50 protein-coding genes (1 of these 50 only partly in view) are annotated in these 55947 nt (G+C 67.5%); 27 read left to right on the forward strand and 23 right to left on the reverse strand.

Features of this window, described 5'->3' with window-relative positions; all coding sequences use genetic code 11:
* A protein-coding gene (locus AC5P5M_RS04580) for an NADP-dependent malic enzyme (RefSeq protein WP_065175119.1) crosses the window boundary here: on the reverse strand, window positions 1–260 show its beginning. The gene continues 2032 nt to the left of window position 1, outside the view; only the first 260 of its 2292 coding nucleotides appear in the window; it begins with the start codon at window positions 258–260; its stop codon lies off the left edge, out of view.
* A gap of 230 nt (window positions 261–490) precedes the next feature.
* On the reverse strand, window positions 491–1834 hold the full coding sequence (locus tag AC5P5M_RS04585; protein ID WP_053517411.1) for a dicarboxylate/amino acid:cation symporter: 1344 nt from the start codon (window positions 1832–1834) through the stop codon (window positions 491–493).
* Between the two features lie 332 nt (window positions 1835–2166).
* On the opposite strand from AC5P5M_RS04585, the gene AC5P5M_RS04590 reads away from it, so the two are divergent.
* Both AC5P5M_RS04590 and AC5P5M_RS04595 read left to right on the forward strand, forming a co-directional pair.
* Window positions 2167–3336, forward strand: a complete 1170-nt coding sequence (locus tag AC5P5M_RS04590; protein WP_053517412.1) for an OprO/OprP family phosphate-selective porin — start codon at window positions 2167–2169, stop codon at window positions 3334–3336.
* Between the two features lie 68 nt (window positions 3337–3404).
* Complete coding sequence (locus tag AC5P5M_RS04595; protein ID WP_495205608.1) at window positions 3405–6050, forward strand: hybrid sensor histidine kinase/response regulator; 2646 nt, start codon at window positions 3405–3407, stop codon at window positions 6048–6050.
* A 312-nt stretch (window positions 6051–6362) separates the two neighbouring features.
* Here AC5P5M_RS04595 and AC5P5M_RS04600 read toward each other — a convergent pair whose 3' ends face one another.
* The 4 genes from AC5P5M_RS04600 to AC5P5M_RS04615 are packed head-to-tail and all read right to left on the reverse strand — an operon-like array spanning window position 6363 to window position 10196.
* Complete coding sequence (locus tag AC5P5M_RS04600) at window positions 6363–7010, reverse strand: response regulator (protein WP_495205609.1); 648 nt, start codon at window positions 7008–7010, stop codon at window positions 6363–6365.
* 60 nt (window positions 7011–7070) lie between these two features.
* A complete protein-coding gene (locus tag AC5P5M_RS04605; RefSeq protein WP_495205610.1) occupies window positions 7071–8126 on the reverse strand; it encodes an ABC transporter substrate-binding protein in 1056 nt (351 codons plus the stop codon).
* A complete protein-coding gene (locus tag AC5P5M_RS04610) occupies window positions 8123–9514 on the reverse strand; it encodes a sensor histidine kinase (protein WP_065181726.1) in 1392 nt (463 codons plus the stop codon). The genes AC5P5M_RS04605 and AC5P5M_RS04610 overlap by 4 nt, the downstream gene beginning before the upstream one ends.
* Window positions 9507–10196, reverse strand: a complete 690-nt coding sequence (locus AC5P5M_RS04615) for a response regulator transcription factor (RefSeq protein WP_053517418.1) — start codon at window positions 10194–10196, stop codon at window positions 9507–9509. Before AC5P5M_RS04615 ends, AC5P5M_RS04610 begins: the two co-directional genes overlap by 8 nt.
* 288 nt (window positions 10197–10484) lie before the next feature.
* Between AC5P5M_RS04615 and AC5P5M_RS04620 the strand changes: the two genes are divergently transcribed.
* The 4 genes from AC5P5M_RS04620 to AC5P5M_RS04635 all read left to right on the forward strand — a co-directional run bounded on the left by AC5P5M_RS04620 (window position 10485) and on the right by AC5P5M_RS04635 (window position 16210).
* The gene (locus AC5P5M_RS04620; protein ID WP_065175123.1) at window positions 10485–11624 is read left to right on the forward strand and encodes an OprO/OprP family phosphate-selective porin; all 1140 of its coding nucleotides are present in this window, start codon (window positions 10485–10487) and stop codon (window positions 11622–11624) included.
* A gap of 74 nt (window positions 11625–11698) precedes the next feature.
* Window positions 11699–13027, forward strand: a complete 1329-nt coding sequence (locus tag AC5P5M_RS04625) for a CitMHS family transporter (RefSeq protein WP_053517450.1) — start codon at window positions 11699–11701, stop codon at window positions 13025–13027.
* 25 nt (window positions 13028–13052) lie between these two features.
* Window positions 13053–13793: an acetoacetyl-CoA reductase gene (gene phbB / locus AC5P5M_RS04630; RefSeq protein ID WP_053517420.1), complete on the forward strand. Its 741-nt coding sequence runs from the start codon at window positions 13053–13055 to the stop codon at window positions 13791–13793.
* Window positions 13794–13933: 140 nt separating this feature from the next.
* The gene (locus AC5P5M_RS04635) at window positions 13934–16210 is read left to right on the forward strand and encodes a TonB-dependent receptor (protein ID WP_495205611.1); all 2277 of its coding nucleotides are present in this window, start codon (window positions 13934–13936) and stop codon (window positions 16208–16210) included.
* A gap of 81 nt (window positions 16211–16291) precedes the next feature.
* Here AC5P5M_RS04635 and AC5P5M_RS04640 read toward each other — a convergent pair whose 3' ends face one another.
* Together AC5P5M_RS04640 and rsgA are read right to left on the reverse strand one after the other, a co-directional pair.
* Window positions 16292–17545: a flavohemoglobin expression-modulating QEGLA motif protein gene (locus AC5P5M_RS04640; RefSeq protein WP_164152825.1), complete on the reverse strand. Its 1254-nt coding sequence runs from the start codon at window positions 17543–17545 to the stop codon at window positions 16292–16294.
* Between the two features lie 124 nt (window positions 17546–17669).
* The gene (gene rsgA / locus AC5P5M_RS04645; RefSeq protein ID WP_065175126.1) at window positions 17670–18779 is read right to left on the reverse strand and encodes a ribosome small subunit-dependent GTPase A; all 1110 of its coding nucleotides are present in this window, start codon (window positions 18777–18779) and stop codon (window positions 17670–17672) included.
* 115 nt (window positions 18780–18894) lie between these two features.
* On the opposite strand from rsgA, the gene AC5P5M_RS04650 reads away from it, so the two are divergent.
* The 3 genes from AC5P5M_RS04650 to AC5P5M_RS04660 are packed head-to-tail and all read left to right on the forward strand — an operon-like array spanning window position 18895 to window position 21511.
* Entirely contained in the window at window positions 18895–20169 is a 1275-nt protein-coding gene (locus AC5P5M_RS04650) for a pyridoxal phosphate-dependent aminotransferase (RefSeq protein WP_065175207.1), read from the forward strand.
* 3 nt (window positions 20170–20172) lie between these two features.
* On the forward strand, window positions 20173–20790 hold the full coding sequence (locus AC5P5M_RS04655) for an SGNH/GDSL hydrolase family protein (RefSeq protein ID WP_065175127.1): 618 nt from the start codon (window positions 20173–20175) through the stop codon (window positions 20788–20790).
* A gap of 4 nt (window positions 20791–20794) precedes the next feature.
* Window positions 20795–21511, forward strand: coding sequence for a class I SAM-dependent methyltransferase (locus AC5P5M_RS04660; RefSeq protein WP_460255986.1), 717 nt, complete (start codon window positions 20795–20797; stop codon window positions 21509–21511).
* 89 nt (window positions 21512–21600) lie between these two features.
* On the opposite strand, the gene AC5P5M_RS04665 is transcribed toward AC5P5M_RS04660, so the two are convergent.
* Entirely contained in the window at window positions 21601–22380 is a 780-nt protein-coding gene (locus AC5P5M_RS04665) for a polysaccharide deacetylase family protein (RefSeq protein WP_494531786.1), read from the reverse strand.
* A gap of 60 nt (window positions 22381–22440) precedes the next feature.
* On the opposite strand from AC5P5M_RS04665, the gene grxD reads away from it, so the two are divergent.
* On the forward strand, window positions 22441–23367 hold the full coding sequence (gene grxD / locus AC5P5M_RS04670; RefSeq protein WP_128989886.1) for a Grx4 family monothiol glutaredoxin: 927 nt from the start codon (window positions 22441–22443) through the stop codon (window positions 23365–23367).
* Window positions 23368–23454: 87 nt separating this feature from the next.
* Here grxD and AC5P5M_RS04675 read toward each other — a convergent pair whose 3' ends face one another.
* The gene (locus AC5P5M_RS04675) at window positions 23455–23994 is read right to left on the reverse strand and encodes a DUF924 family protein (protein ID WP_053517429.1); all 540 of its coding nucleotides are present in this window, start codon (window positions 23992–23994) and stop codon (window positions 23455–23457) included.
* Between the two features lie 43 nt (window positions 23995–24037).
* Window positions 24038–24814, reverse strand: coding sequence for an AMP nucleosidase (locus AC5P5M_RS04680; RefSeq protein ID WP_495205612.1), 777 nt, complete (start codon window positions 24812–24814; stop codon window positions 24038–24040).
* Window positions 24815–24965: 151 nt separating this feature from the next.
* Here AC5P5M_RS04680 and AC5P5M_RS04685 point away from each other — a divergent pair, with 151 nt between their 5' ends.
* The 5 genes from AC5P5M_RS04685 (at window position 24966) to AC5P5M_RS04705 (ending at window position 29771) form a co-directional block, all read left to right on the forward strand.
* Window positions 24966–26375, forward strand: coding sequence for an amidohydrolase (locus AC5P5M_RS04685; RefSeq protein ID WP_193396786.1), 1410 nt, complete (start codon window positions 24966–24968; stop codon window positions 26373–26375).
* Between the two features lie 65 nt (window positions 26376–26440).
* Window positions 26441–27655, forward strand: coding sequence for an amidohydrolase family protein (locus AC5P5M_RS04690; RefSeq protein ID WP_478462652.1), 1215 nt, complete (start codon window positions 26441–26443; stop codon window positions 27653–27655).
* 17 nt (window positions 27656–27672) lie between these two features.
* The gene (locus tag AC5P5M_RS04695; RefSeq protein ID WP_495205613.1) at window positions 27673–28305 is read left to right on the forward strand and encodes a 2-hydroxychromene-2-carboxylate isomerase; all 633 of its coding nucleotides are present in this window, start codon (window positions 27673–27675) and stop codon (window positions 28303–28305) included.
* Window positions 28306–28399: 94 nt separating this feature from the next.
* On the forward strand, window positions 28400–29341 hold the full coding sequence (locus AC5P5M_RS04700) for a DegV family protein (RefSeq protein WP_053517434.1): 942 nt from the start codon (window positions 28400–28402) through the stop codon (window positions 29339–29341).
* A gap of 91 nt (window positions 29342–29432) precedes the next feature.
* Window positions 29433–29771 carry a hypothetical protein gene (locus AC5P5M_RS04705; protein ID WP_346475407.1) on the forward strand — a complete coding sequence of 113 codons (339 nt, stop codon included), beginning with the start codon at window positions 29433–29435 and terminating at the stop codon, window positions 29769–29771.
* A gap of 45 nt (window positions 29772–29816) precedes the next feature.
* Here AC5P5M_RS04705 and AC5P5M_RS04710 read toward each other — a convergent pair whose 3' ends face one another.
* The 6 genes from AC5P5M_RS04710 to AC5P5M_RS04735 form a co-directional block, all read right to left on the reverse strand.
* Window positions 29817–31139: an alpha/beta hydrolase family protein gene (locus tag AC5P5M_RS04710; protein ID WP_495205614.1), complete on the reverse strand. Its 1323-nt coding sequence runs from the start codon at window positions 31137–31139 to the stop codon at window positions 29817–29819.
* A gap of 160 nt (window positions 31140–31299) precedes the next feature.
* Window positions 31300–32727, reverse strand: coding sequence for a GGDEF domain-containing protein (locus AC5P5M_RS04715; protein WP_495205615.1), 1428 nt, complete (start codon window positions 32725–32727; stop codon window positions 31300–31302).
* 192 nt (window positions 32728–32919) lie between these two features.
* Window positions 32920–33750: an S-formylglutathione hydrolase gene (gene fghA, locus AC5P5M_RS04720; protein WP_065181736.1), complete on the reverse strand. Its 831-nt coding sequence runs from the start codon at window positions 33748–33750 to the stop codon at window positions 32920–32922.
* A 51-nt stretch (window positions 33751–33801) separates the two neighbouring features.
* The gene (locus tag AC5P5M_RS04725) at window positions 33802–34911 is read right to left on the reverse strand and encodes an S-(hydroxymethyl)glutathione dehydrogenase/class III alcohol dehydrogenase (RefSeq protein WP_164152833.1); all 1110 of its coding nucleotides are present in this window, start codon (window positions 34909–34911) and stop codon (window positions 33802–33804) included.
* Window positions 34912–34969: 58 nt separating this feature from the next.
* Entirely contained in the window at window positions 34970–35245 is a 276-nt protein-coding gene (locus tag AC5P5M_RS04730; protein ID WP_053517440.1) for a metal/formaldehyde-sensitive transcriptional repressor, read from the reverse strand.
* Window positions 35246–35313: 68 nt separating this feature from the next.
* Window positions 35314–36336, reverse strand: a complete 1023-nt coding sequence (locus tag AC5P5M_RS04735; protein ID WP_241685994.1) for a glycoside hydrolase family 43 protein — start codon at window positions 36334–36336, stop codon at window positions 35314–35316.
* Window positions 36337–36466: 130 nt separating this feature from the next.
* On the opposite strand from AC5P5M_RS04735, the gene AC5P5M_RS04740 reads away from it, so the two are divergent.
* Complete coding sequence (locus tag AC5P5M_RS04740; RefSeq protein WP_495205616.1) at window positions 36467–36871, forward strand: VOC family protein; 405 nt, start codon at window positions 36467–36469, stop codon at window positions 36869–36871.
* A gap of 31 nt (window positions 36872–36902) precedes the next feature.
* Here the strand turns inward: AC5P5M_RS04740 and AC5P5M_RS04745 are convergent, their stop codons facing one another.
* Window positions 36903–37571 (reverse strand): SMI1/KNR4 family protein, encoded by a 669-nt coding sequence (locus AC5P5M_RS04745; RefSeq protein WP_495205617.1) that lies wholly within the window; start codon window positions 37569–37571, stop codon window positions 36903–36905.
* 66 nt (window positions 37572–37637) lie between these two features.
* A complete protein-coding gene (locus tag AC5P5M_RS04750; RefSeq protein ID WP_053517444.1) occupies window positions 37638–38522 on the reverse strand; it encodes a LysR family transcriptional regulator in 885 nt (294 codons plus the stop codon).
* 106 nt (window positions 38523–38628) lie between these two features.
* Between AC5P5M_RS04750 and AC5P5M_RS04755 the strand changes: the two genes are divergently transcribed.
* Complete coding sequence (locus AC5P5M_RS04755; protein ID WP_053517445.1) at window positions 38629–39681, forward strand: NAD(P)-dependent alcohol dehydrogenase; 1053 nt, start codon at window positions 38629–38631, stop codon at window positions 39679–39681.
* 193 nt (window positions 39682–39874) lie between these two features.
* On the opposite strand, the gene AC5P5M_RS04760 is transcribed toward AC5P5M_RS04755, so the two are convergent.
* A complete protein-coding gene (locus AC5P5M_RS04760) occupies window positions 39875–41239 on the reverse strand; it encodes a glutamate--cysteine ligase (protein WP_065175138.1) in 1365 nt (454 codons plus the stop codon).
* A 152-nt stretch (window positions 41240–41391) separates the two neighbouring features.
* On the opposite strand from AC5P5M_RS04760, the gene AC5P5M_RS04765 reads away from it, so the two are divergent.
* The 3 genes from AC5P5M_RS04765 (at window position 41392) to AC5P5M_RS04775 (ending at window position 44354) form a co-directional block, all read left to right on the forward strand.
* On the forward strand, window positions 41392–42096 hold the full coding sequence (locus AC5P5M_RS04765) for a VIT1/CCC1 transporter family protein (RefSeq protein ID WP_065175139.1): 705 nt from the start codon (window positions 41392–41394) through the stop codon (window positions 42094–42096).
* On the forward strand, window positions 42093–42917 hold the full coding sequence (locus AC5P5M_RS04770) for a helix-turn-helix transcriptional regulator (protein ID WP_460255992.1): 825 nt from the start codon (window positions 42093–42095) through the stop codon (window positions 42915–42917). The genes AC5P5M_RS04765 and AC5P5M_RS04770 overlap by 4 nt, the downstream gene beginning before the upstream one ends.
* 465 nt (window positions 42918–43382) lie before the next feature.
* Window positions 43383–44354, forward strand: coding sequence for an MBL fold metallo-hydrolase (locus AC5P5M_RS04775; protein ID WP_495205618.1), 972 nt, complete (start codon window positions 43383–43385; stop codon window positions 44352–44354).
* 67 nt (window positions 44355–44421) lie between these two features.
* Here the strand turns inward: AC5P5M_RS04775 and yihA are convergent, their stop codons facing one another.
* Window positions 44422–45024, reverse strand: a complete 603-nt coding sequence (gene yihA / locus AC5P5M_RS04780) for a ribosome biogenesis GTP-binding protein YihA/YsxC (protein WP_065181801.1) — start codon at window positions 45022–45024, stop codon at window positions 44422–44424.
* Between the two features lie 156 nt (window positions 45025–45180).
* On the opposite strand from yihA, the gene AC5P5M_RS04785 reads away from it, so the two are divergent.
* The 4 genes from AC5P5M_RS04785 to AC5P5M_RS04800 all read left to right on the forward strand — a co-directional run bounded on the left by AC5P5M_RS04785 (window position 45181) and on the right by AC5P5M_RS04800 (window position 48459).
* Entirely contained in the window at window positions 45181–45981 is an 801-nt protein-coding gene (locus tag AC5P5M_RS04785; protein ID WP_053519864.1) for a c-type cytochrome, read from the forward strand.
* Between the two features lie 105 nt (window positions 45982–46086).
* Window positions 46087–46734, forward strand: coding sequence for a thiol:disulfide interchange protein DsbA/DsbL (locus AC5P5M_RS04790; protein ID WP_053519865.1), 648 nt, complete (start codon window positions 46087–46089; stop codon window positions 46732–46734).
* Window positions 46735–46840: 106 nt separating this feature from the next.
* The gene (locus AC5P5M_RS04795) at window positions 46841–47668 is read left to right on the forward strand and encodes a thiol:disulfide interchange protein DsbA/DsbL (protein WP_065181743.1); all 828 of its coding nucleotides are present in this window, start codon (window positions 46841–46843) and stop codon (window positions 47666–47668) included.
* 53 nt (window positions 47669–47721) lie between these two features.
* On the forward strand, window positions 47722–48459 hold the full coding sequence (locus AC5P5M_RS04800) for an endonuclease/exonuclease/phosphatase family protein (protein ID WP_180875876.1): 738 nt from the start codon (window positions 47722–47724) through the stop codon (window positions 48457–48459).
* Between the two features lie 59 nt (window positions 48460–48518).
* Here the strand turns inward: AC5P5M_RS04800 and AC5P5M_RS04805 are convergent, their stop codons facing one another.
* Window positions 48519–49394, reverse strand: coding sequence for an EamA family transporter (locus AC5P5M_RS04805; RefSeq protein WP_065181744.1), 876 nt, complete (start codon window positions 49392–49394; stop codon window positions 48519–48521).
* Window positions 49395–49466: 72 nt separating this feature from the next.
* Between AC5P5M_RS04805 and AC5P5M_RS04810 the strand changes: the two genes are divergently transcribed.
* The 3 genes from AC5P5M_RS04810 (at window position 49467) to fhuE (ending at window position 52906) form a co-directional block, all read left to right on the forward strand.
* Entirely contained in the window at window positions 49467–49940 is a 474-nt protein-coding gene (locus tag AC5P5M_RS04810) for an Lrp/AsnC family transcriptional regulator (protein ID WP_065181745.1), read from the forward strand.
* A 37-nt stretch (window positions 49941–49977) separates the two neighbouring features.
* Window positions 49978–50547 carry a M23 family metallopeptidase gene (locus tag AC5P5M_RS04815; RefSeq protein ID WP_065181746.1) on the forward strand — a complete coding sequence of 190 codons (570 nt, stop codon included), beginning with the start codon at window positions 49978–49980 and terminating at the stop codon, window positions 50545–50547.
* A gap of 199 nt (window positions 50548–50746) precedes the next feature.
* Window positions 50747–52906, forward strand: a complete 2160-nt coding sequence (gene fhuE / locus AC5P5M_RS04820; protein ID WP_065181747.1) for a ferric-rhodotorulic acid/ferric-coprogen receptor FhuE — start codon at window positions 50747–50749, stop codon at window positions 52904–52906.
* A 103-nt stretch (window positions 52907–53009) separates the two neighbouring features.
* Here fhuE and AC5P5M_RS04825 read toward each other — a convergent pair whose 3' ends face one another.
* Entirely contained in the window at window positions 53010–55871 is a 2862-nt protein-coding gene (locus AC5P5M_RS04825; protein ID WP_065181748.1) for a TonB-dependent receptor, read from the reverse strand.
* Between the last annotated feature and the right edge of the window lie 76 nt (window positions 55872–55947).

Below are 55947 nucleotides of genomic sequence, written 5' to 3' on the forward strand. Positions count from 1 at the left end.
GCCAGTGCGCCGATGTTGCCCAGGCCCAGCACCGCGGTGCCGTTGGAGATCACCGCCACCAGGTTGCCGCGGGCGGTCAGCTCGCTGGCCTGCTGCGGGTCGGCCTTGATTGCTTCACAGGCGTACGCCACGCCCGGCGAGTACGCCAGCGACAGGTCGCGCTGGGTCAGCATCGGCTTGGTCGCGGAGACCTTGATCTTGCCCGGCGGGGACATCCGGTGGTAATCGAGGGCGGCCTGTTTGAAATCTTCGTTGGACATCGACGTTGGATACATGAATGGGCAAGAGGGACAGGGGATCATACCCCCGTTGGAGCGCCCGGACCTGTCGCTATCCTGTCGCAGGCATGCTGCGACCGCACAATTCCCTGGCGTATGCGACAACCTGGAGCCACCAGCTTCGGCGCTGCCCATGACAGCCATGGGACGCCTTGAAACGCCGCGGGGCCGCACCACTCACGTGACCGGCCCCGCGGTACCACACACCTGGATCAGCCCTTGGCGGGCAGTGCCTCCGGCACGGCATCGACCGGCGGCGGCAGTTCGCTTTCGCGACCATCCAGCGCCAGCTTCAGGCGGTCACGGTCCAGTGCGCCTTCCCAGCGCGAGACCACCACCGTGGCCACGGCATTTCCGATGAAGTTGGTCAGCGAGCGGCATTCGCTCATGAACCGGTCCACGCCGAGGATCAGCGCCATGCCGGCCACGGGCACTTCCGGCACCACGGCCAGGGTGGCCGCCAGGGTGATGAAGCCGGCACCGGTGACGCCGGCCGCGCCCTTGGAGCTGAGCATGGCGACCAGCAGCAGCGCGATCTGGTGGCCCAGGGTCAGTTCGGTGTTGGTGGCCTGGGCGATGAACAGCGCCGCCAGGGTCATGTAGATGTTGGTGCCGTCCAGGTTGAACGAGTAGCCGGTGGGGACCACCAGGCCCACCACCGACTTGCTGCAGCCGGCCCGCTCCATCTTCTCCATCAGCGACGGCAGCGCCGACTCGGACGAAGAGGTACCCAGCACCAGCAGCAGTTCGGCCTTCAGGTAGCGGGCCAGCTTGAACACCGAGAACCCGCACAGGCGGCAGACCACGCCCAGGATGACCGCCACGAACAGGAAGGCGGTGATGTAGAACGAACCGACCAGCCAGGCCAGGTTGATCAACGACCCCACGCCGTACTTGCCGATGGTGAATGCGATCGCGCCGAAGGCACCGATCGGAGCAGCCTTCATCAGCATGTGCACCAGCTTGAACACCGGAGCCACCAGCGCTTCGAGGAAGTTCTGGATCGGCTTGCCCTTCTCGCCGACCGACGCCAGCGCGATGCCGAACAGCACGGCCACGAACAGCACCTGCAGGATGTTGCCGTCCACGAAGGCGCTGATCAGCGTCTTCGGGATGACATCCATCAGGAAGCCGACCAGGGTCAGGTCATGCGACTTCTCGACGTAGCTGTGCACCGCGGTCTGGTCCAGCTCGGCCGGGTTGATGTTCATGCCCGCGCCAGGCTGTACCACGTGGGCCACGATCATGCCCACGACCAGCGCCAGCGTGGAGAAGAACAGGAAGTAGGCCATGGCCTTGGCGAACACGCGGCCGACCGTGCGCAGATGGGTCATGCCGGCAATGCCGGTGACGATGGTCAGGAAGATCACCGGCGCGATGATCATCTTCACCAGGTTGATGAAGGCATCGCCGAGCGGCTTCATCTTTTCGCCGATCAGGGGTTCGTAATGGCCGAGGATGGCGCCCAGGACGATCGCCACGATCACCTGGAAATACAGCTGGCGGTAGATCGGCAACGGCTTTGCAGGCGCCGGGGCAGCGGTCGGGATGTGCATGGCGGACTCCGGGGAAGGGCGTTTTCAGGCACGTACGGCCCCGGAACTGCATGGGAGCCGATACCGTGGAAGCTGGTCACCGCCCCCCTCGCTCCATGCGCAGGGTGGCGACCAATGGACGCCTTTGTACGCGCCGGGCACGCCAACGCAGATAACCTATTGGTACTAGCCCCCCGGTTCAGGTGGCCGGGACCCCTAAACTGGCCCGGCATCGCACCGCGCCGGGAGGCCGGTGGCGCGGGCTGAACGGCCCGCGGCGTCCCTGCCCAAGTTCCGGCCCCGGCGGCCGTTGTTGTCCTGACCCTACGCAATCCGAGAGAGCCGCACCCAACATGCGCCCCATTCCCACCCTGCTGGCCCTGTCGCTGGCCGCCCTGCCCGCCTTCGCGTCCGCTGCCGATTTCGACAACTGGCCGACCAAGTACGCGTTCGGCGACGGCACCGAGCTGGCGGCCACCGCCAACATCGCCTACGACTACAACGATTTCTCCTCCGGCAGTGGCCTGGACGATGACGACGCCGTGCGCCGCAAGGAATTCGGCGCCACGCTGAAGAAGAAGGGCGTGTACGACGCGATGGTGTACTACGACTTCCAGGCCGACACCTGGCTGGACGTGTTCCTGCGCCTGGAGAGCAAGGCCTTCGTGGGCCGCGACATCGGCCGCTTCCGCTTCGGCTACATGAAGACGCCGGTCGGCCTGGATGCCAACACCTCCTCGCGCGCCGGTAGCTTCCTGGAGACCGCGCTGCCGGTGCAGGCGTTCTACGCCGGCCGCCGCACCGGTGTGGAATGGGTGCTGGAGCGCCCGCAGTACCTGCTGCAGGCCGGTGCCTACGGCGGCAAGGACCTGCAGGGCGACAACCCCGGCACCACGCAGGCGGTACGTGCGGTGTGGACGCCGGTGAAGGCGCCTGGCGATGTGATCCACCTGGGCCTGGCCTACTCGCAGGAAAACCCGCGCGGCTACCGCGATGGCCGTGACGTCCATCACGAGGCCAGCGCACGGTTGCGCGCGCGCCCGGAAGCCGGCCTGACCGACATCCGCTACGTGGATTCCGGCGCGCTGGTGACCGCCGACCAGATCCGCCGCACCGGCCTGGAAGGCATCTGGATCCGTGGCCCCTTCTCGCTGCAGGCCGAAGCGCTGCAGGCCACTGTCACCCGCAACGACGGCAAGCCCGACTACACCGGCCACGGCCAGTACGCGATGGCCAGCTGGGTGCTGACCGGCGAGTCCCGTCCGTACAACGCCGGCGCCGTGGCCAACATCAAGCCCGCCCACGACTACGGCGCGGTCGAGCTGGTGGCACGCTACAGCCGCCTGGATCTGGACGACGGCAGCATCCTGGGGGGACGTCAGCACGACCTGACCCTGGGCGCGAACTGGTACCTGACCAGCCATTTCAAGTTCCAGGCCAACTACGTCAAGGTCGATGCCAGCCGCCGCGGTGTGCACAGCACCCCGGAGATCTTCGAACTGCGCGCACAGATGCACTTCTGATCCGCGCCACGGTGCGGAATCCGGCGGGCATGCACGTCATGCCCGCCCTCACTGCGTAGACTGCCGCCATGTACTGGCTCGGCCGCCACCGGATGCTGCTGCTGACCCTCCTCGCGCTGGCCGGAGGCACCGTGCTGTGCGCGATCGCGGCGGGCCACTACGCGTGGCGCAGCGCCCTGGCGGCCGAGAGCACGCAGGTCCAGCGCCAGCTGCAGCTGTACGGCCAGGGCCTGCAGCAGCGTATCGACCGCTTCGGCACCCTGCCGCAGGTGATGGCACTGGACCCGGACCTGCTGCGCGTACTGCGCACGCCGCCCTCGCCCGCCGAGCGCCAGCAGCTGAACCTGAAACTGCAGCGCGCCAACCAGGTCACCCGAACCTCTACCCTGACCCTGGTCGGCCGCGATGGCGTCGCGGTCGCGGCCAGCAACTGGGACCAGCCGACCACCAACGTCGGCGAGGACTACAGCTACCGGCCCTATTACCAGCAGGCCCTGGCCCACGGCCGCGGCCGCTTCTACGGCATCGGCATGACCACCGGCGTGCCCGGCTATTTCATGTCCGAGGCGATCGTCGACGACCGCGGCCAGCGCATCGGCGTGATCGTGATCAAAATCGAGCTGTCGGCGCTGGAACAGGAGTGGCTGAACAGCCCGGACGTGGTGCTGGCCAGCGACAACCATGACGTGGTGTTCCTGTCCAACCGCGATGCCTGGCGCTACCGCCTGCTGCGGCCGCTGGGCGCGGACGAGCGCCGCGAGATGCTTGATGCCCGCCAGTATGCCGACCGCTCGTTGCAGCCCCTGCGGGTGCGTACCGAGGATGTGCTGGCCGATGGTGGCCGCATGGTGCGCCTGCTCGACCCGGTGCTGCCGCAGGCGATGCTGTGGCAGAGCCTGGCGCTGCCCGACGAACACTGGAACCTGCATCTGCTGCACGATGCCAGTGCCGCCACCAGCGCCGGACGCGGTGCCGCCCTGGCCGGCGCCGCTGCGTGGCTGGCGCTGGGGTTCCTGCTGCTGTTCGTGCAGCAGCGCCGACGCCTGGCCCGGCACCGCCAGCGCAGCCGCAGCGAACTGGAAACCCTGCTCAAGCAGCATGCACAGGAACTGCGCACCGCCCAGGACGGATTGCTGCAGGCTGCCACCGATGCCGACAGCGGCCTGAGCCGCAGCCTGGAGCACCTGCCGCAGGGCGTGGTGATCATTGATCGCGAACAGCGCCTGGTCGCCTGGAATTCGCGATATCTGGAACTGTTCCGCTTCCCGCCGGGGCTGGTCCGTGTCGGCCGGCCCATCGAAGAGCTGTTCCGCTACAACGCACGCCGCGGCCTGCTCGGGCCGGGGCCGATCGACGAGGCCATCGAGCGTCGTCTGAACCACCTGCGCAGTGGCCGCCCGCACATGCGCGAGAGCGAAAAGGACGATGGCACCGTTCTGGAGATCCGTGGCAATCCGCTGCCTGATGGCGGCTTCGTCACCAGCTACGCCGACATCACCAGCTACAAGAACGCTGCACGCGAACTGCGGTCACTGGCCGATGCGCTGGAACACCGCGTGGCCGAGCGCACCCATGACCTCGACGAGGCCCGCCGCGAAGCCGAACAGGCCAACCGCTACAAGACCCGTTTCGTCGCATCCGCGGTGCACGACCTGCTGCAACCGTTGAACGCCGCGCGCATGTTCGTCTCCGTGCTGCGCGGCAAGCTGACCGACCCGGCGCAGCAGCAGACCACCGACCACATCGATGCCGCACTGGCCGCGCAGGATGCCATCCTCAACAGCCTGCTCGACATCGCGCGACTGGAGTCAGGCAGCCTGCCCACGCGCGTGCATGCGTTCCAGCTGGGCCCGCTGCTGCGGACGCTGGCACGCGAGTTCGGCATCGCCGCGCAGACACGCGGGCTGGTCGTGGACTGGGTGGATACCCGCGCGGTGGTGGTCAGCGACGAAGCACTGCTGCGCCGCATCCTGCAGAATTTCCTGTCCAACGCACTGCGCTACAGCGAGCGTGGCCGGGTGCTGCTCGGCTGCCGCCGGCGCGGAGACCAGTTGTGGATTGAAGTGCATGACCAGGGCCCCGGCATTCCTGATGCGCTGCAGGGTGAAATCTTCGAGGAATTCCGCCGCCTGCACGATGGTCACCAGCGCGGCGCCGGCCTGGGCCTGGCGATCGTCGACCGTATCGGCCGCCTGCTCGGCCATCCGATCCGCCTGCGCTCGCAGCTGGGGCGAGGCAGCGTGTTCGCAGTGGGCGTACCTCTTGGCGATGCCAGCGCGATTCCCGCTGTTGCGCAGGCACCGGCGCTGGCACAGGAACCGGCGGCGGACAATCCGCTGCGCGGCCGCCGCGTGTGGGTGATCGATGATGATCCGCATGTCTGCGCAGCCAGCCGTGCCCTGCTGGAGCGCTGGGGATGCGAGGTGGTCCTGGCCGATGGCCCCCAGGCCGCGCTGCAGCTGGCCGGCGTGGAATCCGTGCCGGAACTGGTGCTGCTGGACGTTCGCATGGGCGACCATCACGGGCCGGTGCTGTACGAAGTGCTGGCCGAGCACTGGCAAGCACGGCCGCCGGTGGTGCTGGTGACCGCCGAGCGCGACGCAGGACTGCGCGAAATGGCGGCCGAACGAGGCTGGGGCATGATGGCCAAGCCGGTGAAGCCGCCGGCGCTGCGGGCGCTGATGAGCCAGTTGCTGATCCGCCATCGCGGGTGATTCCAGCCAACGGCGCAGCCCCTCGCGGGTGACACGTAAAGCAGTCCATGGTTGAGGCCGGGCAGGTTCCTTATTCGTCCACCCACGTGGAAGAAAAAGAAGATCAAACGCGGGTCGCGACGCCGCGCGTGCTCGTGTAGAGCCGAGCCCATGCTCGGCTCCACAGAAGGCGGCCGGACAGGCTGCTTTTGCTTTTGATCTTTTCCCTTTTCCGTGGGTGGCAGGCCACCGAAATCTGTCAGAGATCGGCCGGGTTGGGTTCGCGGGGGCGTCCGCCGCATGGATGCGGCAGCCAAGCCTCCAGGGACGGATTCACGGCGCTCCCGCATCACCTTCCGGCTCAAGCGCCTTCACCAGCACCGCGGCCTGCGTGCGGCTGTGGCATTCGAGCTTCTTCAGGATCGCGGTGACATGCACCTTCACCGTGTTTTCGGCCAACCCCAGCGTGTAGGCAATCTGCTTGTTGAGCAGGCCATCGGCCAGGCACAGCAGCACCCGGAACTGCTGCGGTGTCAGCTGCGCCAGGCGGCTGGCCAGCAGTGCATCGGCCTCAGAACGCTCGGCCGCCATCGCCGGGAACCACAGGCCACCCTCCAGCACCGCCGTCACCGCCTCGCCAATGGTCTCGGCGGGCGCCGACTTCGGGATGAAACCGGCTGCGCCGAACTGCTGCGCGCGCCGGATCACCCGGGGATGATCGTTGGACGACAGGATCACCACCGGAATGTCCGGATGCGAGCCACGCACGTGCAGCAGCGCGGAGAAACCGTGGGCACCGGGCATGGTCAGGTCGAGCAGCACCAGGTCCACGTCAGGATGCGCATCCAGCGCCTCGGCGAGCGCTTCGGCACTGGCCACCTCGCGCACCTGGGCAAGTGGCAGGCTGTGCCGCAATGACTGCACCACCGCCGAACGCAGCAACGGGTGGTCATCGGCGATCAGGATGGTGTATTCGCTCATGCGGCCATTGTACGGGCAGCGCACTGCATCCGCCGGGCATGGCCCGGCGCTACCAGGGCATCAGCGCCCCGCCGGCTCCACGCTGCTGCGCCAGGCATCGAAGAACTGGCGCCGCTTGAGCGCGTCCAGGTAGACCAGCAGTCCCGGCCCGAGCTGGATCGGGCGCCGGCTGCGACCGGGCGCATCATCGCGCCGGGCATCGCTGCGCACGATCGGCATCAGCCGCGCCTCGCGGGACAGCACCTGCTGGCCACGCGGCGACAGCAGGTAATCGAGGAAACGCCGCGCCTCCTCCGGATGCGGACCGGTGCGCGGGATCACGGCCGTGCGCAGCACCACCAGCGTGTAGTCCTCCGGCTCGATGATGGCCAGTGGCGCGCCGGCATCGATGCGCGCCTGCGCGTACGAGCCGAGCACGTTGTAGACCAGCGACAGCTGGCCGCTGGCAACCTTGTCCAGCAGCACCCCGGTGCGCTCCTCGCGAACCACCTCGTTGTCGCCGAGCGCCCCGAGCAGCGCACCGGCAATACTGCCACGCTGCGCATCCTGCGTGGCCAGCAGGTAGCCCACACTGCTGCGTTCGATGTCGTAGGTGCCCACCCGTCCGCGCAGGGGCGCGCCTTCCGCGCGCAGCAGGTCCAGCAGCTGCCGGCGTGTATGCGGCACCTTGGCAGCAGGCAATGTGCGCGTGTTGTGGACCATCACCACCGGCTCGTAGCTGATCCCGAATGCCTCGCCCCGCCACTGTGCCCAGGCCGGCAGCGCCGCGGTCTGCGCCGAGCGGTGTGGCAGGGCATGACCGTCATTGACCAGCTTGGTCTGCAGGTCCATGCCGCTGGAGATCAGCAGATCCGGCGACGCAGGGCTGGTGCGGTCCTGCAGGTAACGCGCGTACAGATCCTGGGTGATGATGTCCTCGTACACCACTTCCGTGCCGGGATGCAGCCGCTGGTAGTCGGCGATCACCACCGCGAACACCTCGATGTCGGTGGTGCCGTGGATGCGCAGCTGGGCAGTGGCGCTCTCACGTGCGGGGAAACGGCGCACATCGCCGGGTGCAGCCTGCGCAGGCAGAGCCAGCAGCAGCGCGATGACGGCGGCAAACAGGCGGATCATGGGTTGCTCCGGGGCAGGCGGATGGTGGCGATCAGCCCCCCCTGCGGGCGGTTGCTGAGGTCGATATGGCCTGCATGGCTGTCGATCACGCGTTTGACGATGGCCAGCCCCAGGCCGGCGCCACCGGATGGCACGCCTTCGCCACGGGCGAATCGCTCGAACACCCGTTCGGCGTCGGCCGCGGCGATGCCCGGGCCGTGGTCGGCAATGGTCAGCACCGCCTGGCCGCCCTCGACCGTCAGTGCGATCTGCAGCGGACCATCGCCGCCATACTTCAACGCATTGTCGACCAGGTTCTTGATCGCCTCGCGCAGCAGCAGCGCATCGCCGTGCACATGCACCTGCTCGGAAGTGACGGCCAGCTGCACGCGCGGCGCGGGACCGGCCTGCGGCAACGCATCGTGCAATGCCTGGTGCACGGTTTCTGCCAGATCCACCGGCGCGAACCGCTGCAGATGCGAACGGTGGATCACGCTGGCATCGCTGAGCAGCTGGTTGAGCAGCCGGCTCATGTGCGTGGCATTGCGCTCGATGGCCTGCAGGCTGCGCCGCATGTCCTGCGGGTCGTCATCATCCAGCGCCAGCTGCGCCTGCGCGCGCAGGGCGGCCAGCGGGGTACGCATCTGGTGCGCGGCTTCCGCCATGAACGCGCGCAGGGTCTCGTTGCTGCTCGACAGCCGCTCCATGAAGCGGTTCAGCGCCGCCACCATCTGGTCCATCTCACGGGGCACACGTGCATCCAGCGGCTTCAGGTCCGACGGTTCACGGCGCGAGAGTTCGCGTTCCACCCTCACCAGTGGCCGGAATGCACGGTGTACACCGAAGGCGACCAGCGCCAGCAGCAGACCGGACAGCACACCGATCGCCAGCAGCGACCGGTTGACCATGTCCTGCGCCACCGCCTCGCGCGCGCGCCGGGTCTGGCCGACCTGCACCAGCACCTCGCCCTGCGCGGACGCAGCAGCGAAGCTGCGGCCCACCACCACGAAGCGCACGGTCTCACCGCTGTAGCGCGCATCGAAGAACTGCGGTTGGCTTCCCGGGCGCCGGGGTGGCACCGGCAGGTCGCCGTAGCCAGTGATCAGCGTGCCGCGACTGTCCGCGACGCGGTAGAACACCCGGTCCTCCGGCGCCATCGCCAGCAGGTCGAGCGCCGCGTACGGCAGGTCGACCTGCCATTGGCCATCGGCCAGCGCCACCGAATCGGCGATGGACAGTGCAGAGGACGCCAGCAGGTGATCGTAGGAGCGGTTGGCCGCACGCTGGCCGTAGTCGCGTGCGGCAAACAGCAGGGCGACTGCGAACACCGCCAGCAGCGCACCCAGATACAGCAGCAGGGTCCGCCGCAGCGAACCCGGCGCGGCCGCTGCCGGGCGCGCGTCAGCCATCGCTGTCCACGCCTTCGTCGCGAGCCTCGAGCAAGTAACCGACGCCGCGCACGGTCGTGATGCGCAGCGGCGCGTCGGCGAGCTTCCTGCGCAGGCGGCCGACGTAGAGCTCGATCGCGTTCGGCCCGGCCTCGTCATCGAAGCCGAACAGGCCGTTGCCGATCTCATCCTTGCCGACCACGTGGCCCAAACGGCCGACCAGGATTTCCAGCAGACGGTACTCGCGGTTGGGCAGCTCGATCGGCTCGCCATCCAGGGTGACCCGATGCGCGGCATTGTCGAACTGGAAGCCGCCCACCTGCACCACCTCACTGGCCTGGCCGCGGGCCCGTCGCAGCAGCACGCGGCAACGCGCCTCGAACTCGCGGAAGTCGAAGGGCTTGCCGAGATAATCATCGGCACCCACGTCCAGCGCCTGCACGCGGTCCTCGATGCCGTCGCGCGCGGTCAGCATCAGCACCGGCGTGCTGTCGCCGCGCTCGCGCATGCCGGCCAGCACGCGTAGCCCATCAAGCTTGGGCAGGCCGATATCCAGCACCACCAGATCGAAACTCTGGTAGCGCAGCACGCTTGCGGCGGCCAGGCCATCGGCCTGCCAATCCACCGCGTGCCCACTGCGGCGCATGCGACGGATGATCGCATCGGCCAGATCCGGGTTGTCTTCAACCAGCAGCAGGCGCATGGGGACAAGCGTGGGAGGGGAAGCGAATGCTACCGCATGCCGCCCGGCCTGCCCGCCGGGCGTGGACCGGCGCTACCGGACAGCCTGCACGGGGGTAGCGCCGGGCCAGCCCCGGCGAGCGCAGCGGCCGCTTTTACGCTGCAACGCACAAACCGCTGACAGGCGGATGACAGCTTGCGCGACCCAGACTGCGGCCGCGCACCATCCGGTGCCCACGATTGCCGCGCGCCTGGCGCGCACCTGGGAGGGTTTGTGGAATTCACGTTTGCCTGGCCGCGTTCCGCCGCCATGATGGCCCTGGCTGCGTTGGCCGCGCCGGCCTTTGCCGCTGATGACGAGCGGCCGGTCACCGCCACGCTGGGCGGTCGCCTGCATCTGGACTTCGCCACGTTCGACAATGACAACCGCGGTACGCCGAACAAGGATGACACCGAGATCCGCCGCGCCTGGCTGGATGTCTCCGGCAGGTTCTTCGTGGTTGACTACAAGATGGAAGCCGACTTCTCCGGCGACCGTGTAGAAGCCAAGGACGTCTACCTGGCACGCAGCTTCGGCAAGGCCGGCAAGCTGACGGTCGGCCAGTTCAAGCAGTACTTCTCGCTGGATGACCGCACCAGCTCCAACTACGGCAGCTTCCTGGAGCGCGGCAATGCCGGTACCACGCTGGCGCCGCTGTACCGGCTGGGTGCCTCGTGGCAGGCCAATCCGGGTGACTTCACCTGGGCCGCCAGCGTCTACAGCCTGGAGAGCATCGATGCCTGGCAGGTGAAGGGGCGCGCCGCCGGCGGCCGCGTGACCTGGGCGCCCTCGCCCAGCGACGGCGATGTACTGCACCTGGGCCTGTCGCTGGCGCGTGAGGCGTACGACAACCCTGGCGCCAACGGTGTGCCGGCTCTGCGCATCCGCCCGCGCCCCGCCGGCCATCTGTCCGATGAGAGCCGCCTGACCCTGGTCGATTTCTCCGCAGGCCGCGATACCGACGTCAACAAGTGGTCACTGGAGTACGCCCAGGTCCGCGGCCCGTTGTCATGGCAGGGCGAGTTCAGCGGTGCGACCTTCGATGACGGCGCCCAGCGCGGCGACGTCATGGCCGGCTACGGCATGCTCAGCTGGTTCGTTACCGGCGAGAGCCGCGCCTACGACCGCAAGACCGGCCGCTTCGCCAGGGTGAAGGACATCCGCCACAAGGCCGGTGCCTTTGAAGTCGCGCTGCGCTACGACCGGATGTGGGGCGCGCAGCACCTCGACGGCGCTCCCGACCTGCGCCGCGGCAGTACCGAAGCCTGGACGCTCGGCGGCAACTGGTACCTGCGCGACAACCTGCGATTCATGCTCAACGTCATCGAAAGCCGCAACCGTGACCGCCTGGCCGGGATCACGGTGGACCGCACGCGCGCCGTGACCGGCCGCCTGCAGTACGACTTCTGAACCTCTTCCGCGCCCCCCCTCCGCACCCGCCCCTCCCTTTCCCACGTCCTGTTTTCTCAAGGAGTCCGCAGATGATGCTGAGCATCCTCGGCTTTGGCATGGTCATTACATTCATGTACTTGATCATGAGCAAGCGGCTGTCACCGCTGGTGGCCCTGATCACCATCCCGATCCTGTTCGCGCTGATCGGTGGCTTTGGCGCCGGCATCGACGAAATGATGCTGGAAGGCATCAAGAAGATCGCGCCGACCGGCGTGATGCTGATGTTCGCCATCCTCTACTTCGGCGTGATGATCGACGCGGGACTGTTCGATCCGCTGGTGCGGGTGATCCTGCGCTTCGTCAAGGGCGATCCGATGAAGATCGTGCTCGGCACCGCCGTGCTGGCGATGCTGATCTCGCTCGATGGCGATGGCTCGACCACGTACATGATCACGGTCTCGGCAATGCTGCCGCTGTATCAGCGGCTGGGCATGAACGCGCTGAACATGACCTGCGTGACCATCCTCGCCGGTGGCGTGATGAACCTGACTCCGTGGGGCGGCCCGACCGCACGCGCCGCCACCGCACTGCACGTTGATCCTGCTGATGTGTTCGTGCCGCTGATCCCGTCGATGGTGATCGCCTGCGCGGGCGTGCTGCTGCTGGCGTGGTACCTGGGCCTGAAGGAACGCCGCCGGCTGGGCGTGGTGACGCTGCCCAAGGGCGGCAGCTGGATGGACAGCAGCGTGTCCGACGACAGCAATGCGCTGCCGACGGTCGAGGATGCCGAGGACATCAAGCGGCCCAAGCTGCTGTGGGTGAACCTGGTGCTGACCCTGGTCCTGATGACCGCGCTGATCGTCGGCGTGCTGCCGATGCCGGTGCTGTTCATGGTCGGCTTCGCCATTGCCCTGGTGATCAACTACCCGAACCTGGCCGAGCAGCGCCGTCGCGTGGTCAACCACGCCGGCAACGTGCTGTCGGTGGTGTCGCTGATCTTCGCGGCGGGCATCTTCACCGGCATCCTCAACAACACCGGCATGGTCGAGGCGATGTCGCACAGCTTCCTGGCGGTGATTCCGGATTCGTGGGGCCCCTATCTGGCGGTGATCACTGCCGTGGCCTCGATGCCGTTCACCTTCTTCATGTCCAACGACGCGTTCTACTTCGGCGTGTTGCCGATCCTGTCCGAAGCCGCTGGCAACTACGGCATCACGCCGGTGGAAATGGCCCGCGCCTCGCTGGCCGGCCAGCCGGTGCATCTGCTCAGCCCACTGGTGCCCTCCACCTACCTGCTGGTGGGCCTGGCCAAGGTCGAGTTCGCCGACCACCAGAAATTCACCCTGAAGTGGGCCATCGCCATCTCGCTGCTGTTGATGGTCGGCAGCCTGCTGTTCGGCCTGTATCCCCTCGCCGCCTGATCCCGTTACCAAGGAGCGTTCCGCAATGACTCTTCGCATCGCTTACGTCACCAGCGGCATGGGCAGTGTCGGCACTGCCATCTGCCAGAGCCTGGCCCGCGCCGGCCATACGGTTGTTGCCGGCTGTGCGCCGAACTCGCCGCGCAAGGCCAACTGGCTGCGCGAGCAGCGCGAGCAGGGCTTTGACTTCATCGCCTCCGAGGGCAATGCCACCGACTGGGCCTCGACCAGCGCCGCCTTCGCCAAAGTGCGCGCGGAAGTGGGTGAAGTGGACGTGCTGGTCAACAACTCCGGCGGCAGCCGCGACCTGCTGTTCCGGCAGATGACGGTGGAGGACTGGAATGCGGTGATCGCCTCCAACCTCAACGCGCTCTTCAACCTGACCAAGCAGGTGGTCGATGGCATGGCCACGCGGGGCTGGGGACGCATCATCAACATCGGTTCGGTCAGCGCCCACAAGGGGCAGATCGGCCAGGTGAACTACGCCACCGCCAAGGCCGCCATGCATGGCTTCAGCCGGGCGCTTGCCGCTGAAGTAGCGTCACGCGGAGTGACGGTCAACACGCTCTCGCCGGGCTACATCGCCAGCCAGGCCATCAGCAGTTTCCCCCCGGATGTCCTGGACCGCCTGGCCGCATCGGTGCCGGTACGGCGCCTGGGCCGTCCGGAAGAAGTCGCCGGCCTGTGCGCCTGGCTGGCCTCGGACGAGGCGTCGTATGTGACCGGCGCCGATTATCCGGTCAATGGTGGGCTGTACATGGGCTAATGAGCCGCCCTGGGTGCGCCGCCAACGCGGCGGCGCGTACCCGCATGGGTGTTCCGTAAAGAAGCTTTCATGTTCCGTTCGCATAGTGGGGCGGCATCGCGCACGCACGCCGGTGCCCATCCCCCATGCAACGGACCACCATGCAGACTCGACACCTGACGATCGCCGTAGCGATCGCGCTTTCCGCCGCTGCCAGCGCCTCCGCCGCCGATACCGACGCCGCGCCCAGCGCGCAGACGCTGGATACCGTCTCGGTGATCGGCCAGGGCGAGACCCGTCAGGTGCAGCGCATCACCAGCGTCGACAAGCAGGTGCTCCCGCCAGGCACCAGCGGCCAGAAGATCCTCGATCGGTTGCCGGGCGTCTCGGTGCAGTCCAACGATGCGTTCGGCGCCAATGAGGAATCGCAGACCATCAGCCTGCGCGGATTCGACAAGAGCCGGCTGGGCTATACCCTCGATGGCATTCCGCTGGGCGACAACAGCTACGGCAACTACAACGGCCTGAGCATCGCCCGTGCGCTGATCGCCGAAAACCTGGCCGGCGCCGAGCTGTCGCAGGGCATCGGTTCACTCGGCGTGGCCTCGACCAGCAATCTCGGCGGCACCATCCAGTACTTCTCGTCCGATCCGTCCACCGAGTTCGGCGGCCGTGCCAGCGTCACCGTCGGCGACGACAATCAGCGCCGTGGTTACCTGCGCGTGGATACGGGCGACCTCAACGGCTTCTCTGCGTATGTCTCCGGCGTTCACCAGGACCAGGACATGTGGGCCGCGCCGCATCAGAACCAGACCACCCGCCAGTTCAATGCCAAGGCCGTGTGGAACGTGGGCGACCATCGCTTTGGCGCGTTCGTGGCGACCTCGCGTGCCAGCCAGGCCAACTACGCCTACCTGTCCAAGGACATGCTGGCCCGGGGCCTGGGCTGGGACTGGAACATCTATGCGCCGGACTGGAACCGCGCGGTGGCCGCCGCCTACTGCGCGCCGGCTACGCGTGATCCGGCGCGATGTGCCTACAGCGGCGGCGTGACCAGCATCGACGATGCGTACTACCAGAGCCGTGCGCTGCGCGATGACAACCTGTACTCGATCGATGCCGACCTTCGCCTGGGCGAGCAGGGCCGCCTGAAACTGCTGGCCTACCACCATGACAACCGCGGCCAGGGTCACTGGTGGGCGCCGGGCCAGCCGTCCTACCCCGGCACCGACCGGATGCTGCCGATCTCCATCCGCAGCACCAACTACACGATCAACCGCGACGGCGTGACCGCAGCGCTGTCATGGACGGCGGGCATCCACGAGTTGGAAGCCGGCCTGTGGTACGAGCAGAACGACCACAACGTGTCGCGCAATTTCTACTACATCAGCGGTCCGTTCCTGGACGACCTGTACCTGAAGAATCCGGACCGCCTGCTGTTCAACCAGGACTACGACATCCGCACGCAGCAGTTCTACGTGCAGGACCGCATGCGCTTCCTCGACCAGCGCCTGACCGTTGATGTCGGCATCAAGAGCCCGAACACCCGCATGCGTGCCACGGCCCGCCCGGGCGTGGAAACCCGCCTGGCGTCCGGCACGCTGACGGCCAAGGAGTCGGTGCTGCCGCAGCTGGGCGTGGGCTTCAAGCTCAACGCCAACAACGAGCTGTTCGCCTCGTATGCCGAGAACATCGCCGCCTTCGTCGGTGGCGGCAGTGGCGGCCCGTTGCAGGTGGCACCGGAATCGTTCGCTGCCAGCGCCGACCTGGAACCCGAAAAGTCGAAGAGCCTGGAGGCCGGTTTCCGCACGTTCGGCGAGAAGTACCAGGCCTCGATCGCCGCCTACAACGTCACGTTCGACAACCGCCTGCTGTCACTGAACCCGTGCTCCAGCATCGAAGTGGGCACCCGACCGGAGTGCGTGACACGCTTCATCAACGTCGGCTCGGTGAAGAGCCACGGCGCGGAACTGACCTTCATCCTCAAGCCGGTCGATGGCCTGCAGTGGTACAACGCGCTGTCCTGGAACAAGACCACCTACGAAGATGACTACATCTCCGGCGGCGCGGTGGTGCCGGTGGCCGGCAAGATCACGGTGGACACGCCGCAGCGCATGGCCTCCAGCGAAATCAGCTGGAACCGCGATGGCTTCTTCGCCAGCCTGCGTGCCAAGTACACCGGCAAGCGTTATTACACCTACACCAACGATCAGTCGGTGCCGGGCGTGACCACCTTCGATGCGGGTGCCGGCTATGACTTCGGCCCTGGGCTGGGACTGCGCAACGTGCGGGTCTCGTTGAACGCGACCAATCTGACCAACAAGCGCTACGCCGGCCAGCTGAGCTCGTTCGCGCCGACCGACCCGGAAGGCAAGCGCTACGCGATCCACGCCAGCGCACCGCGGCAGGTGTTCATGACGGTGGCGGCAGAGTTCTAAGTCAGAAGCGGGCGCTGCGGCGCATCGAGTGTTCCTGCATGGCGCGGGCAGGCAGGCCCATGCAGGATCCGCCAACGCATGTCACTCCGGCGCCAGCTGGTCCATCCGTATCCGGTTGGCAAACAGGGAAAACGCCAGCATGCCGGCCAGGCCATTGGCCCGGCTGACCCAGTGCGGCAGCCAGCGTGGTGGCTTCAACACCCCGGCCTGGAACAACGGCGCGAACGCGATGGCGTCCTGCAGGCTCATCTTGCCCGCGAACAGCCACCGGCAGACCTGCAGGCGATCCTCGGCCAGCATGTGGCGGAAGAAGGTGTGCACCGATACCAGCCCGCGCAGGTACACGGTGTCCTTGGTGAAGGCCAGCCCGCCGCCGGGGGGCACCCCGCGGAACACGCGCTGGGCCGATGCGAAGCTCTCTTCCGGGTTCTGCCCGGCATCGCAGAAGTAGCGGAACACCTCGATGAAGTCGGCGCCCTCGCGGGCCATCGCGATGGCTTCGGTACGCAGGCTGATCCGCTTCAGGCGCTCGATGTCGATGCTGCCGGTGATCTGCTCGGCAAACGTGGCCAACCCTTCCTGGGTAGCCGTCACCCGCGGTGAGGACAAGGCCAGGCTGGGCAGCACCGGTTGCTCCCGGCCATTCAACGCGGTCAGCGAATGCACCAGCGCTTCGTGATGGAACAGCTGTGCACGATCGTAGGCGCTGAAGCGCGCACTGGTACGCAGGCGGATCCGCGTCGATCCGGCGGCCGCCTTGGACACCAGTTCCGGGTCCAGCTGCACCTGGATGATCCGCGATTCGAAGAAGGCATCCAGATCGTTCTGCAACTGCAATTGCAGCGCGATCGCAGACACCGGCACCTGTTCTTCCGGCGCCAGCAGTTCATGGTCCAGCTCGGCCGCGATCTGGATGAAATGGCGCGCTGCATCGCGCGTGCTCGGGCCATTGCCCGGCAAGGGCTGTTCGGGGGCGCCGAACAGCTGCACCGAACAGGTGTCCACCGCTGCGGTACCCAGGCCCTCCAGCAGGCGTGCGGCCAGGTCCCAGCTGTGCGCGGACTGCTGCACGTAGTGACCCAGGGGATGCCCCGCGTCGCAGTCGGCGGCGATGGCTGCCAAGGTGCGGCGTTCCTCGCTGAAATCCAGCTTCGGGTAGTCCACCTTCGGCAACTGCGGCTGCCCGCGCGCAACGCTGTCCAGGAACGGTGCCTGCACCGTCGCCGGCCAGCTGGTCAGGCCCAGCAGGCGGATGCCACCCACGGCCTCGACCAGCCGCGCATCGAGCGCCGCATGGTGGGCCACCTCGCGATCCAGCACGGCGGTCGTTTCCATGCGCGGACTATAGCGCCCTGCCAGGCCGTGCGCTGTCCACCGCGGGCCCCGGCATCAGCGAGGGCGTTACCCCGGCATCCCGGGATGAATCTCCATGCAGCCGCGCCCGTGGCCGGCTGCCTCATCAACGACGTCGCGGCTTTCCTGCCGGACGGAACTGCTGGCCCTTGCCTTTCCTGCCACCTCGTTCCTGCGCGGTCTCGGCCTGGCGCACGGCCAGCTTGGCGGCCGCAGCCGCCACTTCTTCCTTCAACTTGAAGTAGTTCAGCAGCCGGCTTTCCTCGATCTCACCCGCGTCGATGGCCGCCCGTACCGCACAACCGGGCTCCTGGTGATGCGAGCAGTCGCGGAAGCGGCACTGTTCGGCCAGTGCTTCGATATCGGCGAAGCCCCCTTCGGCCAGCGTCTCCTCGCCGGTCGGCTTGAGCTCGCGCATGCCGGGCGTGTCGATCAGGCAGGCACCGGTCGGCAACGGCATCAGCGCACGATGGGTGGTGGTATGACGCCCGCGCGAGTCGTTGGCGCGCACCGCATTGGTCTTCATCCGCTGCTCGCCGAGCAGCGTGTTGGTCAGCGTGGATTTGCCGGCGCCGGAGGAGCCCACCAGCACCACGGTGCGGCCCGGGCCCAACCACGGCTGCAGCACAGCCACGCTGCCAGCATCCAGGCCATTGATGGCATGCAGGGCGATCCCCTGCATTTCCAGTTCTTCCAGCACCGCCAGCGCGTCTTCGCTGTATTCGGTCTGGTCGGCCTTGGTCAGCACCACCACCGGTTCGGCACCACCGCCGCCCACCAGCAGCAGGTAGCGCTCGATACGCCGCGGATTGAAGTCCGCATCCAGCCCGCAGACGATGAACACCGTATCGATGTTGGCCGCGATCACCTGCTGGTGATAATGCTCGCCGGCGGCGCCGCGCTTGATCGCGGTGCGACGTGGCAGCAGCGCCACGATGCGGATGCCGTCGAGCAGCACCCAGTCGCCGACCGCCGGCCGCTCATGGCTGGGAAAGCGTGGCCGCTGCCATTCCGGCAGCGATTCGGCCTTGATCGCAGCGTCCGGGGCGTCGGCCACGACATAGTGCGTACGGTGCTGCTCGATCACCCGGGCCGGGCGGGCCTGCGGGTGCTCGGCCATCATGGCCTGCCAGTCGGCCTGCTGCGCCGGGCCCGGCCAGGGCCAGCCGATGGTCTGCAGGGCGGTGAAATCGGGGGTCTGGGTCATCGCCTCCATTCTACCCGTGCCAACGCCGCTCCAGCCCAGCAGCGGCGGGCCCTGGGGGCCTTGCCATGCAGTGCAGCAATTCCGCTACCATGGAACCTCTATGCCATCCGACGGCTCACCGACCATGTCAACCTCCGCGCCCAAGCCCCTGGCCACCCGCGAGCGCCTTTCCGAAGTGCGCTACGAAATCCGCGGAGAACTGGCCCGGCGAGCCCGGGAGCTGGAGGCGCAGGGCCGCAAGCTGATCAAGCTCAACATCGGCAACCCCGGCAATTTCGGCTTCCGCGCCCCGGAACACCTGCAGCGCGCGATCGCCGACGACATGGGTCGCACCGATCCCTATACCCACCAGCAGGGCCTGCCGGTGGCACGCGAGGCGATCGCCGCCTACTACACCCGTCGCGGCGCTCCCGACGCACACCCGGACCGTGTGTTCGTCGGCAACGGCGTCAGCGAACTGATCGACCTGTCGCTGCGTGCGCTGCTCAACCCCGGCGATGAAGTGCTGGTGCCGTCCCCGGACTACCCGTTGTGGTCGGCCTCCACCATCCTCAACGACGGCCGGCCGGTGTACTACCGTTGCGCCGCCGAGAACGGCTTCCAGCCGGACCCGAGCGAGATCGAGACCCTGGTGTCCTCGCGCACCCGCGCGATCGTGCTGATCAATCCGAACAATCCCAGTGGCGCCAGCTACCCGCGCGAACTGCTTGAACGCGTGGTGGACATCGCGCGCCGGCACAACCTGCTGCTGCTGGTCGACGAGATCTACGATCAGATCCTGTATGACGAGGCGGTGTTCCAGCCGGTCGCACCGCTGGCGGGCGACCATCCGTGCCTGACCTTCAGCGGGCTGAGCAAGGTGCATCGCGCCTGCGGCTGGCGCGTGGGTTGGGCGCACCTCAGCGGCGATGACGCACGCCTGGGCGACTTCCGCGCGGCGATGGACCTGCTCAGCGCGCTGCGCCTGTGCGCCAATGTGCCCGGCCAGTACGCCATCGAGGCTGCGGTGAACGGGCCCGACACCATTTCGGCACTGTGTGCCCCGGGCGGGCGCCTGTACGAAACCCGCCGCGCGGTGATCGAAGCATGCGAGGCCAGCGAGCATCTGTCGCTGGTGGCCCCCGCCGGCGCGCTGTATGCCTTCCCGGCGGTGGTCGGCGCTGCCGCCAAGGGCTTCGACGATCACACCTTCGCCCTGGACCTGATGGACAACGAGGGCGTGCTGGTGGTGCCCGGTTCCAGCTTCAACGTGCCCTACCGCAACCACTTCCGCGTAACCCTGCTGCCGGAGGCCTCGGTGATGCGCGATGTGTTCGCCCGCATCGACCGCGTGCTGGCCCGCCGCGCCGAGGATGCAACCAAGGTCGTACCGATCAAGCCACGCCGTTCGGTGGCCTGAGTCGTGGGCTTGTCCTATCTGGCGCTGGGCGACTCCTACACCATCGGTGAGGCCGTCGCGGTCGAAGGCCGCTGGCCCCATCAGCTGGCCGCCGCGATGCGCGCACAGGGCGTCGCGCTGGCCGATCCGCAGACCATCGCCACCACCGGCTGGACCACGGACGAGCTCGATGCCGGCATCGACGAGGCCGCCCCGCAGGGGCCGTTCGACTTCGTCAGCCTGCTGATCGGGGTCAACAACCAGTACCGCGGCCGCCCGCTCGACGAATACCGCACGCAGTTCCAGGCCCTGCTGCAGCGCGCGATCGGTTTTGCCGGCGGCCGTACCGATCGGGTGCTGGTGCTGTCGTTTCCCGATTGGGGCGTGACGCCGTTCGGCGCCAGCAGCGGCCGACACCGTGGCCGCATCGGCATCGAAACCGACGCGTTCAACGCGGCTGCGGAGCAGGTCTGCAGTGGCCTCGGCGTCGACTTCGTCGACATCACCGACATCAGCCGCGTCCACGGTCACGACCCGGCGATGATCGCCGAAGACGGTCTGCACCCCTCCGCGCGCATGTATGCATTGTGGAGCGAGCGCGCCTTGCCGGTCGCCCTGCGCCGGCTCGGCGACGCCGGCTGACCCGATGGACGGCACGCCACGGAATGGCACGCCCCTGCCCTGCTCCCCGCTGACCTCCCCGCAGGCCCGCGCGATCGCCGAGGCGTTCCGACCTGCACAGGCCTGGGGCAGCCGCCGCGACTATTACTACACCCGCGGCAAGCTCGGCAGCGATCCGTTGTACGACGGCGTGCTGCACCAGCTGCCCGAGGATGGCCAGCCGGTGCTGGACCTGGGTTGCGGACTGGGCCTGTTCGCGCATGTGCTGCGCCAGCGCGGGCGCGGCCAGCCCTATCTCGGGGTGGACGTGGACGCCGCCAAGATCGAGCGGGCGCGGCAAGCCGGTGAAGGCCTGCCGGCCGTGCGCTTCGAATGCCTGGATGTGCAGGCTGCGCTGCCGCCGCACGTCGGCCATGTACTGCTGCTGGACGTAGTGCAGTACCTGGATGCCGGACCGCAGCAGACGCTGCTGCGTGCCGCAAGCGCGCGGGTGTCCCCCGGAGGACGGCTGCTGCTGCGCACGCCGCTGGCGACCGGTGATGGCCGGGACCGCACCACGCGGGTCGCGGACCGCCTTGCCTGGCTGGTGGGCTGGATGGGTACCCGCCCGCGGCACTATCCCCAGCCGAAGACCTTGCTGGCGACACTGAGCGAAGCGGGATTGCGTGTCGCCGCACCACGGCCGCTGCACGGGCGCACACCGTTCAACAGCTGGCTGGTGGTGGCCGAACGGCCTGGGTGACGCCGGGCGTGGCCCGGCGCTACCGGATGCCTGCCCACTCCCCTGGTAGCGCCGGGCCGTGCCCGGCGGATTCCGTGCGTGCCGCTGCGCTATACCGAAGGCAGCGTTGCCTTCAATCCACGCTCATCCAGTGCCTGCAGCACGCGTTCGATGATTACCAGGTTGTGGCCATGGGCGGCCCCCTCATGCAGCAGCACGATGGCGCCCGGGCGAAGATCCGGCAGCAGGCGCTCCAGCACGCGCTCGGGGGTACAGCCGACACCATCGAAGCCGCGGGCGCTCCATCCCACCCGCACCAGGCCCAGGCGGCGCAGCACCGGGCCCACGAACGGATTGGTCATGCCCACCACCGACCGGTACCAGCGCACCGGCGTGCCCGACAATGCCTGCAGCGCATGCTGGCAGCCTTCGATCTCCGCACGCATCGCCTTCGGTCCCAGCCGCCAGAAGCGCGCCTGCGGATGGCTGAAGCTGTGGTTGCCCAGATCGTGCCCGCGGCGCAGGATCTCGGCCACCAGCGCCGGCTGGGCCAGCGCCCGCTCGCCCACCAGGAAGAATGTCGCCCGCGCCTGATGCCGATCCAGCAGATCAAGCACGGCCAGCGTGTCCGCACCGGGACCGTCATCGATGGTCAACCAGACCGCGTCGTCCGCCTGCGCCAGGCGGCTCAGCACCGGCGTGTAGAAGCGGCTGTTGGGCAGGAACACCGGCACGATGAACAGCGCGTGGCTGGCCACCATCAGCGGCAGACCCCAGTGCCATCCCGCCAGCACCCAGGCCAGGATCACCCCCAACTGCGACGCCACCAGCCAGGGCAGCCAGCGCCATGGCCGGGGCGGAATGCGATGCAATGTTCCTGCGCTGCTCATACCCCATGATGCCATGAGGGGTAGAATCGAAGATTCGAATTACTGGACCCCCGACTTCCCATGTCTCTCGATCCTGCCCTGCGTTCGCGCATCGAATCCCTCCTCAACGCCAACCGCGTCGTGCTGTTCATGAAGGGCCAGCCGTCGATGCCGCAGTGCGGCTTCTCGGCCAAGGCCGTGGGCGCGCTGCAGGACCTGGGCGTCGAGTTCGCTCACGTCAACGTGCTGGCCGACCAGGAAATCCGTGAAGGCATCAAGGCCTACGGCGACTGGCCGACCATCCCGCAGCTGTACATCGACGGCGAACTGGTCGGTGGCAGCGACATCGTGCTGCAGATGGCCGCCAGCGGCGAACTGAGCAGCGTGCTGGGCCTGCCCGCACCGGACCGCACCCCGCCGCGCATCACCGTCACCCCGGCCGCGGTGGAGATGCTCAAGGGCGCGCTGGCCGACGCCCCGGGCGCCGCTCTGCAGCTGAGCATCGATGCAGGCTTCCAGCCCAACTTCCAGCTCGCTCCGCATGACGAGGCTGCGATCGCCGCCGAATCCAATGGACTGCGCGTGCAGTTCGACCTGGCCAGCGCGCGCCGTGCCGAAGGCATCACCATCGACTGGGTGGACGACATCCGCGGCAAGGGCCTGGCCATCGACAACCCGAATGCGCCCAAGCCGGTGCAGGAAATCAGCGTGCGCGACGCCGACGACCTGGTGCGCGCCGGCAACGTGATCCTGGTGGACGTGCGCCCGGCTGACGAGCGCGCCATCGCCGCCGTCGGCGTGCCGTTCAAGGTGTTCGACGGCAACGGCCGCGCCGAGCTGGAAGCACTGCCGAAGGACACCGCACTGGCCTTCCTGTGCCACCACGGTGGTCGCAGTGCGCAGGCTGCCGAGCAGTTCCGCGCGCTTGGCTTCACCAAGGTCTTCAACATCACCGGCGGCATCAACGCCTGGTCCGAAGAGGTGGACAACGGCGTGCCGAAGTACTGATCGGCTGCAGCGCGGAACGGGAAAACGCCGGCGCACGCCGGCGTTTTTCGTTTCCTGCCTGTCGCGCGCGTGGCCGGCCCCGCCCGGTCAGCCGGCAAACCCGCCTTCGGCCAGGTAGTCCAGTTCCTCCGGCGTGGGAATGCGGCCCAGCACGGCGTTGCGGTGCGGGAAGCGGCCAAAACGGCGGATGATGTCGCGATGAAGGTCGGCGTACTGCAGGTATTCCTTGTCACCCAGCACGTCGAACATGGCCACCGAACGGTCCTGGTCCAGCGGATCCTCGGAATGCTCGAACGGCAGGTAGATGAAGGCCCGCAGCTTCGGAACCAGCTGCAGGTCCAAGCCTTCCTCGATGGCACGCATGGCGTAGTGCCGGGCCAGCCCATCGGTGGCGTAGGAGTGGGCGGTGCCACGGAAGCAGTTGCGCGGGAACTGGTCCAACAGCAGCATCAGGGCCAGCGCACCGTCAGCGCTGCCCAGCCAGTGTTCGCGCGCACGCGCGGCCGCAGCGAAATGCTCATCGAGGAACAATCGGCGGAACTGCGCGTCGAACGCATCGTCGCGGGCGAACCACTTCGCAGGGCCCGCCTCCTTCCAGAATTCCACCACCTGCGCGGCAACGTCCATTACCTACTCCCGGGCCCGGACGTCCCGCGCCCGGCCCTCATCATCATTCGTCGAAGCGCAGATGGCGGACCGACTTGCCGTTGCGCCGGATAAGCTTAAGCGCCTCGATGCCGATCTGGATATGGTTTTCCACGAACTGGGAGCTGACCTTGGCATCGGAGGCCTCGGTCTTGACCCCGTCGGGAATCATCGGCTGGTCCGAAACCAGCAGCAGGGCGCCGCTGGGGATGTGGTTGGCGAAGCCGGCGGCGAACACCGTGGCCGTTTCCATGTCGATGGCCATGCAGCGCATCGCGCGCAGCCGTTCCTTGAATGCCTCGTCGTGTTCCCAGACCCGCCGGTTGGTGGTGTAGACGGTACCGGTCCAGTAGTCGTGCCCCAGATCGCGGATCATGGTCGAGACCGCGCGCTGCAGGGCGAAGGCCGGCAGTGCCGGTACTTCCGGTGGCAGATAGTCGCCCGAAGTGCCTTCACCACGGATCGCGGCGATCGGCAGCACCAGGTCGCCCAGCTGGTTCTTGCGCTTCAGGCCCCCGCACTTGCCCAGGAACAATACCGCCTTGGGCATCACCGCCGACAGCAGGTCCATGATGATCGCGGCATTGGGGCTGCCCATGCCGAAGTTGATCATCGTGATGCCATCGCTGGTGGCGCTGGCCATGGGCCGGTCCAGGCCGACGATGGGCGCACCGGTCAGTCCGGAGAAGGTGTGCAGGTAGCCGCCGAAGTTGGTCAGCAGGACGTGCGGGCCGAACTGGTCCAGGGGCACGCCGGTATAGCGCGGCAGCCAGTTGTCGACGATTTCCTGCTTGCTCTTCATGCTCGGTCCGGAACGGCGGGGACCGCCTATTTTCGGCCAGTGGGGCGACGCCGTCGAGGCACGCGGTCGCACCCTGTGAAGAAGGTCACTTGGCAAGCCCACCGCTGCCCGGCTAGCGTCAGCGGTTGCTTACGTAGCCGAGGGGATCTGCATGACGTCGACGTTGTTGCGCGCCGGGCTGGGGCTGGCGCTGGTTACGCTGGCCGCCGCGCCAGCACTGGGCGCCTCGCGCTTCATGGCCGATCCTTACCCCAGCACCTATCGGGCGCAGCCCGATGCGCCGGTGCTGATCCACAACGCAACGGTGCTGACCGGCACCGGCCAGCGCCTGGACAATGCCGACGTCCTGCTGCGTGAGGGCCGCATCGTTGCTGTCGGCCAGCAGCTGCAGGCCGAGGCCGATGTCACCCGCATCGACGCGCAGGGCAAGTGGGTCACCCCCGGGCTGATCGACGTGCACTCGCACCTGGGCGTATATCCCAGCCCGGGGGTGGGCGCCCACAGCGATGGCAACGAGATGACCGCACCGGTCACGGCCAATGTCTGGGCGGAGCATTCGGTGTGGCCGCAGGATCCCGGCTTCGCTGCCGCCCTGGCCGGCGGCGTGACCAGCATGCAGGTGCTGCCCGGCTCGGCCAACCTCGTCGGTGGCCGCGGCGTGACCCTGAAGAATGTTCCGGCCATCACCTACCAGGCGATGAAGTTTCCCGGCGCGCCGTGGGGCCTGAAGATGGCCTGCGGCGAGAACCCCAAACGCGTCTATGGCGAAGGCAAGGGTGTGACGCCTGCTACCCGGATGGGCAACGTCGCCGGCTACCGCGCAGCCTTCATCGATGCCGCCGACTACATCACCAAGAACACGCCCAAGGCAGCCAAGCGCAAGCGCTGGTTCGGCAGCGACAAAGGTGACAGCGCGGGCGATGCCGGTGGCAAGCGCGATCTCAAGCTGGACACCCTGGCCGGCGCGATCCAGGGCGACATCCGCGTGCACATCCACTGCTACCGTGCCGACGAAATGGCCACCATGCTCGATCTGGCCAAGGAATTCGGTTTCAAGGTGGCAGCGTTCCACCACGGCGTGGAGGCCTACAAGCTGGCCGACCGGCTGGCGGCGGACGGCGTCTGCGGTGCACTGTGGGCCGACTGGTGGGGCTTCAAGATGGAAGCCTTCGATGGCATCCCCGAGAACATCGCGCTGGTGGACCGGGCGAAGAACAGCTGCGCCATCGTCCATTCCGATTCGCCCGAAGGCATCCAGCGCCTGAACCAGGAAGCCGCCAAGGTCATGGCCGCCGCGCGCCGCGCACGCATGGCCCCGATCACTCCTGAACATGCGATCACCTGGATGACCGCCAATGCCGCCAAGGCGCTGGGCATCGAGAGCCAGACCGGCACGCTGGAGCCCGGCAAGATGGCCGACGTGGTGGTGTGGAACGGCAATCCCTTCAGCTCCTACGCATTGGCCGAGCAGGTCTATGTCGATGGCCGCCGCCTGTACGACCGCAGTGCGTTGCCGGCAACGCCGCAGTCGGACTTCCAGCTCGGGCAGGAGGTGCACTGATGGCCGGTTCCATGCAGATGGCAAGGTCTTCCAGCCGCAACCGGGCATGGCTCGGCGTTGCGATCATGGTGCTGGCAGCCATCACCGGCACGGCATCGGCACAGGATCTGCTGGTGCGCGGCGCGACGGTTCACACCGCCGGCGCACGCGGCAGCCTGCAGCACGCCGATGTGCTGGTGCAGGGCGGCATCATCCGTGCCGTGGGTACGGGCCTGGCCGCACCGGCCGGCACGACCGTGGTTGAAGCCGATGGCCGCCCGCTCACGCCCGCGCTGTTCGGTGGCATCGCCGAGATCGGCATCGAGGAAGTCTCGGGAGAAGCGAGTACGGTCGACAGCAGCCTGAAGATCGGCGAGCAACCGCTGCGTCCGGAGTTCGACGTGACCCTGGCCTACAACCCCGCGTCGGTGCTCATTCCGGTGGCGCGACTGGAGGGCATCGGCTTCACCGCGCTGGGCGCCGTCACCGGCGGTGGCTTCGTGGCGGGCCAGGGCGGGGTGATGCGGCTCGATGGCAGTGCCGACCCGCTGGGTCCACGTGCGCTGTTCCTGCGGCTGGGCGCCGCAGCGTCGGAACTGACCGGTCATTCGCGTGCAGCACAGTGGATGCTGCTGCAGCAGATGGTGGATGAAGCGCGCGGCCAGGTCGCCGCCGATTCACCGCACGCCGTGCTGACACCGGCCGGTCGCCGCACACTGTCGCGCTATCTGGCCGGCCAGGGCCGCATCGTGGTTGAAATCGATCGCGCTGCCGATATCCGCCAGCTGCTGCGCTGGGCTGCACGCGAAAAGGTGAAGATCGCCCTGTCTGGAGCCAGCGAAGCCTGGCAACTCGCACCGGAGCTGGCTGCGGCCGGCGTGCCGGTGTTCGTCGACGTGCTGGCCAACCTGCCGGCCAGCTTCGACCAGATCGGCGCCACCCTGGAAAACGCGGCACGACTGCAGCGTGCGGGCGTGCCCGTCAGCTTCGTGCAACGTGGCGATGCCTCGCACAACGCACGCAAGATCCGCCAGCTCGCAGGCAATGCGGTCGCCCATGGCCTGCCTTGGGCCGACGGGCTGGCAGGCCTGACCCGGGTTCCCGCACAGGCGTTCGGGGTGGCCGACCAGATCGGCAGCATCGAGCCCGGCAAGCGCGCCGACCTGGTGCTGTGGGAAGGCGACCCACTGGATGTGGCGCACTATGCCGAACAGGTCTGGATGGGAGGGCGGCCGATGCCGATGCGCTCGCGCCAGACCGACCTGCGCGACCGCTATCTGCAGCGCAACGCGCAGCCCTGACCGACGAGGAAAGCCCCATGGCCCCGCTGCACTGGTACTTCGATTTCGTCTCGCCCTACTCCTACCTGCACTGGCAGAAGGTCAAGCAACTGCCCCAGTTCGCACAGGTACAGCCGGTGCCGATCGCCTTCGGGGCAGTGCTGCAGCAGCTTGGCAATCTCGGCCCGGCCGAGATCCCGGCCAAGCGGCGCTTCATCTACCGCCAGTTGCTCTGGAACGCGCAGGCGGAAGGCGTGACGCTGCGCTTCCCGCCTGCCCACCCGTTCAACCCGCTGGCCGCTCTGCGGCTGTGCCTGGCCGCAGGCGGCGGCGCGCAGGCCGTGGACGTGCTGTTCGACTGGATCTGGCGCGAGGGCAACGCCGCCGACAGCGCCGAGGCGCTGCGCGAACCCGGCGCGTGGCTGGGCATCGCGGATGTGGCGGCCGCCACGGCAACCGCAGAGGTCAAGGAGCAGCTGCGGCGCAACACCGAGGCTGCGCTCGCGGCCGGCGTGTTCGGCGTACCGACCTTGGCCATCGGCGACGAGCTGTTCTGGGGCAATGACGCGCACCCGCTGATGGCCGCTGTGCTGGCCGATCCGGACCTGCTGAAGCAGCCGGAATGGCAGCGGGTGGAGGCCCTGCCGATCGCGGTACAGCGCAGACGCTGAACAGGGCGCCTGCGCTTCCCTCGCGCGCGGGCTCCCGTTTTGAGATATTTTTCACACTTCCGAACCAACAACCGCCCTGGAGGGGGAGCCGCGGATGCGCATCGGAATCGTCGTCGACTCGGCCTGCGACCTGCCGCAGGCGTTCATTGCCGAACACAACATCGTGCTGCTCCCGATCACCGTACGGATCGGCGAAGCCGTACTCGCCGACCACCGCGACGAACAGGCCACGCTCAGCTTCCTGCACGCACACGTGGCCGAACATGGTGCCGAGGCGGAGACCATCCCCTTCAGCGTCAACCAGATCCGTGACCTGTTCCTGCAGCAGCTGGTGATCGACTACGACCACGTCTTCTGCATGACCATCACCAAGACCCGCAGCCCGATCCACGACAACGCCCTGCAGGCCAGCTTCGCCATCCTCAACGACTACAAGCCGGTGCGGCAGGCCGCGGGCTACAACTCGCCCTTCGCACTGCGCGTGCTCGACACCCAGAACCTGTTCGCCGCGCAGGCGGTGACGGCGGTGGAAGCGGTTCGCCTGCGCGACAGCAACGCCAGCGTGCAGCAGATCCGCGAGCGGCTGGAGGAACTGGCCGGCAACGTGCATGGCTACATGGTCACCCGTGACCTGTATTACATGCGGGCCCGCGCGCGGCACAAGGGCGACCGCAGTGTCGGCCTGCTCAGTGCCGCGCTGGGCAGCGCACTGGACATCAAGCCGGTGCTGCACGGCTACCGCGGTGAGACCGGCCCGGTGGCCAAGATCAAGGGCTTCGACAATGCCGTGCAGAAGCTCTTCGCCGTGGTTGGACAGCGCGTGCGCAGCGGACTGATGACACCGACAGTCTGCGTCAGCTATGGCGGTGAGCTGGAGGAGCTGCGCGCCCTGCCCGGCTATGCGCAGCTGACGGACGTCTGCGCCACCCACGGCGTCACCGTGTACGAATCGGTGATGAGCCTGACCGGCATGGTCAACGTCGGCAAGGGCGCCGTTACCGTGGGCTTTGCCGATGGACCGCATCGGTTCGAATGAGGGCGGGCGACGCCTGCATGCAGGTGCGCCGGATGTACACAAGCATTGCACCGCGTCTATGCCAGCCTTGCCGCACTTCAAGGAGATCACCATGCCTGCGCAGTACCACATCAGCCTGCCCGACCCGTCCAAGGCCCGCGGCAACGACCCCGACCTGTCCTTCCATTCGCAGGGCGCCGCCGGCTTTGCCGAAGAACTGCAGGACGCCCTGCGCAGCGGCGCGCTGTTCGAGCGCTGGAGAGCCAAGCAACCCGATCCGGATGCAGTGGAGCCGCAGTGGGGCGTGACCGACCCGGACGCCACCGTAACCGGTGAGCAGAAGGACCTGCGCATCAACCTGGTGGCCACCACCCGCATCGACAGCGATGTGTTCAAGCAGCGCCTGCGTCTGCTGGCCGGCCATCACTGGGAACTGCGCGACGTGCGTTGAGCGGCGAACGCGCTGGCGTCTGCTGGGCTTCGCCCGTCGAAGCCCTCATCGCGCGGACGTGGGGCGGGCCTGGCCGTATTCGGCCCGCAGCGCATCGCCACGGATGAAGTCCGTCATCAGCTGGAAGTACCCGGCCGGCTGCCGTGTCGATACACGTTCCCCGGCCGCATCCAGCTCGAACTCGTACATGCCATGATCGGCGTCTGCATACACGGCCGTGTAGATCGGCCGTCCCTGGCCCTGCAGAACCGCAAGACGCCTGAGCGTCTCCCCCGGCGGCGCATCGCGGTCCTGCCCGCCAAAGATCCACAACTGCGGCACCTGCAGATGCGTGAGCACCGGTAAAGGGTCGTAATGGGCCGGCACCCCGTCCAGCAGCCGCGGCCCCTGCTCGCGCGCAGTGACCTCCGGAGTCGACAACAGATACCCGGCAATGTTCCCGCGTACCGCAGGGAACCAGGGCGCATGCTGGTAACGCTGCTTCACCTCCGCCAGTACATCGAATCCCTCGGTGAATCCGCTTTCGACGATGGTCGCCACCGCATCGGCGATCTGCATCGCCTGCGCAGTGGCTTCCGCGCCCTGGCCGGCCCGCTGCATGTCGAAGGCGATCGCCTCGCGGTCTTCCTCCAGCGGCGAGACCGCCAGGCCGAAGCTGATCACGATGAAATCCACAGGCTCAATGCGTGCCGCCAGCGGCGCCACCCAGCCACCCTGGCTGCCGGCCTGGTAGCCGACCCGCTGCGCACGTGCCCCCGCCAACCGGCGTGCTTCGCGCGTGGCCAGGATCAGATCATTGGCCAGGGTCAGGTAGTTCTGCGTGTACCGCCCGCCAGAGCGTCCCGTGCCCCGCTTGTCGTACGCGAACACGGCGATGCCGGCACTGGCGAACTCGCGCTGCAGCGAGTAGCGCTCCAGCGCGGAGCTGTTCTCCGCACCATGCACCAGCACCACCAGTGGAACCGGCGCATCGCCCGGAGGCAGCGTCAGCCGCCCCTGCAGCGTTGCGCCGGCACCGCTGAAACGGGTGTCGATCTGCCGCAGCGGAATGCGCTCGCCCTTCATTCCATCGACGCTGATGCCGCGCTTCCCACAGTCCGTGAGCACCATCCAGTGCCCGTCCGGCTGCCCGGTCCAGCCGCGGGTACTGGTCCAGGCATCGCCCGCGGTGCGCTGCAGTGCGCCGCTGCGACCATCTGGCGTGCGCCAGCGCAGCTGATCACCCGCACCCGGGCCGATATCCAGCGTACTGCCATCGGCCATCCGGTAGCTCGCAGCGGCGCAAGGCGACGCCGCCGTGGCCGCGACCGCCTGCGCACTGAAGGCCATCGCGCTCCACGCGGCCAGCGACACCAGGGTTCTGTGCATGTCTGCTCCTCTCCACACTGGTGGGTGACGGTGAACCAGCTCCCGCGTGATCGCCAGCGCGGTGCGACGAAGTGCGGGTACCGCCGACGAAGGCGCGTCCGCGGGCGACAGCCACCGGCAGCGGAGCCCCGTTCCCCTGGCGAATGCGCGGGGGCGGGGTCTAGCGGCGGTCTGCGCCGGCCGGCGCTTCGCCCTGCATCACCACACGATTGCGTCCCGCGCGTTTGGCCGCATACAACGCCGCGTCCGCATCGGCGAGCAGCTGTCCGGCATCGGCTGTTGCCGGTGGATGCAGGAATGCGATGCCGACGCTGATGCTGACCCGCCCTTCCGGCAGCTGCAGCGCTTCCACCGCGCGTCGCAGTCGCTCGGCCAACGCCTGCACGCCGTCCAACGCCGTGCCGGGCACGATCACCGCGAATTCCTCACCGCCGTAACGCGCCACGCTGTCGCCCGCACGCCCGGCGCTGTGCTGCAGCAGCGCCGCCACGGCCTGCAGGCAACGGTCGCCGGCGGGATGACCATGGGCATCGTTGAACGCCTTGAAATGATCGATATCGACCAGCAGCAGCGCCAGTTCGCTGCCGCTCCGCCGCGCCCGGTTCCATTCGGCCTGCAGTTCGGCATCGAACTGGCGGCGGTTGGCTACGCCGGTCAGGCCATCCTGGCGCGCGAGCTGGTCGAGCCCGGCCTGCCGTTCCAGCAGATCGATCTGCAGAAGCGCACTGCGCAGGCTGAAGCCCAACGTGGCCAGAACGAATCCAGCCAATGCCAGGGGCCTGGCATGGTCCACCACCAGGGTACCCACCACCAGCAACAGCAGCGGCAGGATGATCGGGCCGCCGGCCTGCACCAGCCGGGCCAGCCGCGGCTGCAGGACGAATCCGGTAGCCGGCGACCGCCGCAGTGCCAGCAGCGCGAGCAACAGGAACGGCACGTCGATCAGCAGGTCGTTGTAGGCGCCGAAAGACTGTTCGGAGGTGAAGTGGTTGATGTAGTAGGCCACCAGCAGATAGGCCAGCGCGTACAGCGCCAGCGCGCGGAACACGCTGCGTCGCTCCGGGACATCACAGGACACCCAGCGCACGATGGCAAAGACAGCGATGCACAGGTTCTGGATATCGAACATGCGCTGCATGTTGGCCAGCGCCTGGTCGTCGATGCCGACATGGTCGGCAAATGACTGGGTATGCACGAAGAACAGCACGCCCAGCAGGGCCGCCATGATTCCGTCGATCACGCTGATGGCCCAGCGCTCCCGCCGCGAGCGGGCCAGGATGAACACCAGCGGCACGCCATACAGCACGTACAGCAGCAGGCTGGCGCCCGGGGTGATGTCGGGGCGGCCGGCGCTGAGTGCATCGAGCATGTTGATGCCCATGCCCCCCGCCCACAGCAGCAGTGCCAGCGCGATGGCACGCCAGCCCAGCGCGGCGCGATCCGCACGCGCGCGCCACAGGCATGCGGCGGCGGCCAGCAGCGGCGCGCCGGTGAGGAACACGAACGAACCCAGGCCTGCCGGCCCCGGCAACAGGGCCACGACCAGGCCATGGCCGAACACGTACAGCAGCGCCAGCACTACCGGCATGCATCCCCCACTGCGCAAGCCTGTCTGCACGCACGATAGCGCGACAGGCCGCCATGGAGGCGTGATCCACGCCACACCTGCTTCCCCTGCCCCTGCGCCGGGCATGGCGCGGCGCTACATCGACGCAGGCGTTCCGTCGCGCCGGGGCATGCGCGGTTGCGTCCCCGGGACCGCAGCTGTCACGCGGGCTATTCAGCCGTGCAGCGCGCGGGCGTGGTGAGCGATGTGCTCGCCGATGAAGCTGGCGATGAAGTAATAGCTGTGGTCGTAGCCATCCTGCAGGCGCAGGGTCAGCGGATGGCCGACGGCGTCGCAGGCCTGCTGCAGGCGCTGCGGCTGCAGCTGGCTCTGCAGGAACTCATCGGCCCCGCCCTGGTCCACCAGCAGCGGCAAGCGTTCGCTGGCCGCAGCGATCAGTTCGCAGGCATCCCACGCGGCCCAGTCGGCGCGGTTGTCGCCCAGATAGGCCTGGAACGCCTTCTGTCCCCAGGGCACCTGGCTGGGGGCAACAATCGGCGAAAATGCCGACACGCTGCGGTAGCGCCCCGGATTGCGCAGCGCGACCACCAGTGCACCGTGGCCCCCCATCGAGTGACCACTGATCGCGCGGGCCCCGGTCACCGCGAAGTTCGCCTCGATCAGCGCCGGCAGTTCCTGCGCCACATAGTCATGCATGCGGTAGTGCTTGGACCACGGCTCGCGGGTGGCGTTGAGGTAGAAGCCGGCACCCTTGCCCAGATCGTAGCCCTCCGCGTCGGCGACATCGTCGCCACGTGGGCTGGTGTCGGGCGCGACCAGAATCACGCCATGTTCGGCCGCATAGCGCTGCGCGCCCGCCTTGGTGATGACGTTCTGTTCGGTGCAGGTCAGTCCGCTCAGCCAGTACAGCACCGGCAGCGCCTGCGTTTCCGCCTGCGGCGGCAGGTAAACGGCGAACTGCATGTCGCAGCCCAGCGTGGACGAGGGATGACGGTACACGTCCTGCCAACCGCCGAAGCAGGCACGATGTTCGATGCGTTCCATGGTGTCTCTCCAGAAGGGTGGCAGCCCTGACGGCCTGCCACCCGGGATGGCTCAGTAGTGCACGACCGAACGGATCGACTTGCCTTCGTGCATCAGATCGAAGGCATCGTTGATCCCGTCCAGATCCATGGTGTGGGTGACGAACGGCGCCAGTTCGATGTCGCCCTTCATCGCGTCCTCCACCATGCCCGGCAGCTGGCTGCGACCCTTGACGCCACCGAAGGCCGTGCCCATCCACTTGCGGCCGGTGACCAGCTGGAAGGGACGGGTGGAGATTTCCTGGCCGGCGCCGGCCACGCCGATCACCACGCTCTGGCCCCAGCCACGGTGCGCGCACTCCAGCGCCGCGCGCATCACGTTGACGTTGCCGATGCACTCGAAGCTGTGGTCCACGCCCCAGGTGGTCATTTCAACAATGACCTGCTGGATCGGCTTGTCGAAGTCCTTCGGATTGATGCAGTCGGTCGCACCGAACTCACGCGCCAGCTCGAACTTGGACGGATTGGTATCCACCGCGATGATGCGGCCGGCCTTGGCCTGGCGCGCGCCCTGGATCACGGCCAGGCCGATGCCGCCGAGGCCGAACACTGCCACGCTGTCGCCTTCCTGCACCTTGGCCGTGTTGTGCACCGCACCGATGCCGGTAGTGACACCGCAACCGAGCAGGCAGACATGTTCCGGGTTCGCCTGCGGATTGATCTTCGCCAGCGAGACTTCGGCCACCACTGTGTACTCGCTGAACGTCGAGCAGCCCATGTAGTGATAGATCGGCTCGCCGTTGTAGCTGAAGCGGCTGGTGCCATCGGGCATCACGCCCTTGCCCTGGGTCGCGCGTACCGACACGCACAGGTTGGTCTTGCCACTCTTGCAGAACAGGCATTCGCCGCACTCGGCGGTGTACAGCGGAATCACGTGGTCACCCGGCTTGACGCTGGTCACGCCCTCGCCTACGTCCACCACGATGCCGGCACCTTCATGGCCCAGCACCACCGGGAACAGACCTTCCGGATCATCCCCTGACAGGGTGAACGCATCGGTGTGGCAGACGCCGGTGTGGGTGATCTTGACCAGCACTTCGCCGGCCTTCGGCGGGGCGACGTCGATCTCGACGATCTGCAGCGGCTGGCCGGGAGCAAAGGCGACGGCGGCACGGGATTTCATGGCGGGATTCTCCAAAGACAGGCAGTAACAGATGGACGACGCTATGCTGCGCCGTTGCTTATTTCAGGTACGAGCGGATCAGCCCGCTCATCTCGCGCACGCGCTCGGCGCGCTGTTCATCGGACGCTGCAGGTTGTCCGAACTCTTCGCGCAGGTGGGCTTCCATCACCTCGGACATCAGCCCGTTGACCGCCCCGCGGATGGCGGCGATCTGCTGCAGCACGGGCCCGCAGTCGGCGCCGGCTTCCAGCGCACGGTCCAGTGCATCGCACTGGCCGCGGATGCGGCGCACGCGGGCCAGGACCTTCTTCTTCTCTTCGGGAGAGTGCGGCATGGCAGGGCCATCCAGGAACTATACTGGGGGATAGTATACACAGGTGACGGAAAGGTACATCCTGCGCCTCAGCGCAGGCGGTGCGCGGGTACGCCCTCGTGCGTCATCTTCACCGGCAGGATGCGGCCCTGCGCGTCGAAGTACAGGCGATCGATCGCGGTGACGCGGGCATTGCGGTCGGTCTGGTCGAGCGGCCGGCGGTGGTAGACGATGTACCACGTGTCATCGCCGGGCGCGTGGATCAGGGAGTGGTGCCCGGCGCTGGTCGCGATGGCCGGGTCCTGCTGCAGGACCCGGCCGATGCGTGTGAACGGCCCGGTCGGCGCGTCGGCGATCGCATAGGCCACCGAGTAGTCCGGCTCGCCCCAGCCGCCTTCGGACCACATGAAGTAGTAGCGACCGCCCCGCTTGAACATCAGCGGACCTTCCACGTACTCCGGCGCCGGCGTGATCTCCTTGAACAGCGTGCCGTCGTCCCAGGGCAGCAGGCCGCTGAAATCCGCCTTCAGGCGCACGATGTTGGCGTGCTTCCAGCCGCCATAGATCATGTACCAGGCACCATCGTCATCCTTGAACACATACTGGTCGATCGGCTGCGCGCCATTGTGGAACGCGCCCACCAGTGGCTTGCCGAGCAGATCGCGGTAAGGCCCTTCGGGCTGGTCGGCCACGGCCACGCCGATGCCACCGGTCTCGCCGTCGTTCTGGATGTCATTGGCGGAAAAGAAGAAGTAGTAGCGCCCGTCGTTGGCCACCACCGAGGGGGCCCACAACGCCTGCCTGGCCCAGGGAATGTTCTCGATGGACAGCACGCTGTCGTGCCGGCGCCAGTGCACCAGGTCGGGCGACGAAAAGGCATCGAAGGCAACCTGTTCTGCATAGGGCCGCGAGCGCGTGGGGAAGATCCAGTAGGTGCTGCCGAATACGGCCGCCTCCGGGTCCGCGTACCAGCCCGGCAGGATCGGATTGCCGGACATCACCGGTGCCTGGCTGTCACGCGCATCCGCGATGCCGACGCCAGTGGCTGCGAGCAGCACGGCCAGTGCGGCCCCCCTCCCCCATTCGCGCAGTCCCATCAGAGCCACTCCCATGCAGGTTCGATCGCTCGAGTCTAGAACGATCGCCGGCGCCTTTCCGCGACACGCTGCCTCAAACCGCGCACCCTCTTGATCGACGGGAATCATCGGCGCATGGTGCCTGGCACAACGCAGGACCCTGGCCATGATCCCCTTCATCATCAATCTGGACGTTCCGGACCTCGCGACCGCCGAGGCGTTCTACACACGCGCCTTCGGCCTCCATGCCGGGCGCCGTCTCGGCCCGGAGGTGCTGGAACTGCTGGGCGGCCCGACCCCGCTCTATCTGCTGCAGAACGAAGCGGGCAGCGCGGCTACCGTCGACGGTGACGTGCGGGATTACGAACGTCACTGGACCGCGCTGCACATCGACTGGATCGTGGAGGACCTCGACGCCGCGCTTGCCCAGGCGTTGGCGGCAGGCGCGGCGCTCGAGCAGGCGCCACGCGAGCGTTCATGGGGGCGCATCGCAGTACTGGCGGATCCGTTCGGGCACGGCTTCTGCCTGATCCAGTTCACCGGCCCCGGCTACGACGCCTTGCTGGATTGATCGGCGGAGTGCACCGGGCCCGCCGCCAGCATCAACGCACGTAGGGGAATGATTCGTCCAGCCGCTCGAATCCGATCAGCTGCTGCACCAGCGCCTGCGCCTGATCCTCATCGATCTCTCCCTGCTCGATCTCTGCGCTGCGTGCAAACAGGGCCTCCAGCGCAGTGGCCTGGTCGTCCCGCAGCCACGCGCGATGCGAGCCCAGCCAGCGCTGGAGATTGTCGGCCAGGTCACCGTGCGACAACAGCGTGTAGGGGGCCTCGTAGTCCGCCACTGCCTCCACCATCTTGCGGAACAGGAAATCCTGAAGGTTGCGGGCCAGTACGTCAGCGCGATCATCGTCGTGCCACACCAGCAGCACCGGCGGCTCGTCGCAGCCCGGCGCATTGGTCCAGAAGCAGTAGCTGTCACCGGCCCCCGTGCGGGCGAACGGCAGCAGCTGCAGATCCTCGCGCAATGGGTTGTAGTGATCCTCTGCAGTCAGCTCCTGCCAGGCCTCGAGCAGTTCGCCACGCTCAAGCGGCTCGTAATCCTGCGCATACAGCAGAATCGGCGGTACCGGTTGCAGCTCCGGAAGGCACACCTGCGCCCATTGCGGATGGGTCGCCCCCCAGCTCAGCCGGTCTTCCGCATCGAGCCGGTGGTAGAGAGCAGGAAAGGTCTGGCCGGTGGCCAGTTCGATCTCGGCAAGCGTATGCATGAACGTCCCTGTGATTGGATCGGCACGCACTTTACCTCGACAGGCAGCATCCGCGCAGGCACGGATCTATTCGCGCAGCATGTCCACGAATGCGCGCAAGGCCGACGCCATCTGCCGTTGCCTGGGGTAATACAGCACGAAGCCGGGAAACGGTTCGCTCCAGTCCTGCAGTACCGCCACCATCCGCCCGGCTTCGATGTGCGGGCGCGCGGCATCCTCAAGCACATAGGCCAGGCCGAAGCCATCCAGCACCGCGCGCATGATGGTGGTCTGCTCGCTCAGCGTCAGTCGCCCACGCACGTCGATTTCCAGCGACTGCCCATCGCGGTCGAACTGCCACTTGTACAGGTGACCGCTGGCGAAGCGGAAGCGGATGCATTCGTGCTGCAGCAGGTCGCGGGGATGCTGCGGCGCCGGGTGCTGGCGCAGATACTCGGGCGAGGCCACGATCATGCCGTGCAGGGCCGGGCCCAGCGGCACGGCCACCATGTCCTCGGGCACGAACTCATGCAGCCGCACGCCGGCATCGAAGCCTTCGGCAACGATGTCCACCAGCCCATCGTTCTCGGTCAGCTCCAGGCGCACATCGGGGTGCGCGCGCAGGAAGCGGGTCAGGCGTGGGCCGAGCTGGGTCGGCACTGCCGCGCGGGCCGCGTTGATGCGCAGCAGGCCCGTCGGGCTGTCCCTGAACTGGTTCATTTCCTCCAGCGCCTCGTGCACCTGACCCAGCGCCGGCTGCAACCGGTCCAGCAGGCGCTGCCCGGCCTCGGTCAGGGCCACGCTGCGGGTAGTTCGATGGAACAGGCCCACCCCCAACCGCTCTTCCAGTGCGCGGATCGCATAGCTCACCGCCGAGGTCGACAGGGCCAGCTCGGCGCCGGCCCGGCGGAAGCTGCGGTGGCGGGCCACCGCCGCGAAGGCGGCCAGGTGGGTGAGATTGTCAGTGGCCATGATTGTGCAGTCTGCCTTGATGAATCATGCCGATATCCACGCTTTGTGGGCGGGTATGAGGGGCGTATTGTAAAACGCCTTTCCACAAACCCGCCAAGGATTCCCCATGTCCCTCGCCCATGGTTATGCGGTGCGTACCAATACCGCTCCGCTCGAGCCCTTCACCTTCGAACGCCGCGCCGTCGGCGCCAACGATGTCCGCATCGAAGTGCTGTACAGCGGCATCTGCCACTCCGACCTGCACCAGGCCCGCGACGACTGGGGCGGCGCGGAGTACCCGATGGTTCCCGGCCACGAAATCATCGGCCGCGTGGTCGAAGTCGGTCCGGCCGTCACCCGCCTCAGCGTCGGCGATATCGCCGGCGTCGGCTGCATGGTGGATTCCTGTCGCCATTGCGATGCCTGCGACCACGACCTTGAGCAGTACTGCGAAAAGGGCCCGACCTATACCTACAACAGCCGCGACCGCAATACCGGTGAGCTGACGATGGGCGGCTACTCCGACCACATCGTGGTCGAGCAGCGCTTCGTGGTGAAGGTCTCCGAGACGCTGGACCTGAAGGCCGCCGCGCCGCTGCTGTGCGCCGGCATCACCACCTACTCGCCGCTGCGCCACTGGAAGGTCGGCCCCGGCCAGAAGGTGGGCGTGATCGGCCTGGGCGGTCTGGGCCACATGGGCGTGAAGTTTGCCAAGGCGATGGGCGCCACCGTAGTGATGATCACCACCACCCCGGAAAAGGGCGCCGACGCCAAGCGCCTGGGCGCGGACGAGGTGCTGGTCTCGCGCGATCCGGCGCAGATGAAGGCGCACGCCAACAGCTTCGACTTCCTGCTCAACACCGTGCCGGTCAGCCATGACACCAACCCGTACATGAGCCTGCTCAAGCGCGATGCCACCATGTGCCTGGTCGGCGTCATCACCGAGCTGGACCCGCCCCTGATGGGTGCCAGCGTGATCTTCGGCCGCAAGCACGTCACCGGCTCGGCCATCGGCGGCATGGCCGAGACCCAGGAAATGATGGATTTCTGCGCCGAGCACAACATCGTCAGCGATGTTGAGGTGATCGACATCAAGGATGTCAACCACGCGTGGGAGCGCATGGCGAAGAACGATGTGCGCTATCGCTTCGTGATCGACATGGCCAGCCTCAAGGCCTGACGGCCCGGGTGATGGAATGAAAAACCCCGGCGTCGAGGCCGGGGTTTTTTCTGCGCGCAACACCCGCCGGGCATGGCCCGGCGCTACCGGAATCATGGCGGGCATGACCCGGCGCTACCGGAATCATGGCGGGCATGGCCCGGCGCCGCCGGAGCCCTGGCGGGTAGCGCCGGGCCATGCCCGGCGCCCGCATTCAGTACGCGAATTCCCGGAACACCGGATCCACGTTGCCGTGCCAGCGACCATGGAACAGCGCCAGCTTGCGCTCGGCCGGTGTCAGGCCGGATTCGACGATCTCCTGCAGCACATCCAGGAACTTGCTCTCGTCCTGGCCATCGGCATTGCGCGCGGCGCGGCGCTTCAGGCCTTCAACGGAAATCTTCACCGCCTCGCGCGCCAGATCGCGCACGGTGCCATCGCGGAACGGCAGGTTCATCGCATGCTTCGGCACGCCGTCGCGCAGTACATGGCGCTCGGCCAGGGTGAAGTCACGCACCAGATCCCAGGCCGCATCCAGCGCGGTGTCGTCGTACAGCAGGCCGACCCAGAACGCCGGCAGGGCGCACAGGCGGCTCCACGGACCGCCATCGGCGCCCCGCATCTCCAGATACTTCTTCAGGCGCACTTCCGGGAACGCCGTGGTCGTGTGGTCCGACCAGTCGCGCAGGGTCGGCAACTCGCCCGGCAGCACCGGCAGCCGGCCCTGCATGAAATCGCGGAAGCTCTGCCCGCTGGCATCGTGGTAGATGCCATCGCGGTAGGAGAAGTACATCGGCACGTCCAGCAGGTAATCGACGTAACGCTCATAGCCGAAGCCATCCTCGAACACGAAGTCGAGCATGCCGGTGCGGTCGGCGTCGGTGTCGGTCCAGATGTGCGATCGATAGCTCAGGTAGCCGTTCGGCTTGCCTTCGGTGAACGGCGAGTCGGCGAACAGCGCGGTGGCGATCGGCTGCAGTGCCAGCGAAACGCGGAACTTTTTCACCATGTCCGCTTCGCTGGCGTAGTCCAGGTTGACCTGCACCGTGCAGGTACGGGTCATCATGTCCAGGCCGAGCGAACCGACCTTGGGCATGTACGCGCGCATGATCCTGTAGCGGCCCTTCGGCATCCACGGCATCTCATCGCGCGCCCACTTCGGCTGGAAGCCCATGCCCAGGAAGCCCAGCTGGAGCTCGCCGGCCACCTGCGCCACTTCGTTCAGATGGGTACCGGTCTCCACGCAGGTCTGATGGATGGTCTCCAGCGCCGCGCCGGACAGTTCCAGCTGGCCGGCCGGTTCCAGCGTCACCGACGCGCCATCGCGCAGCAGGGCGATGGTGTTGCCGTTTTCCTGCACGGGTTCCCAGCCGAAACGGACCAGGCCGTTGAGCAGGGCCTCGATGCCACGCTCGCCTTCAAAGGCCGGCGGTCGCAGGTCGTCCAGGCGGAAGCCGAACTTCTCGTGCTCGGTGCCGATGCGCCACTGCGCGCGGGGCTTTTCGCCGGAGGCGATCACCTCCACCAGCTGCGAGCGGTCGGTAATGGGCGTATCGGCGACGTGGCTGGGGCTCGACAAGGGGAAGACTCGCTGTACGGTGACGGGGGATGTGGGGCTGGGAGCCTTCCATCGCAAGGGCGCACTATAGCGTGGCGCCCCGTCGCAGCATGCGACGGAGACGGGTTTCAGCATCCTACCGACGACCTCTTGACCCTCGTACACTGCAAGGCATGACCCGTCATTCGCGCCATCCGGAACGACACAGGGCCGACCGCGTCGGCTGGCTGCGCGCCGCCGTGCTCGGCGCCAACGACGGCATCGTTTCAGTGGCAGGGCTGGTGGTCGGCGTTGCCGCCAGTGGCGCATCGGCCAGCACCCTGCTGGCCACCGGCCTGGCGGGCACGGTCGCAGGGGCGATGTCGATGGCCGCCGGCGAGTACGTCTCGGTGCAGACCCAGGCCGACACCGAAGGCGCCGACCTGGCAATGGAGAAGCGCGAACTGCAGGACGATCCGCACAGCGAGCTGGAAGAGCTGGCCGCCATCTACCGCCATCGCGGCCTGGCCCCGGCGCTGGCGCGGCAGGTGGCCGAACAGCTCACGGCCCACGATGCCCTCGGTGCGCACGCTCGCGACGAACTGGGCATCACCGATACCCTGCGCGCCCGGCCGCTGCAGGCCGCACTGGCCTCGGCCGCAGCCTTCACCTGTGGGGCGGCCCTGCCGGTGCTGACCGCACTGCTGGCACCGGCCGACTCCGTGGCAGGGGTGACCACCGCCAGCACCCTGCTGGGTCTGTGCGTGACCGGCGCGATGGCGGCCCGCGCCGGAGGTGCGCCTGCCCTGCGCGGCGCCCTGCGCGTCATGTTCTGGGGCGCACTGGCAATGGCTGCAGCCGCCGGCGTCGGCCGGCTGCTGGGAGCCCACGTGACATGACCACGATGCTGCCCGCCGCAACGGCGCTGCTGGCCGAGATGTCTTCGCTGGCCGGTTGTGATCGCGCCGAGGGTTATGCCTGCATCACCGCACGGCGCGAGCATGGCGCCAGCTCGGTGGAGATCCCGCAACCGCAGTTCGCGATCCTGCTGGAAGGACGCAAGCAGGTACGTACCGCACACCAGACGCTGGAGTTCGCGCCCGGCGACATACTGCTGCTGACCCAGCGTTGCCGCATCGACGTGGTCAACCGTCCAGACCCGCGCAGCGGCCGTTACCTCAGCGCCATCGTGCCGCTGTGTGCGGAAGTGCTGGCCGCGGCGCGGACACTGTGGAACGAGGAACTGCCCAACGCTGGTCCGTCGATGGCGCGATTGTCGCTGGCCGAACATGGCGCCGTGCTGCGCCGCTGGCGGCAATCGCTGCAGGATGGCCATTACAGCGACGCCCGGCTGGCCCTGGCCTCGATGGTGCTGACCCTGTGCCGGCAGGGCCACGGCAACCTGCTGCTGCCCACGGCACCGACACTGGGTGAGCAGATACGGGATCGTGTCGCCGCTGAACCTGCGCGCGACTGGCAATCGCGTGATCTGGAGGAGCAGTTCGCCCTGAGCGGCGCCACCCTGCGTCGCCGGCTGGCGGCCGAGCGTACCAGCCTGCGCCAGCTGCTGACCGAGGCACGACTGGCCCACGCCATGCAGTTGCTGTACACCACCGACCTGCCGCTGAAGACCGTGGCCGCGCGCGCGGGCTACCGTTCCGCGGCCAGTTTCAGCAAGCGCTTCGCCGAGCAGTACGGACTGGCTCCTACAGACATCTGAGGGGGTCAGGCAGGGCTGCGCCCTGCACCCACAGTGTGCCGCCTTCGACAGATTCCGGCGGCTGTTGGTAGGTGTCGACCTTGGTCGACACCTCTGTCAGATATCGAATGAAATTCCGGGGTCAGATCCGTTTTCCTGCGGAAAACGGATCTGACCCCAAGAGCATTTCCGACAGATCGTGGAAAACTGTCGAAGGCGGGGTGGGTCTGGTTGCGGGGGAGTGAGCGCCATGGATGGCGCGACCGAGCCTACAGGGACGTATTTACGGCGTCCCCCGCAGCCGGACCCACCCCGCCATCCACGGATAGCCCGCTGTTGCTTCGGCCGTTGCCTCTGCGGGTGCAGGGCGCAGCCCTGCCAGCCCCCACTCCCTGAGCATTCCGCGCAGCGGTTTGAGCGCCGCGCGCACGCCGGCCACGGCACGCTAGCCGCAACGGAACCGCCCGTCCTCCATCGAGAACCCTCATGACCCTGCATCACCTGCCGCTGCACGGCGCCCTGCTGCTGGCCCTGGCTACGCTGCCGCTGACCGCACTCGCCGAAGCCACCTCACCCGCACCCACCCGGCAGATGCCCGGCGTCTATCACCACCGCATCGGCACCCTGCAGGTCACCGCCCTGTTCGATGGCGTGGTCGCACTCGGCCGGCAGGAAGTGGTCGACGTGCCGCCGACGCTGGTCACCCGCCTGCTGGAAGGCCGCTATGTCCCCGAAGGCAGCAAGGGCCTGCAGACCGCGGTCAATGCTTACCTGATCCGCCAGGGCAATCACCTCACCCTGGTCGACACGGGCACCGCACAGTGCTTCGGTCCCGGCCTGGGCCAGGTACTGGGCAACCTGCGTGCCGCAGGCGTGGATCCCGCCGAGGTGGACGACATCCTGCTGACCCACGCCCACCCCGACCATCTGTGCGGCGTGCTCGACGCGCAGGGCAAGCCGGCCTATCCGAACGCGACCGTGTGGCTGTCCAGGGCCGACGCGGACTACTGGCTCAACCCGGCCAGCGAAACCACCGCACCGGAGGGCGTGCGCTTTGCCTTCCCGCTCGCCCGAACCGCCGTGGCGCCTTATCAGGCCAGCGGCCACCTGCGTACCTTCCAGCCTGGCGATGCCCTCCCCGGCGGTGCCCTGGCGATGGATACCCATGGCCACACCCCCGGCCACGTCTCTTACCGGTTCGACAGCCAGGGCCAGTCACTGCTGGTGTGGGGCGACGTGCTGCACTTCCACGCGGTGCAGTTCGCCCACCCGGAAGCCGCGTTCGAGGCCGATTCGGACCGCAAGGCGGCCACGGCCAGCCGCCGCAGTCTGTTGCAGCAGGCCACCGCCGGGGCGTGGTGGGTGGCGGGTGCGCATCTGCCTTTCCCGGGCCTGGGCCACGTGCGCAGGGAAGGCCAGGCCTATGCCTGGGTGCCGGCGGAGTATTCGCCATTGTGAGGGTGTGCCGACCAAGGTCGGCACCCACCGATCCGGTAGCGCCGGGCCATGCCCGGCGGGCGAGAGGTTATTCCAGTCCCAGCCAGCCACCGATCACGGCACGGGCTTCGTCCACGCCGGTGCGGTCTTCGCCGGAAAACACCTGCACGCTGACGCTGTCGCCGTAGGCCGACTGCAGTTCCTTGCGCACCTTCTGCAGCGTCTGCACCTGCTGGCCGCGGCCCAGCTTGTCGGCCTTGGTCAGCAGCGCATGCGCCGGCAGGCCGCGCTGTACGGCGTAAGACAGCATCTGGCGGTCGTAGTCCTTCAGCGGGTGGCGGATGTCCATCACCACCACCAGCCCCTTCAGTGCCTCCCGGGTACGGAAGTACCGGTCGATGAAGGCCTGCCAGTGCGCCTGCAGCTCCAGCGGCACCTTGGCGTAGCCGTAGCCGGGAAGGTCGACCAGGCTTGCTTCCGGGGTGATCTGGAAGAACACCAGCTGCTGCGTGCGGCCGGGGGTCTTGGAGACGCGGGCCAGGGCATTCTGCCGGGTCAACGCATTGAGGGCGCTGGACTTGCCGGCGTTGGAGCGGCCGGCGAAGGCCACTTCGGCCCCTTCGTCGGGCGGCAGCTGCCGCGCGTTGTGGGCCGAGAGGTGGTAACGGGCGCGTTCAAGGAGCAATGACATGCGCATAGGATCGCATGTTGCGGCGCCGCGCGCCCGTGCCGACGGCCCCAGCGGGGATTTTGCTGCACTGCTTCGTTGACCGTGCGTGGAAACGCCGTTGATAATCCGGACGATGCCGGCGGCCACCGCCCGGCCCGGTCCATACGGAGCTTTAGCATGCGCCACGCTCGCGTTCTTGCCGTATCCGCCCTTGCCACTGCTGTCGTTGTTGCCGCCGCTGCGTTCGCGCAGACCACGTTGACCCCGCTGCCCGACAACGGGCCGATCAACACCGCCTCGCTGGAGGTGGATTTCAGCAAGACGACCTGGGGCGATGCCAAGGCTGGCCAGGGCAAGGCTGCGGCCTGCGCGGCCTGCCATGGTGCCGACGGCAATTCCACGGTCGAGATGTACCCGTCCATCGCCGGCCAGAGCGAGCGCTATGTCGCCCAGCAGATGGCCCTGATCGCCAACGGCCAGCGCAGCTCCGGTGCGGCAGTGGCGATGGTGCCGTTCGTGCAGAACCTCACCCCGCAGGACATGCGCGACATCGGCGCGTTCTTCGCCACGCAGAAGGCCACCGCCGGCATCGCCGACGACACCGAGGTGACCGAAGGCCCCTACAAGGGCATGAAGTTCTACCAGATCGGCCAGCAGCTGTACCGCGGCGGCGACGCGTCGCGCGGGCTGCCGGCCTGCATGGCCTGTCACGGCCCCAGCGGCGCCGGCAACCCGGGCCCGGCCTACCCGCATATCGGTGGCCAGCACGCCAGCTATGTCGCGCGCCGCCTGCAGGAGTACCAGGCCGGGCAGACCAACGAAACCGACAAGGCACACTTCCAGATCATGGCCGCGGTGGCACAGAAGCTGACCGAACAGGAAGTGCAGGCGCTGTCCAGCTACCTGCAGGGCCTGCACAACCGGGCCGACGACGTGGCCACCGAAGCCACGCCGGCACGACCGGCCGCCGCCCCCTGACCGCCACTGGTCGGCCCGGGCCGCCACCGCGGCCCGCGCCTGCGGTATGTTTCCTTCACGCCGGCGACTGCGCCGGCGTTGCTTTTTTAACGGAGATGCGTGTCGATGAGGTTGATTCCCCGCCTGCTGTTGTCCCTGCTGGTGCTGCTGCCGATGGCCGCCAGTGCCGCCCCTGCCGCAGCCCCGCTGGTCGAAGGTCGCGACTACGAGCGCATCGCCCAGGCCGGTCCGTTCCAGCCGCTCGCCGGCAAGATCGAAGTGGTCGAGGTGTTCGGCTACACCTGCCCGCACTGCGCGCGTTTCGAACCACAGCTGGAAGCCTGGGCGGCCAAGCTGCCGGCGGATGTGCGCTTCACTCCGGTGCCGGCGGCGTTCGGGGGCGCCTGGGATGCCTGGGCGCTGGCCTATTACGCCGCCGAAGAAGTCGGCGTCGCCAAGCGCAGCCATGCGGCCGTGTTCAAGGCTCTGCACGAGCAGGGCACCCTGCCGATGCAGAATGTCTCGGCCGATGAGCTCGCCACCTTCTACAAGGCGTACGGCGTGGCGCCCGAGCGTTACACCCAGGCCCTGCGGGGCGACGCCGTGCAGAAGAAGGTCGACGCGGCGCGGGCATTCGCCCAGCGCACCCGCATCCCCGGTACCCCGGCGCTGATCATCAACGGCCAGTATCTGGTCCGCGGCAACAGCTTCGACGACCAGCTGCGCATTGCCTCGGCGCTGATCGCCCAGGTCCGCGCCAACCGCGGCCGCTGAACCAACGCCCACTCCCGACACGGCGCTGTCGCCGCCGCGTGTCATCATTTCCCCCTGGCCGGCGCCCGCCGCCGGCCCCACCATTCCAGATGCTGGAGACGCTTCCATGAAGATCCGCTACGCCCTCGCACTCGCAGCGCTGCTGCCGATCCTGGCGGCCTGCAAGGCCGACGACGGCACCGCCAACACCTCCGCCGCCCCGGCCGAGCCGACCACCGCCCCAGCCAGCACCGAGCCCGCTGCGGCACCGGCCACTGACAACGCAGGCGCGGCCCCGGCAGCCGAAGGCGAGAAGGCCGCCGAAGCCGCTCCGGCGGCCGCTCCGGCCCCGACCACCACCGCGCTGACCGGTCCGGCGCCGGTGGCCGGTGAGGACTACCAGGAAATTCCGAACGGCCAGCCCTTCCAGCCGGTTGCCGGCAAGGTCGAAGTGGTCGAGATCTTTGGCTACGTCTGCCCGGCCTGCGCCGCCTTCCAGCCGCTGGTCGGCCCGTGGAAAGCCGGTCTGCCGGGCGACGTGAACTTCGTCTACGTGCCCGCCATGTTCGGCGGCACCTGGGACGACTACGCCCGTGCCTTCTATGCCGCGCAGACGCTGGGCGTGCAGGAGAAGACCCACGAGGCGCTGTACGCCGCCATCCACTCGCAGAAGACCCTGAAGGGCGAACGCGGCCGTGATTCGGTCGAGGACATCGCCAAGTTCTACGCCGGCTACGGCGTCGATCCGAAGCAGTTCGCCGCCACCATGGGCAGCTTCGCGGTGAATGCCAAGACCAACTCGGCCAAGCAGTTCGCGCAGCGCAGCCAGATCAGCGGCACCCCGTCGATCATCGTCAATGGCAAGTACCTGGTGAAGGGCAAGAGCTTCCCGGACATGCTGCGCATCGCCGACCACCTGATCGCCCGCGAGCGCGGTGCGGCCCAGGCTCACTGATCCAAGAGAAGCTGTCCCCGGCCGTGAATTCCCCCTCTACACGGACCCTGCGTCTGCTGACGGCCAACATCCAGGCCGGCTCCAGTACCCGCCGCTACAGCGACTATGTGACCCGCAGCTGGTCACATGCGCTGCCGGCGGGTCGCAAGCGCAGCAGTCTTGATGCGATTGCCACACTGGCGCGTGGGCACGACATCGTTGGCCTGCAGGAAGCCGATCCAGGCAGCCTGCGTTCGGGCTTCACCAACCAGACCCACTACCTGGCCCAGCGTGCCGGCTTCAACTACTGGAGCCACCAGCCGAACCGGCGCATGGGCGGGGTGGCATCCAGTGCCAACGGCCTGCTGAGCAAACTGGAGCCGGTGGAGGTGCAGGACCACGCCCTGCCCGGCCGCATCGGCGGGCGTGGCGTGCTGCTGGCCAGGTTCGGTGATGGCAGGGACGGCCTGGCCGTGGCCGTGGCCCACCTCTCGCTGGGTGCCGGCTCGCGGATGGCACAGCTCGGTTTCATCGCCGAGCTGCTGTCCGACCACCCCAACGCCGTGCTGATGGGTGACTTCAACTGCCTGGCCGAACGACCGGAAATGCAGGTGCTGTACCAGAAGACCCGGCTGCAGCCTCCAGGCTGCATCGTGCCGACGTTCCCCAGCTGGCGCCCGGACCGCGCCATCGACCACATCCTGGTCAGCAGCAGCCTGCAGACCCGCGCGGTCGAAGCCGTACCGGCGGCCTTCTCGGACCATCTGGCGCTGGCCATGGCCATCGACGTACCGGCCAGCGCCCTGCGCTGATCGGTAGCGCCGGGCCATGCCCGGCGATCGGAACCCAATCCGCCGGGCATGGCCCGGCGCTACCCCGCCTGCAATGCCGGCGCCTTCGACCGCCGCGCCGTCATCGTGCTCCCCACCGAAGCCACCACGGTGCAGCCGATCGCCAGCCACTGCAGTCCATGCAGGTGTTCGTGCAGCAACAGCATCGCCCACAGCGCGGCCACCGCCGGCTCCATGCTGATCAGGATGCCAAAGGTTTCCTTCGGCAGGCGCTTGAGCGCCACCATCTCCAGCGACATCGGAATCGCACTGGACACCAGTGCCACCAGCAGGCCCGCCAGCAGGATCTTCGGATCGAGCAGGGCCGCGCCGGCATGGATCAGCCCGACCGGCACCACCACCAGCGACGCCGCCAGCAGGCCCAGCGACACCGAATGGCCGGCATGCAGGTGGCCGGCGCGCTTGCCGAACACGATGTACAGGCCCCAGCACGCCGCCGCACCCAGTGCATACAGCACGCCCACCGGGTCCAGTGCCGCCGCACCGCCCAGCGGCAACAGCAGGAGCAGGCCGACCACTGCGCATCCCACCCACAGGAAATCGATCGGGCGCCGTGACGACAGCATCGCCACGGTCAACGGCCCGGTGAACTCGATGGCCACCGCGATGCCGAACGGGATCGTGCGGATGGCCATGTAGAACAGCAGGTTCATCAGGCCCAGCGTGAGCCCGTAGCGCAGGATGGTGATCGCATCCGCGCGGCGGGTCTTCCAGCGCCAGGGTCGCCAGAACAGCAGCAGCAACAGTGCGGAGAAGCCCACGCGCAGCGCGCTGGTGCCCTGCGCGCCGATCAGCGGGAACAGGTGCTTTGCATAGGACGTGCCAACGGACAGCGCCGTTACCGAGCCGAGCACCGCCAGCGCCGGCAACATCGGCGCGAATCGTGAAGTCTGCATGCGTCCAGTCTATTGCGTCGACGGCGAGCACTTGGCTCAATTACTGGCCCGTCCATGCAACTTCTGCTCACCATGGCCACTGCCCCCGTGCTGGACAGCTTCGACCGCGCCATCCTCACCCTGCTGCAGCGGGACAACACGCTGCCACAGCGGGAGATCGCCGAAGCCGTGCACCTGTCGACGCCGGCGGTGCAGCGACGGATCAGGCGTCTGCAGGACAGCGGTGTGATCGCGGCCAATGTGGCCGTGGTGGCGGCGGCGCGGATCGGCCGACCGCTGACCCTCATCGTCGAGGTGCGCATGGTCAGCGAGCAGCGTGATCGCGTGGCGCCGTTCAAGCAGCGCGTGCAGGACGACCCGGCGGTGCAGCAGTGCTATGCCATCACCGGTGACGGCGATTTCCTGCTGGTGCTTTCGGCCACCTCGATGGAGGAATACGACGCCATCAGCGAGCGGCTGTTCGGTGGCGACGACAACATCGAACGATTCCGCACCGCGGTGGCACTGTCCACGCTGAAGCGCAGTTTCGAAGTCCCCCTGCAATGAACCGGCCTCGACACCCACCGCGCCATACTGGCGCGGCATGAATCCTTCGCCCCGCACACCCTCCACGTCTTCCGCCCGCCTGCTGCGCCGTTGGCTGCTGCGTGCGTTCCTGCTGGTCGTCACCGTCGTTGCCGCCCTGTCCGTCTGGAACAGCCGCTGGGCCGAAGCGCCGAAGATGCTGTGGTCATTGGCCCGGATGCCACCGGCCACCGAGCTGCCGGTACCGGTGGACGGCGTGCGGCCGGGCCAGATCGCCGATACCTTCGGCGCGCCGCGCGGGCGCGACCGCAGCCATGCCGGCATCGACATCTTCGCCGCGCGGGGTACCCCGGTCCGCAGCGCGACCCCGGGCGTGGTTGCCGAGGTGCGGGAAGGCGGCCTCGGCGGCCGTCAGGTCTGGGTGATGGGCCCCGGCCGCGAGCGCTACTACTACGCCCATCTGGAGAGCTGGGCCGCTGGCCTCGCCCGCGGCCAGGTCGTAGCCGCGGGCGATCTGCTCGGCCACGTCGGCGACAGCGGCAACGCCAAGGGCACCCCGCCGCACCTGCACTGGGGCATCTACGGCGCAGACGGCGCACGGGATCCTCTGCCACTGCTGCGCCGCTAAGCCGCCGGACGGCGATCTCCCGCAGCAGCCTGACGATCCGGCGCTGCGCGCCCCTGTTCATGATTTGTAAATAGGAATAGTTCGTATTAACATTCCTTTCGATTGCAGCGTCGCCAGGAAGGCGCGCCCGCCTCTCCCCTACCCTTAGCGCCTCGCCTCCTGGATGTCGGCCGAACGCGCATGCTCGTCCAGGAATCCCATGAACCGTCCTGCATTCCGTATCCCGCAGCCTCAGCGGCTGTCCGTTGCCGTGCTCGCCGCACTCTGCGCCATCGCCCCGACCGCCTTCGCAGAAACTGCCACCGATGCGACCACCCTCGACAAGGTGGTGGTCAAGGGCGAGCGCGCGGAGGGCTACTCGGTGCGCCGCACCTCGGCCGGTACCCGCTTCGACCTGACGCCGCGCGAGATTCCGCAGTCGGTCAGCATCATCAGCCATCAGCGCATCGAAGATCAGAACCTGGACGACATCATCGACGTGCTGGCCAACACTACCGGTGTGACCAGCACGCAATCGGACAGCGAGCGCACCGAGTTCTATGCGCGCGGCTTCTACATCGACAGTTACCAGTTCGATGGCCTGCCCACGCAGATGGTGCAGAACTGGAGCTACGGCGATTCCGGCCTGGACCTCGCCCTGTATGACCGCGTGGAGGTGGTGCGCGGCGCCACCGGCCTGCTCAGTGGCGCAGGCAACCCGTCCGCCTCGGTGAACCTGATCCGCAAGCATGCCGACAGCGCCGAGCTGGCCGGCAGCGTATCGGTGAACGTCGGCAGCTGGGGCCGTACCCGTACCACCGTGGACGTGGGCAGCGCGCTGAACGCCAGCGGCACCGTGCGTGGCCGGGTGATCGGCAGCTACCTCGACACCGACGCGCAGATGGACCGCTACAACCAGCACAAGACGCTGGGCTACGCGGTGATCGACGCCGACCTGACTCCGGACACGCAGTTGAGCGTGGGCTACGACTACCAGCAGAAGCGCGCCAATGGTGCGACCTGGGGCGGCTTCCCGATGCTGTTCTCCGACGGCTCGGCCACCGGCTACGACGAATCGTTCAACGCCAGTCCGAACTGGACCTACTGGGACACCACCAGCAAGCGCGCGTTCGCCACCCTGCAGCATGCCTTCAGCAATGGCTGGAAGTTCAAGGTCGGTGCGACCCACGATGAGACCAAGGCCGACGACAAGCTGTTCTACCCGGCGTACAACGACTGGACCAGTGGTGCCTCGTTCTTCGACAGGACCACCGGCACCGGCATTTCGCCGTCGGCCGGCTTCTACAACACCGAGCGCAAGGTCAACGCAGTCGATGGCTATGTCGACGGCCCGTTCCGGCTGTTCGGCCGCGAGCACCAGTTCATGGCCGGCCTGAGCTACAACAAGCGCGAGTACGCCAACTACGGCGACTACCAGATTGGCGGCCCCGGCCAGAGCTGGGACCCGTTCACCAGCTACCTTGGCTGGACCGGCGACATCTCCGAGCCGAACTGGAACCCGCTGGCGCTGGCCAGCGAAGGCACCATCACCCAGAAGGCCGGTTACATGGCCACGCGCCTGTCGCTGGCCGACCCGCTGAAGCTCATCGTCGGCGCACGCTACACCGACTGGAAGAGTGAAGGCGAAGGTGCGGACCGCTCGCACAAGGTCACCACGCCCTATGCCGGCCTGGTATTGGACATCAACGATACCTTCTCCACCTACGCCGCCTATACCGAGATCTTCCAGCCGCAGACACTGAAGGACCGCAACGGCAGCTACCTCGATCCGGTCGATGGCAAGAGCTACGAAGTGGGCGTCAAGGGCGCGTGGTTCGACAACCGCCTCAATGCTTCGCTGGCGGTGTTCCGCATCGAGCAGGACAACGTGGGCCAGGCCACCGGTGAGCCGGTGCAGGGCAGCCAGAACGAATTCGCCTACCGCGCCGCGCGCGGCACGGTCAGCCGCGGCTTCGAATTCGAACTGAACGGCGAGCTGGCCCCGGGCTGGAACGCGACCTTCGGTGCCTCGCGTTACGTGGCCAAGGATGCCAACGATGCCGACATCAACACCAACCTGCCGCAGACTGCGCTGAAGCTGTTCACCAGCTACACGCCGCAGTCGCTGCAGGCACTGACGGTCGGCGGTGGGGCAAACTGGCAGAACCGCATCTACTATGCGGTGCCGGCCTACGGCCGCATCGAGCAGAACGGCTATGCCCTGGTCAGCGCCTTCGTGCGCTACCGCATCTCGCCGGAGTTCAGCGTGCAGGCCAACCTCAACAACCTGCTGGACAAGCAGTACCTCTCGCAGATCAACGGCTACGGTGCGTACGGCGATGGCCGCAACGGCTCGCTGACGTTCACCTGGTCGTTCTGATCAGCTGCAGGGCGCAACCGCCCCGCTCCTGTAGCGCCGAGCATGGGCTCGGCGCTACACCCGCAAGGCAGCGCCGGAGTGTCCGGCGCTGCCCCTCATCACATCAGAACCGCAGGTCCGCGCGCATGTACCAGTAGCGGCCACGCGGAATGTCATAGGTCGACGCGTCATAGCCGTTCAGCGAGCACGACAGGCAGATCGGCGGATCCTTGTCGAACACGTTGTTCAGGCCAGCGGTCAGCTGCAGTCCCTTCATCCAGTCGATCCTGTAACCCACCTGCAGATCATGGAAGGTGGTCGCCGAGAGCGTGTTGGTGCCCGCCACCTGGTTGCTGCACACCGGGAACGCCACGGCGTCGCCACAGTCTTCGGTCAACTCGGAGATGTGCCGCACCGTCCAGTTCGCGCTCCAGTTGTCCAGTGTCCAGCCGATGCTGGCGTTGCTGGTCCATTCCGGAATCGAGCTGTCGGCCACTTCCACGCCCGGCTTCTGTGGCTGCCGCTGGCCGGCCGCACCGGTGGCCTCGTAACGACCGACGAAGGTGTTCTTCCAGCCCAGCTTGAACTGGCCGATCGAGGTCTGCGGCAGGGTCCAGAACAGGTCCACGTCCCAGCCATCGGTCTTGATCGAACCCAGGTTGGTCAGTCGGTTGTTGAAGCTGCTGACCGCGCCGGTGCTGGCACGGGTGATGCCATCGCAGTACACCGGATCCAGCGTATCCACACACAGGTCCAGCTGGGTCTGCGCGTTGATCGCCTGGATCGCGCCATCGATGTTGTGGCGGTAGAACGTCACTTCCACGTCGAAGCGCTCCGACCAGGAGGTGTTGTTGCCGAACCACGGGCTCCAGACGAATCCGGCACTGAAGCTGCGTGAACGCTCCGGTTCCAGCTCGCGGTTGCCGCCGGTGGTCACCGAGATCTGCGAGTTGGCCTGCTGGAAGCCGGCCGGCACGCCCAGCGCGGCACAGTTGGCGGCGCTGCCACGCGGCGGCGTGCCGCCCAGGCCGATCGAGCACGGATCGAACAGCTGCAGGTCCGCGCGCGCGGCCGATCCGTACAGTTCGCCGATCGACGGCGCGCGGAAGCCTTCGGCATAGGTGGTGCGCAGCACGAAGTCATCGGTCACCTGCCAGCGCAGGCCGTACTTGGGCGTGAACTCACCACCGAAGGTGGAGTAATCCGAGTAGCGGCCTGCCAGACTCAGGTCGAGCTTCTTGCCCAGTGCCGAATCGGCGAAGATCGGCACGCTCAGTTCCAGGTAGGCTTCATTGACGTCGTACGAGCCGGACGTCGGCTGCGACGGCACGCCGTTGTAGTGACCGATCACCGTCAACGGGTCGGGCTGGTACCAGCCTTCGTACTTGCGGTACTCGTAACCGGTGGCGAAGGACAACGGGCCGGCCGGCAGGTTGAACAGATCGCTGGACAGATTGGCGGTGAACAGACTCAGCTCGTTCTGGCTGCGGTCGCGTACCACCGGCTGGATCCAGCGCAGCATGTCCGGGGTGATGGAACCGGCACCGCCGAAGATGTTCAGCGGCACGCAGCCCGGCGTCGCCGCACATGCGGCAGGATCGCCCAGCGCCAGGTTGACGTTGTAGATGTTGTAGCTACCGTAGTTGGTCTGTTCGGCCTTGTTCTTGCTGTACATGCCGTTGACGTCCCAGAACCAGCTGCGGTCGGCCGCCTGGAAGTTGCCGACCAGGCCGGTGGCGAAGTACGTGGTGTTGACCTCCTGCTCGAACACGCGCGCGCCACCTTCCACCGGGCGGCGGCCGACCAGGCTCATGTTGCCGGACGACACCAGGTCGAAGCCGAACGGGTTGTAGGGATTGAGCGCCGAGATGGTGATGTTGTCGGCCAGCGGATTGCCGGTGGCGCCATCGGGGCCGAAGAACAGCGGCTCGGGGCCAGCCTGGTTGGTCGACTCGCGACGGTTGCCCAGTGCCTTGACGTACCACTGCACGTTGTCGGTGATGTCAAAGCGGAACTGACCGAAGAGGCCCTTCCGCTCCGACGGCGTCAGCACCATGTTGTACTCGGCGAAGTTGAAACGGTCAGCGCTGGTGAAGCAGTGGTAGTCGTCAGTGCGGTTGCAGCCGGCACTGCCGTCATAGCGTGGATTGCTCACGCCGGTGTTGGGCACGATGTTCTGCTGCGCGCCCGTGTTGGGGTCGACGAAGGCGAAGCGGCCCTGCGGAATGGCACCGCTGCCGAAGGCCAGGCCGGTACCGGGAATCGGGAAGCGCGACTGTTCACGGTCCTTCGCATACACCGGATCCTGCTTGGTCCAACTGGCGCCGAGGAACAGACTGAAGCGATCACCGCTCTTGCCCCAGGCCAGGTCCACGCCCTTCTGCGTGCCGTCGCCCTTGCTGTATTCGCCGTAGTTCAGGGTCACCTGGCCGCCATCGAAATCACGGCGGGTGATGATGTTGACCACGCCGGCGATGGCATCGGAGCCATACAGCGACGACGCGCCGTCTTCCAGCACTTCGATGCGCTCGACGATGGCCAGCGGAATGGTATTGAGATCGGTCGCGGCGCCGACACCCGACGCCGATGACTCATTGACCCAGCGGATGCCATCGACCAGCACCAGCACGCGCTTGGCCCCCAGGTGGCGCAGATCGACCTGCGCCGAACCCGCACCGACGCCGCTGCCATCCGGGGGGAAGCCGAAATTGCCGGACGAATTGAACTTGGCATTGAGCGCCGAACCGGAGCCGGTGAGCTGCTGCAGCACTTCGCCGATCGAACTCAGGCCGGTGCGCTCGATGTCGCCGCGCGTCAGGGTCTGGATCGGAACCTGGCCCTCCACTTCAGCGCGCTTGATGCGGGTACCGGTGACCTCGACCGCGTCCAGGTTGGTGGTGGACTGTGCGGCGGCGCCCAGCGGTGCCAGGGCCGTCACGCACAGGGCGACGGCAACCGCCAGGGGGCGGTGGTGCAGGTGATTCATTCGCTCTCTCTCCAAAGGAATGTCGGGACATTGGCTGCCGTACGCCCCTCCTGCATGGCGGCAGCGTCTCCTTTGT

Source organism: Stenotrophomonas sp. YJH_SMC_106-19 (assembly GCF_059368375.1).

Excerpts from the sequence above, each read along its gene's own strand:
- AC5P5M_RS04665 (WP_494531786.1), bottom strand. The coding sequence starts at position 22,380 with ATGAGCAGCGCAGGAACATTGCATCGCATTCCGCCCCGGCCATGGCGC.
- AC5P5M_RS04590 (WP_053517412.1), top strand. The coding sequence starts at position 2,167 with ATGCGCCCCATTCCCACCCTGCTGGCCCTGTCGCTGGCCGCCCTGCCC.
- AC5P5M_RS04730 (WP_053517440.1), bottom strand. The coding sequence starts at position 35,245 with ATGCCGCACTCTCCCGAAGAGAAGAAGAAGGTCCTGGCCCGCGTGCGC.
- AC5P5M_RS04625 (WP_053517450.1), top strand. The coding sequence starts at position 11,699 with ATGCTGAGCATCCTCGGCTTTGGCATGGTCATTACATTCATGTACTTG.
- AC5P5M_RS04805 (WP_065181744.1), bottom strand. The coding sequence starts at position 49,394 with ATGCAGACTTCACGATTCGCGCCGATGTTGCCGGCGCTGGCGGTGCTC.
- AC5P5M_RS04755 (WP_053517445.1), top strand. The coding sequence starts at position 38,629 with ATGTCCCTCGCCCATGGTTATGCGGTGCGTACCAATACCGCTCCGCTC.
- AC5P5M_RS04600 (WP_495205609.1), bottom strand. The coding sequence starts at position 7,010 with ATGAGCGAATACACCATCCTGATCGCCGATGACCACCCGTTGCTGCGT.
- fhuE (WP_065181747.1), top strand. The coding sequence starts at position 50,747 with ATGAACCGTCCTGCATTCCGTATCCCGCAGCCTCAGCGGCTGTCCGTT.
- yihA (WP_065181801.1), bottom strand. The coding sequence starts at position 45,024 with ATGTCATTGCTCCTTGAACGCGCCCGTTACCACCTCTCGGCCCACAAC.
- AC5P5M_RS04640 (WP_164152825.1), bottom strand. The coding sequence starts at position 17,545 with ATGGAAACGACCGCCGTGCTGGATCGCGAGGTGGCCCACCATGCGGCG.
- AC5P5M_RS04700 (WP_053517434.1), top strand. The coding sequence starts at position 28,400 with ATGCGCATCGGAATCGTCGTCGACTCGGCCTGCGACCTGCCGCAGGCG.
- AC5P5M_RS04695 (WP_495205613.1), top strand. The coding sequence starts at position 27,673 with ATGGCCCCGCTGCACTGGTACTTCGATTTCGTCTCGCCCTACTCCTAC.
- AC5P5M_RS04635 (WP_495205611.1), top strand. The coding sequence starts at position 13,934 with ATGCAGACTCGACACCTGACGATCGCCGTAGCGATCGCGCTTTCCGCC.
- AC5P5M_RS04615 (WP_053517418.1), bottom strand. The coding sequence starts at position 10,196 with ATGCGCCTGCTGCTGGTTGAAGACAACCCGGATCTGGCCGATGCGATC.
- AC5P5M_RS04750 (WP_053517444.1), bottom strand. The coding sequence starts at position 38,522 with ATGGCCACTGACAATCTCACCCACCTGGCCGCCTTCGCGGCGGTGGCC.
- rsgA (WP_065175126.1), bottom strand. The coding sequence starts at position 18,779 with ATGGAGGCGATGACCCAGACCCCCGATTTCACCGCCCTGCAGACCATC.
- AC5P5M_RS04775 (WP_495205618.1), top strand. The coding sequence starts at position 43,383 with ATGACCCTGCATCACCTGCCGCTGCACGGCGCCCTGCTGCTGGCCCTG.
- AC5P5M_RS04660 (WP_460255986.1), top strand. The coding sequence starts at position 20,795 with ATGGACGGCACGCCACGGAATGGCACGCCCCTGCCCTGCTCCCCGCTG.
- AC5P5M_RS04620 (WP_065175123.1), top strand. The coding sequence starts at position 10,485 with ATGATGGCCCTGGCTGCGTTGGCCGCGCCGGCCTTTGCCGCTGATGAC.
- AC5P5M_RS04605 (WP_495205610.1), bottom strand. The coding sequence starts at position 8,126 with ATGATCCGCCTGTTTGCCGCCGTCATCGCGCTGCTGCTGGCTCTGCCT.
- AC5P5M_RS04595 (WP_495205608.1), top strand. The coding sequence starts at position 3,405 with ATGTACTGGCTCGGCCGCCACCGGATGCTGCTGCTGACCCTCCTCGCG.
- AC5P5M_RS04685 (WP_193396786.1), top strand. The coding sequence starts at position 24,966 with ATGACGTCGACGTTGTTGCGCGCCGGGCTGGGGCTGGCGCTGGTTACG.
- AC5P5M_RS04790 (WP_053519865.1), top strand. The coding sequence starts at position 46,087 with ATGAGGTTGATTCCCCGCCTGCTGTTGTCCCTGCTGGTGCTGCTGCCG.
- AC5P5M_RS04585 (WP_053517411.1), bottom strand. The coding sequence starts at position 1,834 with ATGCACATCCCGACCGCTGCCCCGGCGCCTGCAAAGCCGTTGCCGATC.
- AC5P5M_RS04795 (WP_065181743.1), top strand. The coding sequence starts at position 46,841 with ATGAAGATCCGCTACGCCCTCGCACTCGCAGCGCTGCTGCCGATCCTG.
- AC5P5M_RS04815 (WP_065181746.1), top strand. The coding sequence starts at position 49,978 with ATGAATCCTTCGCCCCGCACACCCTCCACGTCTTCCGCCCGCCTGCTG.
- AC5P5M_RS04610 (WP_065181726.1), bottom strand. The coding sequence starts at position 9,514 with ATGGCTGACGCGCGCCCGGCAGCGGCCGCGCCGGGTTCGCTGCGGCGG.
- AC5P5M_RS04810 (WP_065181745.1), top strand. The coding sequence starts at position 49,467 with ATGGCCACTGCCCCCGTGCTGGACAGCTTCGACCGCGCCATCCTCACC.
- AC5P5M_RS04680 (WP_495205612.1), bottom strand. The coding sequence starts at position 24,814 with ATGAAGAGCAAGCAGGAAATCGTCGACAACTGGCTGCCGCGCTATACC.
- AC5P5M_RS04740 (WP_495205616.1), top strand. The coding sequence starts at position 36,467 with ATGATCCCCTTCATCATCAATCTGGACGTTCCGGACCTCGCGACCGCC.
- AC5P5M_RS04675 (WP_053517429.1), bottom strand. The coding sequence starts at position 23,994 with ATGGACGTTGCCGCGCAGGTGGTGGAATTCTGGAAGGAGGCGGGCCCT.
- fghA (WP_065181736.1), bottom strand. The coding sequence starts at position 33,750 with ATGGAACGCATCGAACATCGTGCCTGCTTCGGCGGTTGGCAGGACGTG.
- AC5P5M_RS04770 (WP_460255992.1), top strand. The coding sequence starts at position 42,093 with ATGACCACGATGCTGCCCGCCGCAACGGCGCTGCTGGCCGAGATGTCT.
- phbB (WP_053517420.1), top strand. The coding sequence starts at position 13,053 with ATGACTCTTCGCATCGCTTACGTCACCAGCGGCATGGGCAGTGTCGGC.
- AC5P5M_RS04825 (WP_065181748.1), bottom strand. The coding sequence starts at position 55,871 with ATGAATCACCTGCACCACCGCCCCCTGGCGGTTGCCGTCGCCCTGTGC.
- AC5P5M_RS04735 (WP_241685994.1), bottom strand. The coding sequence starts at position 36,336 with ATGGGAGTGGCTCTGATGGGACTGCGCGAATGGGGGAGGGGGGCCGCA.
- AC5P5M_RS04710 (WP_495205614.1), bottom strand. The coding sequence starts at position 31,139 with ATGCACAGAACCCTGGTGTCGCTGGCCGCGTGGAGCGCGATGGCCTTC.
- AC5P5M_RS04715 (WP_495205615.1), bottom strand. The coding sequence starts at position 32,727 with ATGCCGGTAGTGCTGGCGCTGCTGTACGTGTTCGGCCATGGCCTGGTC.
- grxD (WP_128989886.1), top strand. The coding sequence starts at position 22,441 with ATGTCTCTCGATCCTGCCCTGCGTTCGCGCATCGAATCCCTCCTCAAC.
- AC5P5M_RS04745 (WP_495205617.1), bottom strand. The coding sequence starts at position 37,571 with ATGCATACGCTTGCCGAGATCGAACTGGCCACCGGCCAGACCTTTCCT.
- AC5P5M_RS04765 (WP_065175139.1), top strand. The coding sequence starts at position 41,392 with ATGACCCGTCATTCGCGCCATCCGGAACGACACAGGGCCGACCGCGTC.
- AC5P5M_RS04650 (WP_065175207.1), top strand. The coding sequence starts at position 18,895 with ATGTCAACCTCCGCGCCCAAGCCCCTGGCCACCCGCGAGCGCCTTTCC.
- AC5P5M_RS04690 (WP_478462652.1), top strand. The coding sequence starts at position 26,441 with ATGGTGCTGGCAGCCATCACCGGCACGGCATCGGCACAGGATCTGCTG.
- AC5P5M_RS04725 (WP_164152833.1), bottom strand. The coding sequence starts at position 34,911 with ATGAAATCCCGTGCCGCCGTCGCCTTTGCTCCCGGCCAGCCGCTGCAG.
- AC5P5M_RS04785 (WP_053519864.1), top strand. The coding sequence starts at position 45,181 with ATGCGCCACGCTCGCGTTCTTGCCGTATCCGCCCTTGCCACTGCTGTC.
- AC5P5M_RS04705 (WP_346475407.1), top strand. The coding sequence starts at position 29,433 with ATGCCTGCGCAGTACCACATCAGCCTGCCCGACCCGTCCAAGGCCCGC.